Here is a 56,709-nt window from a genome sequence, read left to right on the forward strand (position 1 = left end):
GCTGACGAGGCAGAAGCGCGTCGCCGTGCCGCGAAAAGCATTGGCGAGCAGGCCACCATGCTCTTCCGCCAGATCAAAATAATCCATCGCCCGGGTGATGTAGAGATAGCTGTTCGCATCGAACCGATCGACGAAGCTCAGCCCCTGGTGGCGCAGATAGCTTTCGATCTGGAAATCGGCATCGAAGCCGAAGCTCTTGGCGTCCCGCGCCTGCAGCCGCCGGCCGAATTTTTCGGTGAGCCCGGCTTCAGAGAGATAGGTGATGTGCGCCGCCATCCGCGCCACCGCCAGGCCATCGGCAGGCACCTCGCCGGTTGCGTAATAATCGCCCCCAGCCCAGCGCGGATCGGCCATGATCGCCTGGCGGCCGACTTCGTGGAACGCGATATTCTGCGCGGTATGGCGCGCGGTCGACGCAATGATCACCGCATTGCGCACGCGCGTCGGATACGTCGCGGCCCAGCTCAACGCCTGCATGCCGCCCATCGACCCGCCGATCACTGCCGCCAGCCGCTCGATGCCGAGATGATCGAGCAGCAATGCCTGCGCGCGGGCCATGTCGCGGATGGTGATCACCGGAAAGCGCATCGCATAGGGTGTGCCGGTTGCGGGATCGGTGCTGGCGGGGCCGGACGAGCCCATGCAGCTGCCGATCACATTGGCGCAGACGATGAAATAGCGCGCGGGGTCGACGGGCCGCCCTTCGCCCACCATCCGCGTCCACCAGCCGGGCTTGCCGGTAATCGGATGCGTGCTGGCGACATGCTGATCGCCGGTGAGCGCATGGCAGATGAGGATCGCGTTCGAGGCATCGGCGTTGAGCGCGCCATAAGTCTCATACGCGATTTCGACCGGCGCCAGCGTGCCGCCGCCATCGAGCGCCAACGGCCCGGCCAGCGTCACGCGGCGATCAAGCCCGAAGCGCGCATCGTTGTTCATCGGCACGGGCGCTAGGGCGAGGCCGCTTGCCTTGTCAACGCGGGCGTCGCGCGGCTATGCGCGGAGCCGCCATGACCGACACCGCCCTTTTAGCGCCCGAGCCCAAACCCTGGGTGATGGCAATCGCGCCTTATGTGCCGGGCCGCGCGACGAGCGATGACGGGCGCAAGGTGGTGAAGCTCTCGGCCAACGAGAATCCGCTCGGCACGCCTGAAGGCGCTATCGCCGCACTCGCCGAGGCGCGGAGCAGCCTCGATCGCTATCCCGACCCCGGCGCGACTGCACTGCGCGACGCGATTGCCGCCAAATATGGCCTTGATCCGCTGCGCATCATCTACGGCACCGGTTCGGATGACGTGCTGCATCTCGCCGCCGGCGCGTTTGCCGGGCCGGGCGACGAGGTGATCTACGTCAATTACGGTTTTGCGGTGTACGAGATCGCGACGCGGCGCGTCGGTGCGACGCCGGTCATCGCACCCGACCGCGATTATGCGACCGATGTCGACGCAATCCTGGGGGCGGTTACCGATCGCACGCGCATCATCTTTGTGGCCAACCCCAACAACCCGACCGGCACCTTCACGCCGCGCGCGGAAATCGAGCGGCTGCACGCCGCGCTGCCCAAATCGGTGCTGCTCGTGGTCGACAATGCTTATGCCGAGTATCTCGAAGCCGATGAGGATGACGGCGCGCTCGCGCTGGCGATGACCGCGCCCAATGTGCTGATCACCCGTACCTTCTCCAAGATTTACGGCCTGGCCGCCGAGCGGATCGGCTGGGGCTATGGCGCTGCCCCGCTGATCGAGGCGATGCACCGCATCCGCCTACCGTTCAACATCACCACGGCGGGGCAGAATGCTGCCATCGCTGCGCTCGCCGATGACGGCTTCGTCGCCGCAACGCGCGCCCACAATGCAAATTGGCGGGCGTGGTTCGCCGATCAAATTGCGAGCCTGGGCAATGCCAGGCTGCGCGCCATCCCATCCAAAGCCAATTTCGTGCTGGTGCTGTTCGAGGGCGCGCTGACCGCGGAGACGGCGTACAAGGCCTTGATGGACGCGGGCTATGCGGTGCGCTGGCTGCCCAATCAGGGGCTGCCGCACGGCCTGCGCATCACCATCGGCACCGAAAGCGACATGCGCGCGGTGACCGAGGTGCTGCGCGGCCTCGCCCAGAACGCGAGCTGATGCTGCCCTTCGCGCGCGTCACCATCATCGGCCTGGGGCTGATCGGCGGATCGATCGCGCGCGCGGTAAAGGCGAAAATGCCGACGGTGCGCGTCACCGGCCATGATGCCGACCCCGACGTGCGCGAAACTGCCCGCGCGATCGGCTTTTGCGACGACGTAACCGACACGCCTGGCGCGGCGGTGATCGATGCCGACCTCGTCATCCTTTGCGTGCACGTCGGCGCGATCGGCGCGGCCGCAGCGGCGATTGCAGAGGACCTGCCGGCAGAAGCGATCGTCAGCGATGTCGGCTCGTGCAAGGCCGAGGTGGCACGCGCCATGGCGGACGCGCTGCCCGGCCACATCATCGTGCCGGCGCATCCGGTCGCCGGCACCGAGCGCAGCGGGCCAGAGGCAGGCTTCGCAAGCCTGTTCGACAATCGCTGGTGCATCGTGACGCCGGTCGAGGGCATGCCCGAAGATGCGGCGACCCGCGTTGCCGAATTCTGGCGGCGGCTGGGCGCCAATGTCGAGATGATGGCGCCCGATCACCACGACCGCGTGCTCGCGGTGACCAGCCATTTGCCGCACCTGATCGCCTATACCATCGTCGGCACCGCGTCCGATCTGGAAGAAGTCACCCAATCCGAGGTGATCAAATATTCGGCCGGCGGCTTTCGCGATTTCACCCGGATTGCCGCCTCCGACCCGACGATGTGGCGCGACGTGTTCCTCAGCAATCGCGAGGCCGTGCTCGAGATGCTGCAGCGCTTTTCCGAAGACCTGACCGCGCTGCAGCGCGCGATCCGCTGGGGCAAGGGCGACGAGCTGTTCGATCTGTTCAGCCGTACGCGCGACATCCGCCGCGGCATTATCGAGCAAGGCCAGGACGATCCGGCACCCGATTTCGGCCGCAGTCACAACTGATCGCGATCACCCCAGCCGGTTGATCGCCGCGTGCACCCTGGCCTCGATCTCGGCGCGCGGCAGGCCGGGCGGCAGCGGCGCGCCAAAGTCGAACGTCACGTCGCCGGCGCGCTTCGGCCCCTTTTTCGGCCACACCTTACCGCTGTCGAGCGCGACCGGCACGACCGTCAGGTTGAGCATCCGGTAAAGCCCCGCAAAGCCCGATTTGAGCGGCGGCGCTTCGCCTTGCCGCACGCGCGTGCCCTCCGGGAAAATCACCACCGATCGCCCCTCGGCAATCGCCGACTTGGCCTCGCGCATCATTCGCCGCAGCATCGGTGCCGAGCCGTGGCGATCGACGACAATCACGCCGTAGCGCTGCGCCGCCCAGCCCCAGATCGGGATGCGCGCCAGCTCGCTCTTCATCACCGGCGCGGGATCGCGCAGCGCCAGCACCAGCTCGAGCGTTTCGAACATCGCGTGATGCTTGGCGGCGTAGAGCACCGGCTCGACGGGAATATGGCCGACAAAGCGGCTGCGAATGCCGAGCAGCCAGCGCGCCGACCAGCGGTGGAAATAAGCCCAGCTGCGCACATTGGCGCGCAGCGCGCGCTGGCCGAGCGCGGCGGTCAACGGCGTCGCCAGCACGAAGAACGCCGAGCCTGCGTAGAAGATCAGCTGGAATAGGACCGTCCTTGCCCAGGCGATCACGAGGCAATGCCGATCAACAGCGCGCCGCGCCGCACCAGGAATTTGTGATATTCGGCGATCAGCAGCGGCAGCCGCGCCGCGCCGGTCGGCACGCCATCGCCAAGCACCGTCACCTTGTCGCCGAGCGCATGCGTCAGCTCGAGTTTGGCCCGGCGCAGGTGCCAGTCCGAGGTGACCAGCCGCACGCTGCGATAATGGTGCGCGCGCACCCATTGCGCGGTTTCCTCGGCATTGGAGCGGGTGTCGATCGCTTCGCGCCCGAGATCGATGCAGCAGGCAAACAGATCGCGCGAGACATGATATTGCCGGGCGAGATCGATCGGCCGCACATCATCGGCCACGCCTGTTACGAGCATCCGATCGGCGGCATGTGCCTGCAACAGCGCCAGGCCACGGTCGATCCGCCCCGGTCCGCCCGTGGGCACCACGATCGCGTCGGTATGCTGGCCGTCCGCCGGGCCCGGCAGCGCGAGCATGAACCACGCAAAGCCGACTACCCAGACCAGCGCGACAAGGCCGATGGCGTTGCGGATCACAGATAGCGCCTCAACGCCGCCAACACCGCATAGCGCGCCGCGACGGTGGAAAGCAGCGCGAAGGCGAGCGGCATCGCCACCAGCACGCCCCAATCGCCACTGCCGAGCGTGATCGAGCCGAGCAGATCCGACCCCAGGCTCGCCAGCCGCTTGCCGACAAAGCCGACCACCGCGAGCGCGGCGATCGTGCCGACCGCGCCGCCGACCAGCGTATCGAGCGCGATCCGGCGCTGGAACAGCCGCGCCACCTGCATATCGGTCGAGCCGAGCATATGCAGGATTTCGATCGTATCGCGGTGCGTGTCGAGCCCGGCGCGCGCGGCCAGCACCACCACCGTCGCGGTCGCGGTCGCCATCAGCAGCACCAGCCCCGCGGCAAGCGCGATGATGATCTGCATGAAGCTGCTGATCGGCGCCATCCAGCGCTCGTGCCGGTCGATCCGTACGCCCGGCACCGCCGCCTGCACCGCGCGGGTGACCTCGGCCACGGACGCCTCGTCGCCGCCTTTCAAGTCGACGTCGATCATCGCCGGCACGGGGAGATCGGGGTCGGCGCCGTCCTCGCCCAGCCACGGGCGCAGCATCGCGGCGAGCGCGGCGCGATCGACCTCGCTGGCGCGAGCGACTTGCGGCGCGTGGTGCAGCGCCTCGAGCGCGGCCTGGGTATCGCGGGCACGTGCCGCGTCATTGGCGTCGACGATCTGCACCGTCAGCCGCCCGGTGATCTGGCGATCGAGCACGCTCGCGCCCGCCAGCGTCGCCAGCCCGAGCGCGGCGGCGAGCACCGTCAGGAACAGCATGATCGCCATGATCCACGTCATCGCGCGGGTGCGGCGGCCATCGTCGAGCAGGCGGCGATCGGCAGCAGGCGTGATGAGGTTGAGCTTCATGGTCGCGCCTCAGGCCGTGCCTGCCGGCGGCGGGAAGCGCAGCGAGCCGGTCGGATCGAGCAGCCGCCCCTTGTCGAGCCGCATCATCCGCGCGCTCTGGATGCGGCCGAGCAAGTGGAAATCGTGCGTCGCCACCACCACCGTCGTGCCGAGCCGGTTGAGCGAATCGAACAAGTGCAGCAGCCGCTCGGCCATATCGGGATCAACATTGCCGGTCGGCTCGTCGGCAACCAGAATTTCCGGCCGGCTGATCACCGCGCGAGCGATGGCGACGCGCTGCTGCTCGCCGCCCGACAATGTCTCGGGCTTGGCGTTGACGCGGTCCGAAAGCCCGACCCAGGCCAGCATCTCGCGGACCGGCGCCTCGACATCGCTTTCGGGCACGCCCGATACGCGCAGCGGCAGCGCGATATTATCATAGGCGGAGAGATGCGGCAGCAGCCGGAAATCCTGGAACACCACACCGATGCGCCGTCGAAAACCGGGCAAGCGTTCGCGCGGCAGCGTCACCGCGTCCTCGCCGAACAGCCGGATCGCCCCGCGCGTCGGCCGTTGCGCCAGGTAGAGCAGCTTGAGCAGCGACGTCTTGCCCGCGCCCGACGCGCCGGTGAGAAAGTAAAAGGCGCCACGCGTCAGCGTGAAATTGAGGTCGATCAGCGTCTCCGGGCTGTTGCCATAGCGCAGGCCCACATTCTCGAACTGGACGATATTCGCCATCGGCGGCGCTCTTGCTACCCTTGCTGCGGGCCACCGACGGCGCCCTTGTCGCAGCCATCGCACGGGGCGCGCTTGCGCTCAAGCATGGTTACCGCGTTCCCGTCCCGCGCCGATCCGGGTAGCGCCCCTCTTGTCACGATTCGCGATCGGGTGTTTACAGGGGCGCAGCAACGGTTGGGGGAACCGCTGCATCGCGAAGGTGGCGCTAGAAGACGCGATGATCCTTGAATGCAGTGAGTGCGGCACCCGCTATCTGGTGCCAGACAGCGCAATCGGTGCCGATGGCCGCGTGGTTCGCTGCGCCAATTGCAAGCATAGCTGGTTCCAGGCTGCGCCCGCAGCGCTCGAGCTGAGTGATCGCGCCGAGGGTACGCGCGCCGCCGCACCGCGCCCGCCGCGCGCCGCGCCGGCGGTTGCCGAGAGCGAGAGCGACCGCTTCGACGCTTTCGCGCACCAGCCACCCTTCCGCCCGCGCCGCAACCCCGCTCGCCGTCGCACGATCACCGCTGTCGCCGTCGGTATCGCGATGCTGGTCGGCGTGAGCGCGATGTTGTGGGGCGGCGGCCCGAGTCTGGCCGGGGCGCTCGGCTTGTTCGGCGCGTCCGCCAATGCCGTGCCGCTCAAGATCGAGCAGAATCCGATCGACCGGCATGATCTCGACAATGGCAGCGAGATTTTTGCGGTGTCAGGCCGCGTCGTGAACCCGACCGACCATCGCCAATCGGTGCCCGACATCCGCGCCGAGCTGCGCGATGCCGAAGGGCGCATCGTCTATAGCTGGACGATCACGCCGGAAAGCCGCACGCTCGACCCGCGCCATACCATCGAGTTCCACTCGATGCAGCTTGACGTACCCAATAATTCGAAGCGGCTCGACTTCAGCTTTTCCGCACCACCCGTCGGCTGAGGGCAGGTTCGAAACACCCGAGACAGCGCTTGTGCCCAACCATCGGCTTTGCTAGACGCCGCCGCCTGCCAGACGCCGGGGCACGCATCCGGCGGCTAATCAGAGTGCGGTCGTGGCGGAACTGGTAGACGCGCAACGTTGAGGTCGTTGTGGCCGAAAGGCCGTGGAAGTTCGAGTCTTCTCGACCGCACCATTAGTCAGCAAGACAGGCAGCTTGCAGCGGCGCTTGCCTGGATTACAGGAACAATTCGGCCATCGCGTCGCAGATTGCGGCGACGTCTAGCCGATGGTGCGCGTAGAGGTCGGGCAAGTCGCCGGTCTGGCCGAACGCTTCGACGCCAAGCGGCGAGACGCGCTGGCCGCGCACCGCGCCGAGCCATGATAGGGTGGCCGGGTGACCGTCGATGACCGTCACCAGCCCCGCGGTCGGGCTGAGCGCGCCGAGCAGCCGGGCGATGGCCGACGCCTCGCCGCGCCGGTTGCGCCAGCGCGCGGCGCGCTCGGCGGTCCAGCCGGCGTGGAGCTTGTCGGGCGACGTTACCGCGAGCAAGCCGAGCCCCGGCACGTCATCACGCAGTTCCTCCCAAGCGGCGAGCGCCTCGGGTGCCAGCGCGCCGGTATAGACAATCGCTGCTTCCGCGCCCGGTGCGGGCCGCCGCAGCCAATAGCCGCCATCGATCGTGCCCTGCCGCCAGGCATCGTCCTCGCGCTCGACCTGCGCGATGCTGCGCGTCGTGAGGCGGAGGTAAGTCGAGCCGCCATCAGCCGCCTGCATGCGGGCCAGGCTGTGCTCCATCAGCACGGCCAGCTCGTCGGCGAAGGCCGGCTCGTAATAGCTGAGGCCGGGCTGGCCCATGCCGATCAGCGGCGACGAGATCGATTGGTGCGCGCCGCCTTCCGGCCCCAGCGTCACCCCCGATGGCGTCGCCACGAGCAGGAAGCGCGCATCCATGTAACAGGCATAGTTGAGCGCATCGAGGCCGCGCGCGATGAACGGATCATAGACCGTACCGATCGGCAGCAGCCGCGTGCCGAACAGCGGCGCGGCGAGCCCGGCGGCGGCGAGCATCAGGAACAGGTTATGTTCGGCAATGCCCAGCTCGATATGCTGACCAGCGCCGCCGCCCGCCCATTTCTGCGCCGACGGGATTTTGGCGGCAGCGAAGACATCGGCCATTTCCCGGCGGCGGAACAGTCCGCGCCGGTTGACCCACGCGCCGAGGTTGGTCGAGACGGTGACGTCGGGCGAGGTGGTGACGATGCGATCGGCGAGCGGATGGTCGGATCGCGCCAGCTCGAACAGCATGCGCCCGAACGCCGCTTGCGTCGATTGCTCGGCATCGGCGGGGGCAGTGATGGGTGGCACTGGGACGGGAGCGGCGGGCAAATCGCCACGCGGATTACCCAGCGGAGAGGCACAGACCAACGCCTCGGCTGCCGCGCGGATATTGTCGCCGAGCCCAGCCCAAGGCTCCCACTCGGCCCCCTCGGGCACGCCTTCGGCGGTACGCAGCTCGGCAATCTGCGCGGGGCTCATCAGCCCGGCATGATTGTCCTTGTGGCCGGCGAGCGGCGTACCGAAGCCCTTGATCGTATAGGCGATGAACAAGGTCGGCCGCTCGTCCTGCGCGCCGTCGAACGCCTCGATCAGCGACGCGGCGCAATGGCCGCCGAGATTGGTCATGAGCCTGGCAAGCGCAGCGTCGTCATAGCCGTCGAGCAGCGCCGCAACCCCGCGCTTGTTGGCCAGATCGGCAGTCAGCCGCGCGCGCCACGCCGCGCCGCCTTGGTAAGTGAGGGCGGCATAATCGGCATTGGGGCACGCCTCGATCCAGTCGCGCAGCGCCGCGCCGCCGGGCTTCGCAAAAGCCTCCTGCTGGAGCTTGCCGAATTTGAGCGTGACGACGCGCCAGCCGCAGGTCTCGAAAATATCGTCGAAGCGGCGGAACATGCGGTCCGCCGTCGTCGCGTCCAAAGACTGGCGGTTATAGTCGACGATCCACCAGCAATTGCGGATGTCGTGCTTGTACGCCTCGATCAGGCATTCATAGATATTGCCTTCGTCGAGCTCGGCATCGCCCATCAGCGCGATCATCCGGCCCGCATCGGCCTCGGCCAGCTGGCCATGCGCGATCAGATAATCCTGCACCAGGCTGGCGAACGCGGTGATCGCGACGCCCAAGCCCACTGATCCGGTCGAGAAATCGACCGGAATCTGGTCCTTGGTGCGGCTGGGATAGCTCTGCATGCCACCCATCGCGCGGAAGCGTTCGAGCTGATCGCGGCTCTGGTTGCCCGCCAGATAATGCGCGGCGTGGAGCAACGGCCCCGCATGCGGCTTAACCGCCACGCGGTCATTGGGCCGCAGCGCATGGAAATAAAGCGCGGCCATGATCGTCGACATCGACGCGCATGAGGCCTGGTGCCCACCAACCTTCAGCCCGTCGCGGCTTTCGCGCAGATGGTTGGCATTGTGGATCGTCCAGGCGCTCAGCCAGCGCAGCCGCGCGTCGAGGACGCTGAGCGTCGTTGCCAGATCCGCCGCCCGGGCTTGATCGTCTGCCTGTGTCACCTTTGCTCCGCGCGCCGCCAACTATTCGCGCTCCTATGCCCAAAATGCGCGCTTGCGTCGATGCGGCTGGCCCGGATCAGTCGCCCTTATCCCGATTGATCGATGGCAGCGACACCGGCTTTGGCGCGGCGGGGGATTTGGCGGCATTGAGCAGTGGCGCCGGGTCGAGCGGTTCCAGCGGCACCGCGCTAAACGCGACCGGTGGGCGCATCTCGAAATAGCCGCCTTCGCTGGGATGCTCGCGCCGGCGGAAGAAGCCGGTTGCGGCGAGGTGGGGATCGTCCATGATCGTCGCGATGTCGCGCGCCGGTTGCGCAGGCAGATTGGCCTCGGCGCAGCGCCGCGCGAGATCATCGGTGGTGAACTGCTGCGTCAGCCGCGCCGCCTCTTCATAGAGACGCGCGATATTATGGAAGCGGTCGCGCGGCGTCGCGAACTCGGGCGCCTCCAGAAAGCCGGGGTTGCCGAGCACGCGGAACAGCGGTCCCCAATCGCGATCGGTATAGGCGGCGATGCTGATATAGCCGTCAGCAGTGCGGAATGGCTGGCGATGGGGGTCGATCTGGCGCGGATAGCAGACCGGCGCGTTGGGCGGATCGAAGGTCAGGCCGCCGAGATGCTCGACCAGCATGAAGCTGGTGAACGCCTCGAACATCGGTACTTCGACTTGCTGCCCCTCGCCGGTGCGCAAGCGATGGATTAGCGCGGCCATCACCGCATAAGCGCCGTGCAGGCCCGACACCTTGTCGGCGATGAGCGAGGGGAGATAGCGCGCCTGCGGGTTGCCATCGACACGCGGCAGCAGGCTGGTCGTGCCGCTCGCTGCCTGGATGACATCGTCATAGGCCGGCAGGTCGGCATAGGGCCCATCCTGCCCAAAGCCGACGCAGTGGAGGTAGATGATGTCGGGCCGCACCGCACGGACGCTGTCATAATCGAGGCCGAGCCGCTCCGCCGCCTTGCCGCGCACGTTGAGAACGAAGATATCGGCCTCGGCGAGCAGGTTGCGCATCGTGGCGGCATCGTCGGGCGATTTCAGGTCGAGCATCACCGATTGCTTGCCGCGATTGATCGCGATGAAGCCCGGCCCCATGCCCGGCGTGACTGCCGGTTTGCCGGCGTGGCGGAACACGTCGCCCGCCGGCGGCGCCTCGACCTTGATCACGTCGGCGCCCAGATCAGCCAGGATTTGCGTACAATAAGGGCCGAAGACCACGCTGGTGAGATCGATCACCTTGACGCCTTTGAGCAGCGCCTTACCGTCGCCACCGGCGATCACGCAGCCGACTCCAGCGCGGCGATGAGGTTCGCCTCGCCGTCGCGAGCGATCTGCGCGGTCGCGCCGATGGGGTCGCGATCGAGTAAAGTTTGCAGCATCGCGCCATCCTCCTGTCGGGTTCGCGCCAGCACGCGGGCGCCCTCCGCCGTCCGGCCGATGCAATAGCCCCGCGCCGGCGCGCCTTTGGCGAAACCGACGGTATAGGTCTCGACGCGGATCGTCGCCGGGCCATCGGCGATGGCGGGCATGGGATCGGCGTTGATCGCCGATCCAAGGTCGCTGCTGTCGACCGGTCGCCAATCGATCGGCGGCTGGGCGGCATAGATCCCCACCGCCTGCTTGGACAGGAAGCCGCCATTGGCGAGCACCAGGCCATAATCGCCGGGCGCGGCGCGCAGCCGATCGACCATGCTGGCAATCGCGTGCAGCGAATAGCTGTTGCCGGGGCCGCCGAAGAAGGGCAGCCCGCCGGTTACCGTCAACGCGCGCTGGCGCCAATCGAGGCCGAGCGCTTCCGCCGCGATCAGCACCGCGCAAGGGAAGCAGCTGTAGAGATCGATCGGCCCCAAGGCATCGGCGGTCACGGCGCTTGCATCGAGCGCGCGGTCGAGCGCCAGCGCCATCGCCCGCGATCGCGACAAATCGGGCCGCTCGGTCGGCACTCGATCGGCAACATGCGCATGGCCGTGGAGGTAGATGCGACGCGCGGGGGCGACGCCGAGCCGGTCCGCCTCGCCCGACGAGGTGAGGATCACCGCCGCGCCCTGGTTCACCGCATCCTGCGCGACGTGCCATTTGAGATAGGGATCGGCGACCGGGTAATTTTCGGCCGAGGGCGTCATCAGGAACGCCGCATCGCGGGCTTGTGGAAACTGGCTGAGCGGATTGGCGGCGGCGATCGCCGCAAAGCCTTCCCACAGCGCCGCCATCAGCCGGGCATGATCGTCGCGCGACAGGCCCCGGCGCGCGCGCAGAGCATGTTCGAACGCCGGATAGGTCAGCACCGGCGCACCGAGGCCGTTGGTAACCTCATAGCGAGACAAGAGCCGCGCGCCATAGCCGCGATCCTCGACATCGCGGTCGGCGCTGCGCGACCAATCGAGCGCGAGGCCGCTGCGCTGCGCCACCTTGAACGCCGCCGTTGCTTCGGCGCCTGCGATCAGCACCGCGCGCGCCGCGCCGGCATGGATCAGCGCGGCCGCCTCGTTGACCAGCGCTTGCGGCTGATCGCCGCCGACGACCGAATAGATGGCCTTGACCGCGCCAAGCCCGAGATCGGCCGCGAGCGTGGCGGGCGGATTGGCGCAGCGGCCAAAGGGCTGCGGCACGCCCGGCACCGAGTCCGCCATGGTGCGGATGACGACCACGCGATCGATCAGCCGAGCCAGCGCGGCGCCGGCCCCGCTATCGTCGAGCGCGATGCGCGACGCGGCAGCTCGCAGACCGGCGGGATCGGGCGCCGCGCCATCCTGCGCGCCGCGCCAATGCCGAGTCAGCTGGCCGACGCCGACGAGCACCGGCGTGTCGGGTGCGACGGCGGTCATGGTGAGATGCTCGCCAGCATATCGTCCACCCAGGCGGGCACGAGCTTGCCGGCCGCGCCCATGCGGCTTTCGTCGAACAAGTGGCTGCCGCCTGACGGCTCCAGGTTGATTTCCAGCGTCTGCGCGCCGTGCCATCGCGCCGTCTGCACGAAACCCGCCGCCGGATAGACTGCGCCCGATGTGCCGATCGACACGAAGATATCGGCGCGCGCCAACGCGGCATCGATCCGGTCCATGTCATAGGGCATTTCGCCGAAGAACACGATGTCGGGCCGGAGCGCTGGCGCCCCGCAATCGACGCAGGCGGTGCCCGGCGGCAGATCGTCCCGCCACGCCCGGCGTGCGCCGCACGACGCACACAGCGCCGATAACAACTCGCCATGCATGTGGAGCAGCCGGCGCGCGCCGGCACGCTCGTGCAGATCGTCGACATTCTGCGTCACGATCAGCAGCTCGCCGGGCCATTCGGCATCGAGCCGGGCCAGCGCCCGATGCGCGGCGTTAGGTTCGACGCCGGCAAGCGCGGCGCGGCGCGCATCGTAGAAGCGGTGGACCAACAGCGGATCGCGCGCCAGAGCCTCGGGCGTGCACACATCCTCGACGCGATGACCTTCCCACAAGCCGCCGGGCCCGCGAAACGTCGCGATGCCGCTTTCGGCGGAAATGCCTGCCCCCGTCAGTACGACAATGCTGTCCGCGATCGCCACGCGACCGGCATAGATCAAAGCGCCGCGCGGCAAAAGCGCGCGGTCGGCGACCCGATTCTATCGAACCACGGCGAGCAAAGGCCGGTCGTCGCTTTGCAGCGCCGCGCTTTCCTCTTCGGTCGGATAGACGCCGCTCAATACCTCGTCGAAGTGGCGTCGCACCTGGCGGTGGCAATCGCAGGCGAGGTGCTGCAGCCCCTCGGCATCGCGCAGCATCAGCCGGCCGCGGCGCACCCCGATGATGCCCTGTTCCTTGAGCGAGCGGATGATCCGGCTGAGATAGCTTCGCCCGACGCCGAGCATGCTTGCCATTTGTTCTTGAGTGAGCGGAATCTCATTGTCCCCCGTGCGCTCGATTGCCGCGATCAGCCATTTGGCGGTGCGCTGCTCGAGCGAATGCACCGCGTTGCACGCAACCGACTGGAATACCTGGGCGAGCAGGCAATCGGCATAGCGCGCGAACAGATAGCGCAGCGGCATCGATTGCATCTTCATCTGCTCGAGCTCGGCCGATGCCATGCAATAGAAGGGCCCCGAAAACTGGACGACGCAATGCGAGTAAGCCGGCAGCCGCCCCTGGCTGACGATTCCACCGACCGCACCCTCACGCCCGACCAGCGCCGTCTCCACGCCCCGCCCATCGGTGAGCGAGACCGTAAACGACGCCAGCGACCGCGCTGCGGGAAAATAGACGGTGCGCACGTTATCGCCCGGCTGGTACAGCACGGTGCCGGCTTCGATCCATTGTTCGCGGATATAGGGCGCGAGCATCATCGCATCAGCGCGGCGCAGCGCGCGGAGCAGGTTGTTCTCGCTTGCATCGATCAGCATGTTCGCCTGCATCATCGCCTCGATCGCTTCGTTTCGATCCCGGTGTAACGCGCCAAATCGAGGTTCGTTTCGCGCTTGTGTCCACAAGTGAGCAGACGCCAATGGTTTCATCAGCTTAACGGTTTTGTCCCTGCCCGGTTTTGCGCAGGCGCAAGGAGTCGCATGCCCGACGGGAGGATATTGTGGGACCGCGCATCGCCCCCACAGCATCGAGACGCAGGCCAGCAAGCCGTTATGAGCGAACAACCGACATCGCCCGAGCGCTTGCGCGCCATGCTCGACGCTATCCCTCAGATGGTGTGGTCGACGCTGCCCGACGGCTATCACGACTTCTATAACGCGCGCTGGTACGAATTTACCGGCATGCCGATCGGCACGACCGACGGCGAGGGTTGGAACGACATGTTCCACCCCGACGATCAGGAGCGCGCCTGGACTCTGTGGCGCCACAGCCTCGCGACCGGCGAACCCTATGAAATCGAGTATCGCCTGCGCCACCACAGCGGCGTCTATCGCTGGACGCTCGGTCGGGCGCTGCCGCTGCGCGACGCGGCCGGCACGATCGTCCGCTGGTTCGGCACCTGCACCGACATCGACGAGTTCAAGCGCGCCGAGCAAAGTCGCGAGCTGATCTCGGCCGAATTGTCGCACCGGATGAAGAATATCTTCGCGGTCGTCAGCAGCCTGATTGCCCTGTCGGCGCGCGATCACCCTGAGGCGCGCGACTTTGCCGCGACGATCCAGGCGCGCATCGCCGCCTTGGCGCGGGCCAATGATTATGTTCGCCCCCATGTCGGCCGCCAGCAATTCCGCGGCCTCGGCAATCTCAAAGGGCTGATCGCAGCGCTGATCGAGCCCTATCGCACCGAGAGTGACGGCCGTATTCATGTTCACGGGCATGATCTCGATATCGGCATCCGCACCGCGACATCGCTCGCGCTGGTGTTGCACGAGTTGGCGACCAACGCAGTCAAATACGGCGCCCTGTCAGTGGTCGACGGCCGCGTCGATATCGACGCGCAGGCCATGGACGGTTGGCTGACCCTGGTCTGGCGCGAAAGCGGCGGCCCCGCCATCCCCACGACACCCGAACGACGCGGGTTCGGCACCGAAATGGCGCAGCGCGCCGCCTCCGCGCAGCTGCGCGGCACCATCGAGAATGACTGGCGCGCCGAAGGGCTGGTGATGACCCTGAAAGTGCCGATCGAGGGGCTCGATCGCTAGCTGTCCGGGCAGGGCGGGCTCGGCACGAATATGGCAATCCAACGAAAATCTCCAGCAATATGACCTAAAGGGTACTTGCCGGTACGCCAATTTCCGGACCATATGCCGGCGATGGCAACTCGATTCGGCTCAGGGGCGCAGCTTGCGCTGATCGCGCTGCTCGCAACTACGGGTTGCGTCACTATTCCAAAACTCGGATCGGCGCCTAAAGCCGCGCCATCGCTTGAAGCGACGCAGACGCTGGCGGCAGCGGCAGGCCAATCCGACAATGCCGCGCCCGCCGCCTGGCCCGAAGACGCATGGTGGCATCGTTATGGCGATCCCCAGCTCGATGCGCTGGAGAACGAAGCAATCGCCGGATCGCCGACGTTCGCATCGGCGCTGGCGCGCATCCGCCGTGCCGACGCGGTGGCGGAGCAATCGGGCTCGGCGCTCGTCCCGGAAGCCGCTGCCGATGGCTCGCTTGCCGAGGCCAAACAGAGCTACAACAACGGCATTCCCAAGCTGTTCGTGCCCAAGGGGTTTCACAATAACAGCCGGGTTGCGCTGAGCCTCAATTGGGATGCCGATCTGTGGGGCCGCAATCGCGACTTGCTCGCCGCCGCGACCTCCGAAGCCAAGGCAACCGAGGCCGATGCCGCTCAGGCGCGCCTGGCGCTCACCACGAGCATTGCCTCGACTTACGCCGAGCTGGCGCGGCTGTTCACCGATCGCGACGCCGCCATCGACGCCGCCAAGGTTCGGCGCGGGACGTTCGAGCTGCTGCAGGCGCGCCGGGCGCAGGGGCTTGAGACTGAGGGCACCGTCAACCAGCAACTCGCGACGAGCCGCAGCGCGCAATCCGACGTCGTCGCGATCGACGAGAATATCGCAAGCACGCGCGCCCGGCTGGCGGCGTTGCTCGGCGCCGGGCCGGATCGCGGACTGGCGATCACGCGCCCGACCATGGCGCTTGGTGCTGCCCAGGCGCTTCCCGCCGACGCCGGGCTCGACCTCATCGCGCGCCGGCCCGATGTTGCCGCGCGCCTCTGGCGGCTGGAAGCGGCGGCGCGGCGCGTCCATGCCGCGCGCAAGGATTTCTACCCCAATGTCACGCTGAGCGGGCTTGGCGGGCTGCAATCGCTCGACATCAAGGATTTGACTGTCGGTGGGTCGGAGATTGCCAGCCTTGGCCTCGCGGTGCATTTGCCGATCTTCACCGCCGGGCGCCTGCAAGGCACTTATCGCGCCCAGCGCGCCGATTATGATGCCGCCGTCGCCGATTATGACGGCACGCTGGTCAGCGCCTTCCAGGACCTGGCGACGACGCTCGCCACGCACCGGACGCTGATCGCGCGCACCGCGCAGATCGAGGGCGCGCTGCAAGCCTCTGAGCGAGCCTATGACGTTGCCAAAGCGCGCTATGACCAGCAGCTCGCCAGCTATCTGACCGTGTTGAGCGCCGAGGATCAGGTGATCGCCACCCGGCGCGCCTTGAACGCGCTCAACGCGCGCAGCCTGACCGTCGATATCGATCTGATCCGGGTGCTGGGGGGCGGCTACCACCCCGGCGACATGCCAAAACCAGGGACGACCAGCCCATGACCGACACCACCGCTGCAACCGGCGCCGAAACCGCCGCCGGCGCGCCCTCGGCCGCTGCGGCCCCCGCCACCAACGAGCGCCGGCGCCGGCTGCTGACGATCCTGGGTGTCGTCGTGATCGTGGGCGCGCTGGTCTATCTGCTGTGGTGGCTGTTGGTCGGCTCGCACCGGGCAACCACGGATGACGCTTATGTCGGCGGCGATTCGGCGCAGATCACACCGCTGGTTTCGGCGCCGGTGAAGGCAGTGCTCAAGACCGATACCGATGCGGTAAAAGCCGGCGAGCCCTTGATCGTCCTCGACGATTCGGATGCGCGAATCACCCTCGCCCAGGCCAGTGCCGAGCTCGATCGCTCGGCGCGGCGCGTGCGCAGCTATGGCGCGACCGACGCCTCATTGGGCGCGCAGGTCGATGCTCGTGCCGCCGATGTCGATCGCGCGCGGACGCAAGTCGTGCAGGCGCAATCGGCACTGGCCAAGGCGCAATCCGATCTCGCCCACCGCAACGCGCTGATCGACAAGGGCGCGGTCGCCGGCGAGGAAGTGACGACCGCGCGCAATGCCGAAGTAACGGCGCGCGCTAATCTCGACGCTGCCCGCGCCGGGCTCGACCAGGCCATCGCCAACGAGAATGCTGCGCGTGCCTCGCTCGCTGCCAACAAGACGCTGACCGAAGGCACGGCGGCAGCAAGCAACCCCGAAGTGGCCTCATCCCGTGCCAAGCGCGACCAGGCGGCGCTCGATTTGTCGCGCACTGTCCTACGCGCGCCGTTCGATGGCGTGGTGGCGAAGCGGCAGGTTCAGGTCGGCCAGCGCGTTGCGGCAGGCACGCAGCTGATGACGGTGGTGCCGGTCAAGCACCTTTATGTCGACGCCAATTTCAAGGAAGGCCAGCTGCGCCGCATCCGCATCGGCCAGGCAGCGACGCTGACGTCTGATACTTATGGCGGTGGCGTGGTGTATCACGGCCGTGTGATCGGCATCGGCGCCGGCACCGGATCGGCCTTTGCGCTCATCCCCGCGCAGAACGCGACGGGCAACTGGATCAAGGTCGTGCAGCGCGTGCCAGTGCGCATCGCGCTCGACGCGGGCGAGCTTGCCCAGCATCCGCTCGCCATCGGCGCGTCGATGAACGCCGAGGTCACGCTTGACTGACGCGCCGGCCTCGACGGGGCACGGGCTCGATCCGTGCCAGTCGCTGAAAGGTCCCGCCCTGCTCTTTGCCGGGCTGGCGCTGGCGCTCGCCAATTTCATGGTGGTGCTCGACACCACGATCGCCAACGTCTCGGTACCCAACATTGCTGGCGGGCTCGCCGTCTCGCCTGATCAGGGCACTTGGGTCATCACTTCCTATTCGGTGGCGGAGGCAATCACCGTGCCGCTGACCGGCTGGCTGGCGCGTCGGTTCGGGCCAGTGAAGGTATTCTCACTGGCGATGGTGTCGTTCGCCTTCTGGTCGGCGGCGTGCGGCCTTGCACCGAGTCTTGGCTTCCTCGTCGTTTGCCGCGTCATGCAGGGGCTGTCGGGCGGGCCGATGATTCCGCTGTCGCAAACGCTGTTGCTCCGCGTCTTCCCGCCCGAGCGCCAAGCCGCTGCGATCGGCCTGTGGGCGATGACGACCGTGGTGGCGCCGATCGCCGGGCCAATTTTGGGCGGCACGCTATGCGACAATTGGGGCTGGCCGTGGATTTTCTACATCAACGTCGCGCCGGCGTTGCTGTGCGCAGGCTATGTCTGGCGATCGCTGCAGCTTTGCGAGAGCAAGCCGGTACGCATACCGGTCGATCGCATTGGCCTCGCGCTGCTGATCGTGTGGGTCGGCGCGATGCAAGTGATGCTCGATCAAGGCAAGGACCTCGACTGGTTCGGCTCGCCCTTCATCGTCACGCTCGCGCTGATCGCGCTGATCGGCTTTGCCGCCTTCGTGATCTGGGAACTCACCGACGCGAACCCGATCGTCGATCTGCGCGTGTTCCGCCATCGCGGCTTCACTGCCGGTGCGGTAACGATCGCGATCGGCTATGGCGCGTTCTTCTCATCGATCGTGCTGATCCCGCTGTGGCTGCAAACGAGCCTGGCCTATACCGCGACCGATGCCGGCTATGTGATGGCGTGGAACGGCGTGCTCGCGGTCGCTTTTTCGCCGATCGTCGCGCGATTGGTTACCAAGTTCGATCCGCGCGCGCTGGTGTCGTTCGGGCTTGCGTGGATGGCGGGGATCAGCATCGTCCGCACCGGTTTCACCACCAGCGCCGATTATTGGACGCTCTCGATCCCCAATCTGCTCCAGGGCATCGCAGTGCCGTTCTTCTTCGTGCCGCTGACCGGGCTGGCGCTGTCCGCTGTCGAGCCGAGCGAGACGGCGTCCGCGGCAGGCCTAATGAGCTTCATGCGCACGACCGCTGGTGCGTTCGCCACCTCGATCATCACCACCGCCTGGGACAATGGCGGCACCCGCGCCAAAAGCCAGCTCGTTGGCCGGGTGAACGACGTGCAGGGCTTCATCAATAATCTGGGCCTCGGCACCGCGCAGGGCACTGGCCAGGTCGATCAACTCGTCCGCACCCAGGCGACGATGATCTCGACCGATCACATGTTCCTTTATTCGGCGTTCGTGTTGCTGTTCGGGGCGGGCTTGATCTGGATTTCGCCCAAGCCGAAGGGACGGGTTGCGGCCGCGGCGCATTAAGTCTCTCGGACGCCGCTAGATCAGCGGCCGCGAGAGCCAGACGACGCGGCCAATAATGTCGATCCCCGCCGCTTCGACGCGCGGATAATCTGGATTGTCGCTGGTCACGATCAGCGCCGCGCCATGCCGGGCGACGCGCTTCACCATCAGCGCGCCATCAACCCGCAGCACATAAATTGCGCCGCGCGCGGTGACCCGCTGGTCGCCGCGATCGACGAGCAGCGTGTCGCCGGGCATCACCGTCGGCAGCATCGAGTCGCCCTGGGCGGTGATCGCCGAGAGCCGGGCGGGGTCGAGCCCGAGCCGGCGGATAATCGCCGGATCGATCACCACATCGCCCGCCGCTCGATCGCGATCGAGCAGGCCACCGGGTCCGGCAGACGCAACCGCGTCGATGCGTGGCACCGCAATCGCGGACGGCGCCCCTGACCGCGCTGACGGCGCGCCAAGCAGTGCCTCATCCACCCGGAAATAATCGGCGAGCAGCCGTCGCTCACGCTCGGGCAGCTGGCGCGGCGATCCCCGGCGGACATATTGCTGCAGATAGGCGGCATTCCGCCCGATGAGGCGCGAGAGCGCCGCATAGCTTTCGCCATGCTGCTCGACGAGCGCCGCCAGCGCTGAACGGGAATCGGCCTCCATCACCGATCAATCCATATCCGTAGGAATTATCCTAGACAAGTTAGATTATGCGGAACATTTCATGAACTTCTACAACGACTCGGCGGAGGCAATCATGTCGCTCATGGTGAAAATCGATGCATTTCTGCGGCGCACGCACATGCCGCCAACGCGCTTTGGCCGGCTGGCGGTGCGCGACCCGCGTCTTGTCGGCGACCTGAGGCGCGGCCGCGAACCAGGCCCGCGCACCGTGGCGCGAGTCGAGGCGTTCATCACCGCGCACGACCAGCAGGAGCATGGCCGATGCTGACGCGGGGAGATGCCGGTGCGCTGCTGATCCGCGCAATCGAGGCCGATGCACGGCGACGGGGCATTGCGGCAGTGGTCAGCGCAGCGACCGCCAAGCGCTGGGCAAGCGCGACGTTCAACGGCATGCGCCATGAACTTATTCTCATGCTGAGCGGAACGCCGACGACCGAGAACTGGCTTGCCGGTTTGCCCGAAGCGGAATTCAACCTGCCCGGACATTTGGTGGCCGATCTTGCGATCGATGCGACGCGGCGCGACGGCACCGCGCTGATCGCGACGCTGGCTGCGTTAACGGTGGAAGACGCGTGAGCGCGCTGGCTCAGCTGGCGCGGGTCGCCATGCGGCGTAGCGCGCCGAGCGTATCGTCGAGCGAGCGCGGGGAGGGCTTGGCGACTAACGGCGACTCGGGTGGCGTCGCTTGGGGCTCGCGCGCCGCCACGCTCTTTTCGAGCCGGGCAAGCAAGGCGGTAATCGTCGCGTCGGTGTCGCTGCTGGCGATCGGCGCGGCATGGCGCATCGGCAGCGGCGCTGCTTCGGCCTCGCGGCGGACAAGCGGGGTCAATTCGAACGTCTCGAAGCGCTCGGTCGCACCGAGTGCTGAGGCACCGATGATCGGCGCCGGGCGAGCAAGGGGCGGCTCCGGGGCGACATCGTCGTTAGACGCGAAGGGCACGAAATCAGCTAGGGGCGTATCAAGATCGTCGGGCAAAGCGCGCTCGGCGGGATAAGCGGGGGGTGACGGCACCAGCACGTCGAGCGCTTCCTCCACCGGCATGGCGAACGAGCCCGCATCAGACGCGATAGGCGCCGCCGACGGCGCATGAATTTCCAGGAATGGCGTACCGAGATCCTCGGTCGCGAACAACGGACGGCGAGCAGGCGCATCGGGATGCGCGTCCGAGCGACGGAGCACGGGCACGGTGCGACCATCCTCATCGTGATCGGCAGCGCCAACGCCCAGCGTCCGCGAGCCGAGCAGCAGGAAGAGCAGGAACCAGGCGGCAAGCCCGATACCGCCGGCGGTGACGAACACCATCCCCAGCCGCGCAGTAAGCCCGAGCGGCGGCTCGGCGGCAGGTAGAATCGCGGGCAAGCCACTCGCGATCATCACATCCTCGATAATGTCGGCCGGGATTAACCCCACGGCAAGCGCGGCAGCCAGGCCGATCACGGCGCCCAACACGGGCGCGATCGGCACGTTCAGATGTTGGTGAGGGGTTTGCGCGACCATGATGCCGAACTATCGGCGGTCTCGATTAGTTTTTGGTAAACAGGAACGTAACGCGCGACATTATGCGACCAGTTGCGTTCGGTTTCGACGAAAGCGCGGGCGCGGGCGCGGCGCGCATCCCAGCCTGAGCGATCGGCGAGGAGATCATTGAGCGCCGCCGCCATCGCCGGCGGGTTGCCGGGAGCAAACAGCGTGCCGGTATCGCCATCACGAATCAGCTCGCGATGCCCGCCAACGTCCGACGCCGCGACCAGCCGCCGCTGCGCCATTGCTTCCAGCGGCTTCAACGGGGTGACAAGCTCGGTCAGCCGCATCGCCTTGCGCGGATAAGCGAGCACATCGACCAGGCTGTAATAACGCTCGACCGCCTGATGCGGCACACGCCCGGCGAAATGGATATGGCCGGCAACGCTGGTGAGTGCGGCCTGGGCGCGCAGCAGCTTTTCGGCGGGACCGCCGCCGACGAGCAGCAGATGCGTGTTGGGCCGGGCGCGGATGAGATGCGGCATCGCCGCGATCAGATCGTCGAGCCCCTCATAATCGTAGAAGCTGCCGATGAAGCCGATGACGTCCTTGCCGACGAGGCCGAGCGCCTTGGCCAGCGACTTGTCATAGCCGACCGGCGACCCGAACAGCGCCATGTCGACGCCATTCGGCGAGACGGTGATGCGCGCCGGATCGACGCCGCGCGCGACGAAATCGCCTTTCAGCCCTTCGCAGATCACCGCCAGCGCATCAACGCGGTCGACGGCCCAGCGTTCGAGCGCGCGCGTCGCGCGATAGCGCAGCGACCCTTCGCGATCGGTGCCGTTGCTAACGGCGGCATCCTCCCACAGCGCGCGCACTTCGTAGAGCACCGGCAGGCGCCGGCGCCGTGCTGCCCATAACGCGGCGAGCGCGCAGAGCACGGGCGAGTGCGCGTGCAGCACATCGGGGCGGAACTGCTCGATCACCTCGCCGATGCGGCGCGCGAACACGCGTACCTCATTCAGCTCACTGAGCGGTGACGGCAGCGCGGCGGGCGGATCGGTGCGATAAAAATCGAGACCGTCGACAATCTCGGCCTTCACGCCCGCTTCGCCATGGCGCGGCCCGGTAACCGCTGCGACCGTCCAGCCCCGCGCCACCTGCGCTTTCAGGATCGCGCGGGTGCGAAACGTGTAGCCGCTCTGCAGCGGCAAGCCATGATCGAGGACATGGAGGATGCGCATCGCCGCACTGCTTACGCCGCGACTGTTTAACGCCCCGTCAACTCGCTCTGGTTAATGCGTGACAACGGACAAGTGCAGGCAAAGGGCAGCGTGCGGGCATGATCGACAATTTCGCGCTGGGCCTGACGCACGTCCTGATGCTGATCGCTGCCGTGATCCTGCTGCGCCGGCGCGATCTCGATACCGAAGCGGGCCCCCCGCCCGAGCCCGGCCCGCGCGATGCGTGACCTTGCCTTTATCGCTTTCCTCGCCGCGATTTTCGGCATGGGGCTCAGGCGACCGTTCCTGCTGGTGCTGGCTTATGTCTATATCGACATCGTCAGCCCGCAGCGGCTGACTTATCTGCTGCTCAATTCGGTGCCGATTTCGCTGATCGCGGTGGTGATGGCGGTCGGCGGCTGGCTGGTGTTCGACGACAAGAAAGACAGCCGCGTCGCGCCGCGCCAACTGCTGTTGCTTGCCCTGCTCGTCTATTGCGGCATCAGCACACGCTTTGCCGACTTCCCGGTCGAGGCGGCGGACAAATGGGATTGGGTGTGGAAAGCGCTTGCCTTCGCGATTTTCCTGCCACTCACGCTGCGCACAAGGCTGCGCATCGAGGCGCTGCTGCTCTTCATGATCCTGTCGGCCGCGTCGATCATCATCGTCGGCGGCATCAAGACACTCGCGACCGGCGGCGGCTATGGCGAATTGAACCTGATGGTGACCAACAATAGCGGCCTTTACGAAGGCAGCACGATTTCCGCCGTCGCCGTCGCGATCGTGCCGGTGATCCTGTGGTTCACCAAATATGGCACGATCTTCAAGCCCGATTGGAAGGTCAAAGCGTTCTGCTATGCGCTCGTTTTCGCTTGCCTGCTGATGCCGGTGGGCACGGCGGCGCGCACCGGATTGCTCTGCGTCGCGCTCGTGTTCGTGCTGCTGCTGCGCGACATGAAGCGGCGCTTCGTTTATCTCGGCGTCATCGCCGGCCTCGGCCTGGTCAGCGTGCCGCTGTTGCCGCCAGCGTTCATCGCGCGGATGCAGACGATCCAGAGCTATAAGGGCGACAGTTCGGCTTCGACGCGGGTCGCCGTGTGGCACTGGACGCTCGATTATGTGAAGACGCACCCGTTCGGCGGCGGTTTCGAAGCCTATCGTCAGAACCGCATCCGCTTCGAAACCGAGAAGGTCGAGGGCGACGGCGCCAACCGCAAAGTCTCGCTGACGCCCGAGTACGACCATGCCCGCGCCTTCCACAGCGCCTATTTCGAGATGCTCGGCGAGCAAGGCTATCCCGGCCTGATCCTGTGGCTGATCATCAATGTGTCGGGCCTGTTCCGGATGGAAATTCTCCGCCGCCGCTATCTGAAAGGGCCGGAGGAGACCCAATGGGCCGGCGCATTAGCCGGCGCGCTACAGGCGGCGCACCTCGTCTATCTGCTCGGTGCCGCGTTCGTCGGCATCGCCTTTCAGCCGTTCATCTACATGCTGATCGGCGCGCAGATCGGCCTCGACACGTATCTCGGTCGCAAGCGGCAAGCCGCGAGCTGGCGACCGATCCGCCCGCGCCGCACGATCAACGTTCCGGCTCAGCCGGCGATCGGCTGAACCTTTCGCAAGCTTCACGAGTTTAGCGCCCGCCCCCTTGCCTCCGCTCGCTGACGGCGGGATGTACCCTTTATGACAAAAACCGATCCCGTGCTTGCCAATCTCGCCGTTCCCGATGTCGATTTCGACCCTGCCGAAAGCTGGGCGATCACCAGTCACTGGTTTCAGCACCACTGGATCGGGCTGATCGTCGCGGGAGCGCTGGCGGCGGTGGTAATCACCGTGCTGTTCGCCGTGCGCGGGCTGGCAGTGCGCTATTGCAACCGCGACAGGCCCGGCAAGCACGATTGGTGGCTCATCTTCGGCAAGACGCTCGCCAGGACGATGCCGAGCTTCATCATCATGCTCGCGCTGCAACTGAGCGAGAGCTTTGCGCGACCACCAGCGCCAATCCCCGCGCTGATCCACAGCCTGTTCACCATCTCGTTCGTGATCCAGGGCGCGATCTGGGCGCGCGAGCTGATCCTGGGCGCGATCGAGCGGCGCGCGGCGCCCGGCAATTACACCGGCGAGGCGCTGGAAAGCGCGATCGGCATCATCCGCGTGCTCGTCACTTTCGCGGTGTTTGCGGTCGCGCTGATCGTCGTGCTCGACAATCTGGGCGTCAACGTGACTGGCCTGGTCGCGGGCCTTGGCATCGGCGGCATCGCGATCGGTCTCGCCGCGCAGGGCATTTTCGCCGATCTGTTCGCCGCACTCGCCATCATCCTCGACCGACCGTTCCGGCGCGGCGACACGATCGGCTATGACAAGACGACCGGCACGGTCGAGGCGATCGGCCTCAAATCGACGCGGCTGCGCTCGCCGACTGGCGAAGAGCGGATCATCGCCAACCGCCAGCTGCTCGACAAGGAAATCCAGAACATCACCGCGCGCGAGTACCGGCGCTACAAGTTTACGCTCGCGCTGATCTACCAGACGCCGCCCGAGCTTGCCGCGCGCCTGCCCGACATGCTGCGCGAAGTGGTCCGCGCCGAAGGCGGCAGCTTCGTGCGCGCCGGCTTCGTCAATTTCAGCCCGAGCAGCCTCGATTTCGAGCTGGAATTCGACGGCCCAACCGATTTCGACACCGGCTATAATCTCCGCCACGCGATCGGCCTCGCCATCGCCGCGCGCTTCGCCAAGGAAGGCGTACACTTCGCCTACCCGACCCAGACCGCCTTCACCGCCGCGCCCGACGGCACGCTGGTGATGCCCTATCCGGCACCGGAGAGTGGTGGCGCGGCGAGCCAGTAATAGGCGTCATCCGCCGCGAATGTTCCCTAATGTTCCCACTGACCATGGGGTGGTGGAAACGCGCACCTTCGGGCTCGATCAGCGGCAGCAACGATGAAAAAGAGCGAGCGTTGGCTTAGTACCGAATGCGGCCGTAGGACAGGGACACCAGCCTGACGCGGCGCCGAGAATGCGGCCGAGCGGGCTCATAAAACCCTCCCCCAGCGGGGGAGGTGGCACGCGCAGCGTGACGGAGGGGGAGGAAGCGGCGTCTGTTGTCGGGAACGCCACCCCCTCCGTCGCCTTCGGCGCCACAGTGCGAGGTCGCCCATGCCCCCGGCATGGGCTTGGATTGCCGGGGGGGATCCAACCTCGCGCTCCCTTTGGGGGAGGATTTGGAGTCCTAACCCTCCTCATCCAGACTGAGCAGCGTCGCATTGCCGCCGGCGCTCGTCGTGTCGATCGAGACGTGCCGCTCGACGCTGAAGCGGGATAGGTAATGCGGCCCGCCGGCCTTAGGGCCGGTGCCCGATAGCCCCTCGCCGCCGAAGGGCTGGCTGCCGACGACCGCGCCGATCATCGAGCGGTTGATGTAGAGATTGCCGACTTTCGCCGCGCTCTCGGTCATTTCCCAGGCGCGGGCGATGCGGCTGTGCAGGCCCATCGTCAGGCCATAGCCCTTGGCATTAACGCGAGCGATCGTCTCGGCGAGCTTGCCGGCCGGCCAGGTCGCGACGTGGAGGATGGGGCCGAACCATTCGGCATCGAGCGCATCCGGGCTGTCGAGGCGGATCAGCGTGGGTGGGACGAACAGGCCAGTCGGTGGCGCATCAAGCGTCTTGACGATGCGCTCGGCCATGCGCGCACGATACCCCATCAATTTGTCAAAGGCCGCCTGATCGATCACTGGGCCGACATCGGTGCGCGGATCGGCAGGGTCGCCCAAGCCGAGCAAGTCCATCGCGCCTATCAGCATCTCGATCACGCCGTCGGCGATCTCCTCCTGGAGCAGTAGCAGCCGCAGCGCCGAGCAGCGCTGGCCCGCCGAGCGGAACGACGAGGTGACGACATCCTGCACCACTTGCTCCGGCAGCGCGGTCGAATCGACGATCATCGCGTTGATGCCGCCGGTCTCCGCGATCAGCGGCACAATCGGGCGGTTGTCGTCCTCGAGCAGCGCGCGGGCGATCTTGCGCGCGGTCGCGGTCGAGCCGGTAAAGGCAACGCCGGCGATGCGCGAATCGGCGGTGATTGCAGCGCCCACCTCCGGCCCGCCCGGAGCGAGGATCAGCGCATCGGCGGGGACGCCAGCTTGATGCGCCAGCTCGACCGCGCGCGCGGCGATCAACGGCGTTTGGGGCGCCGGCTTGGCGATGACGGTGTTGCCCGCGACCAAGGCGGCCGCGGTTTGCCCCAGGAAAATCGCGAGCGGGAAATTCCACGGCGAAATCGTCGCCCACACGCCCCGCCCTTCCATGCGCAGCGTATTGCGCTCGCCGGTCGGGCCGGGGAGCTCGATCGGCTGGAGGCCATCGCGCGCCTGTTGGGCGTAATAGCGGCAGAAATCGACGGCCTCGCGCACTTCGGCGAGCGCATCGGGGATCGTCTTGAACGCTTCCTGCACGCAGATCGCCATCAGCTCGTCGCGATTGGCTTCGAGCAGGTCGGCGAGGCGGTCGAGGATGGCGGCGCGGGCCTCGACGGGGGTGGCGGACCATGCTGGGAAGGCGGCGGCGGCGCGGGTGATGGCCTCTTCAACACCTCCGCGCCAGTCGGCCCTTCCCCGGCGAAGGCCGGGGTCCAGCGGCAGGCCGCTTGCATCTGGACCAGCATCAGGTTGACCGTGCCCCGCACGGTCAAGGATCGTCCGGGGAACGATCCGACCTGATGCTCCTTCGCCGGGGAAGCGGGATACGTGAGCTGCAACGTCGGCCAACACCTGACGATCGCTCAGATCAATCCCGGCGCTGTTCTTCCGCTCGCCAAACAAATCCACCGGCAGCGGAATGCTCGGATGCCGCGTGCCCCCCACCGCCGCGATCTTCTCGACCGGGTCGGCCAGCAACTCCGCCTCGCTCAGCCGCTCATCCGCCAGCTGGTGGACGAAGCTCGAATTGGCGCCGTTCTCCAGCAGCCGCCGCACGAGATAGGCGAGCAAATCCCAATGCCCGCCCACCGGCGCATAAATGCGGCAGTGATAGCCATGCTCGCGGACCAGCCGCTCGTAGAGGCCATCGCCCATGCCGTGCAGCCGCTGGAATTCGAAATCGCGGCTGTTGCCCGCCCAATCGATGATCGTCGCGACGGTGAGCGCATTGTGGCTGGCGAAGGCGGGGCGGATATGCTCGGCCTCGAGCATGTCGCGCGCGCAGGCGAGGTAAGAGACGTCGGTCGCCGCCTTGCGGGTGAACAGCGGATAATCGGCCAGCCCCTCGACCTGGGTGCGCTTGATCTCGCTGTCCCAATAAGCGCCTTTGACGAGGCGGACATTCATCAGCCGGCCAAGCTCGTTCGCCCAGCCGATAACCGCGCGGGCGCGCTTGCCATAGGCTTGCACCGCCATGCCATAACCGTCCCAGCCCTTGAGCGCGGGCAGCGCGGCGACGGCACCGATGATGTCGAGACTCATCTCGAGCCGCTCGCTCTCCTCGGCATCGACGGTAAGCGGAATGCCGTGGCGGGCGGCGCGGATGGCGAGCGCTTCGAGCATCTCGGTCAGCGCCGGCACGCACGCATCCCACTGCGCGACTTCATAGCGCGGGTGGAGCGCCGAGAGCTTGACCGAGATCGAATGCCCCGCCGCCGCCTTGGCGCCGACCGCATCGATCGCCGCTTCATAGGCCTGGAAATAGCGCTCGGCATCCGCCGTTGTCCGCGCGGCTTCGCCCAGCATGTCGAAACTGGCGGTGAAGCCGGCATGATCGGGCTTGGCCATCCGCGCCATCGCCTCATCGATGGTGCGGCCCATCACGAAAATCTCGCCCATCATCCGCATCGCCGCGCCGACCGCCTGGCGGACGAACGGCTCGCCGGCGCGGCTGATCAAGCGGCGCAGCGCCGACTGCTTCTCGCCCTCCCCCACCAGCGCGCGGCCGATCACCAGCCCCCAAGTCGCCGAATTGACGAGCACCGAGTTCGACTTGCCGGTGTGGCCGCGCCAATCGGCATCGCCGATCTTGTCGGCGATCAGCAGATCGGCGGTCTCGGGATCGGGCACGCGAAGGAATGCCTCGGCCAGGCTCAGCAGTGCGACGCCCTCGGTCGAGTTCAGCCGATATTCCTGCAGGAACTGGTTGACCCACCCCTTGCCTTGCGCCGCGCGCAGATCGGCGAGCAGGCCGGCGGCATGGCCCAAAATGCGTTCGCGCGACTCGGGGCCGGCGGCGGCGCGCGCGAGCAGCGGTTTTAGAACATCGGGTTCGGCCGCGCGGTACAGCGCCTTCATGGATTCACGGGGGCGGGACGCTACGTCTAGGGTCATTTTCCGGTTCTCGGTTTCGTCGGGCTTGGCGGCTGCGGGGCAAGCGCCTATGGGGTGCGGCGAGCGCTATGCGACGAAATTGACGACAGGGGAATGGCGTGACGACAATCACCATCCAGCAATTGGCGGAAACCGGCATCGGCACCGAACGCGTTTCGGACTGGGTCGAGGTAACCCAGGAAATGATCGACAAGTTCGCGGATGCGACCGGCGATCACCAGTTCATCCATGTGAACCCCGAAATGGCCAAGCTGACGCCGTTCGGCGGGACGATTGCGCATGGTTTCCTCACCCTGTCGCTGATGCCGCTCTTGTCGAGCAAGGTCGCTGATGCGCCGGCGATCGAGGGCATCAAGATGGGGGTCAATTATGGCGGCAACAAAGTCCGCTTCCTCCAGCCGGTGCGCTCGGGCAAGCGCGTGCGCGGTCGTTTCAAGTTGCTCGAGTTGATCGAAAAGCGCCCCGGCCAATGGCAGCAGACCAACGAATTCACCGTCGAGATCGAGGGCGAGGACAAGCCGGCGATGATCGCCGAATGGATCAGCCAGATTTTCGTTTGAACCACAACGGCGTCATGCCAGCGACAGCTGGCATCGCTGGCGACATACCTCCGCTGAGACCCCAGCTTGCGCTGGGGTGACGGCCAAGAAAGGTTCACGATGCCCCGCATCACGCCCTTGCAAAAGCCCTACCCGGAAGAATTCGCGCAGCGGATGAACGCGCTGATGCGCGGCGCCGATCCGCTGGTGCTTTTCACCACGCTCGCCAAGCACGACCGCGCGTGGGCCAAGTTCGGTGGCGGGTCGCTGCTCGACAAGGGCTCGCCGCTCGGCATGCGCCAGCGCGAAATCGCCATCGATCGCACCACCGCGCGCACCGGCTGCGAATATGAATGGGGCATCCATGTCGCCGGCTTCGCACCGCATATCGGGCTGACCGACGCGCAGATCCGCGCGACCGTGCATGGCGACGCCAGCGACCCCGCCTGGACCGATGACAGCGAGCGCGTGCTGATCGCAACCGTCGACGCGCTGCTCGACCACAAGAAACTCACCGATGTTGAATGGGGTGCGCTCACCGCCCATTTCAGTGAGGAACAGGCGCTGGAAATCGTCCAGCTGGTTGCCTTTTATCACGGCGTGGCGCTGATCTGCGGCGCGCTCGATTTGCCCCTTGAAGCCACTGCGGCGCGCTTTCCCGCCGTCTAAGGAGAAAAACCCATGCGTTCCGCCGTCATCGTTTCCACTGCCCGCACGCCGATCGGCCGCGCTTATCGCGGTGGCTTCAACGCGCTGCCCTCGCCGACGCTCGCCAGCCATTCGATCAAGGCCGCGTTGGAGCGCGCCAAGGTCGACCCGGCGGAAGTGCAGGACGTGGTGATCGGCGCGGCGCTACAGCAGGGCGTGCAGGGCGGCAATATCGCCCGCAACGCTTTGCTCCGCGCCGGGCTGCCGGTGTCGGTCGCGGGCATGTCGCTCGATCGCCAGTGCGCCTCAGGCCTGATGGCGATTGCGACGGCGGCCAAGGAAATCATCATCGACAATATGGACGTGGCAATTGGCGGCGGCGTCGAATCGATCTCGATGGTGCAGACGCCCGAGATGCGGATTGGCGCCGATCCCGAGCTGCTCGCCATCCAGCCGCACATCTACATGTCGATGCTGCAGACCGCGCAGGTCGTCACCGAGCGTTACGGCATCCCCCGCGAAGCGCAGGACGAATATGCTCTCCAGTCGCAGCAGCGCACCGCCGCCGCACAGGCCGCCGGCAAGTTCGATGACGAGATCGTGCCCGTCACCGCGACGATGGTCACCAAGAACAAGGAGACCGGCGAAGTCCTGAAGCACGAAGTCACCGTGACCAAGGACGAGGGCAACCGCGCCGACACGACGCTAGCGGGCTTGTCGGGCCTCCAGCCCGTGCTCGGGCCGGGCACCGCGATCACCGCGGGCAATGCGAGCCAGCTGTCGGATGGGTCGTCGGCATCGGTGCTGATGGAGGAGTCGCTTGCGGCCAAGCGGGGCCTGACCCCGCTCGGTCGCTATGTCGGCATGGCCGTCGCGGGTACCGAGCCCGATGAAATGGGCATCGGCCCAGTCTTTGCGATCCCCAAGGTGCTCGAGCGCACCGGGCTCAAGATGGACGATATCGGCCTGTGGGAGCTCAATGAGGCGTTCGCGGTGCAGGTGATTTATTGCCGCGACAAGCTCGGCATTCCCAACGAACTGCTCAACGTGAACGGCGGCTCGATCTCGATCGGCCACCCCTATGGCATGACCGGCGCGCGCTGCACCGGCCATGCGCTGATCGAAGGCAAGCGCCGCGGCGCCAAATATGTCTGCGTCACCATGTGCGTCGGCGGTGGCATGGGCGCGGCGGGTATTTTCGAGGTTCTGTAATTGGTTGATTGACCAAAGAGGATGGCTGTTGCGAGCGCGTCCCGGCGTGCTCGCAATGGCTCTCCCGTTTTAGAGCGGCATCTCGGCGTGTTCGGCGTTTGGCCGTGCCGACTGGCCAAGCAACCCGCCGAACACCTGAGTCACCGCGCTGACCAGGCCGGCATCGGCTTTCCACATTTCCGCGCTATCGAGATCGTAGCGCAGCAGCAGCAAATCGGGATCGTCCTTGCCGCCCGGGAACCAAGCGGCCACCTGATTTGACCAGAGCCGGTCGATCACGTCGCGATCGGTCGACTCGCTCAGCGTGCCGTGGACGCACGCGAAGAAATCATGCCCCTTGGCGACAAATTGCGCCATCGCCGGACCGCCGATCGACAAACGATTGCTCCGGCTGGTGAAGAACCACCAGCGATGCTGTTCATCGTCAAGCAACTGCGCCGTCATCGGCTGGCTGTGATCGGGCGTGTCATCCAACCCGATCATCACGAACGGGCTCGACCGCAATTCGCGCAGAAACTGGTCCAGAATTTTGGCAGGGTCGCTGGTAACGGTCATGTCGTTTCTCCCGAATGAGCGCTAAACGCGAGGCGCAGGGCATTGGTTGCGTTGCTGATCAGGCTCAACGCCGAAGAGGTGCGCGCGCGCGAGGCGATCGGGCAGTGCGTTCACGTCGAGGGACAAACAACGCCATGGCTGACCCGATTGCGATGCTGATCGACGCGACGATGGCGATGCACGCGGAAGGCGTGCCGCTGATGCAACGCATCGTGCCACCGGGCGACGCGGTGCGGTTATGGGATCGCTATCCCGATGGCGGAATCGTGAGCCCGTCGAGCGGGGCGAGCGCTTTTTATCATATCCACGCGCCCGATGCCCGCGATGAGGGCGAGCACGGCCATTTCCACCTGTTCCTCCCGCGCCATGCGTTGCCGGCCGGCGCACCGCTGGCCGAGCGCCCTGCGGGGAGCGGCGACCGGGATGGTGAAGCCGTGCATATCGCGGCGCTGTCGATCGCGATCAGTGGCCTTCCCCGGGCATGGTTCACCGTCAATCGCTGGGTGACCGACGACATCATGTACCCGGCCGAGGCCATCATCGCCGCGCTGCCCCATTTTGACTTGGCGGATGCGCCCGGCGACACCCTGGTCAATCAGTGGCTGACTGCCGCCGTGGCGCTGGGGCGACCGGAACTCGCCGCCTTGCTGCACGCCCGCGACCGCGCCTTGCCGATGAACGCCAGCGAGGATCGATCGATCGAGATCCTGTCCCGCACGCCATTCGATCTTGACGCGATGATCGCGCGCCACGCGGTGTAACCAATAGGATAGCGGCGCCGAATGCCCCTGCGGAACAAGCAGGAGCGAGTGATGACCAAGATGACCAATATTGCGGCGATGCTGACGGTGGCAGGCGGTCTGACGATCGCGGTGACGCCGGGGACGGCGCGCGCCGACTGCAATTTTGCCGGCCCTTCGATCAGCCAGGCGGCCAACCAGGCTGCCCCGGCGCAAGGGGCTGGACCGACCTTCGATCCTCGTGCTGAACTTACCGTTGGGACCGAAGCGTTCAACGCGGGGGATTTCCACAAGGCCAGCAACGCGCTGTCGCGCGTGCTGCCGTTCGCGCCCAAGGATGCGTCAGTGGTCTATCTTGCCGGCGCGTCCCGGATGAACCTTGGCGATTATAAGGGCGCACGCAAGCTGCTGGAACGCGCGGTCGAGCTCAATCCCCATATGCTGATCGCGCAACAGGATCTGGGCGTTACCTACGCGCATCTGCACGACGCACGCGCCGACACCATGCTCGATGGGCTGAAGAGCCAAGCGGTCGGTGTCGACCCACAGTCCGAACGCGGCGTGGTTCTGCAAGCAGCGATCGAAGCTGTGACGTCGGCCATGAGCGAGGCAAGCGCTGGCCGATCCTCACCCGTTGCGGCGCAATCAGTAAGCCGTCTGCGCTGAATTTGCGGCCCCGGCATTGTGCTGGGGCCGCCGCAGCCTCGATTGGTGCGGCAAGAGACGCAGCGGCGCGCGATCAGCGATCGTGCGCGGTGATCCAGGCTTCGACCACGGGCGCAATCTTGGTGCGCCATTTGCTGCCGTTGAAAATGCCGTAATGGCCAGCGCCCTTCGCCATATAATATTGCTTGTGCTCGGCCGGCAGCTTGGTGGCTAGCGACAAGGCCGCTTTGGTCTGGCCGAGCCCTGAAATATCGTCGCGCTCGCCCTCGATCGCCAGCAGCGCGATATCGGTGATCGCGGCAGGATCAACCGGCCGACCGCGATGCGTCAGCTCGCCTTTCGGCAGGCTGTGGTTCTGGAAAACAACGTCGATCGTCTGCAGGTAGAATTCGGCGGTCATGTCGCAGACCGAGCGATATTCCTCGTAGAAATCCTTGGTCGCATCAGCACTTTCGTCATCGCCCTGAACGAGATGCTTGAACATTTCCCAGTGCGAAATCATGTGGTTGCCAAGATTCATCGTCATGAACCCGGCGAGCTGCAGGAAGCCCGGATAAACATGGCGGCCGGCGCCCGGATAATTGCTTGGCACCGTCGCGATCACATTCTGCTCGAACCAGGCGAACGGCCGCTGCGTCGCGAGCGTGTTGACCGCGGTCGGCGCCTTGCGCGTGTCGACCGGGCCGCCCATCAGCGTCAACGTCCGCGGGCGGCAGGGGTGCTTGTCCGCGCTCATCAGGCAGGCCGCGGCGTAACAGGGCACCGAGGGCTGGCACACCGCGAGCATATGCGCGCCGGGGCCAATCGCTTCGAGAAACTCGACCAGATAATCGATATAGTCGTCGAGGTCGAAGGTGCCGTCGCTCGTGGGCACCAGCTTGGCGTCGCGCCAATCGGTGATGTAGACGTCAGCAACAGGCAGCATCCGCTCGACCGTGCCGCGCAGCAGCGTGGCGTAATGGCCCGACATGGGGGCGACGATCAGCAGCTTGGGGCCGCCGTCGACGCCCTTGCGGGCAAAGTGCTTCAACTGGCCGAAGGGTTTGCGGACGAGGATCTCCTCGCTCACCACCACTTCGCGCCCGTCGATCGTCGTCTGGGCCAGGCCGAAGTCGGGCTTGCCGCGCGGCGCTGCTGCATGGGCGAACACTTCGAGCGCAGACGCCATCACCGGGCTCGCGCCGAAATAGGCCATGGGATAAGCCGGGTTCTGCAGCAGCCCCGCGCTGAAATTGGCCATCGCGCTCGCGCCGGCGAGCAGCGAGCGCTGCATCTCATAGGCATCGTACAACATAGGAAATTCTTACCCCGCGGACGGTTACGATCCCGTCAACCCTGTCGCGCCGGCCTCTGGCGTGCCGCATCGCAGCATTAGGTGTAGCAGGGAAGCGAACGGGGGCAAGCGCCAACGCTGTCAGATCGTCTCGTTTCGTCGCGCGCGGCGCGGTTTCGTTTCGCGTTGAGACGCCGCATGCGCCCTGCTAGGGCAGGCTCAGCCATGGCAGACGATCTTCCCGCGACCCCGCAGTCCAGCCCCGCCACGCCGCCCAAGGGCCGCAAATTATCGAGCCTGCGGATGGTGTGGAACTATGCCCGCCGCTATCCGCTGCAACTGGCGATTGCACTGGCTGCGCTGCTGGTGACGTCGGCGACGACGATCTACATTCCGCTCAGCATCGGCACGTTGGTCGATCGCGGCTTCGCGCATGGCGCCGACCTGACGCACGTCAATCAGATCTTCTACCGCTTATTTGGCCTGGTTGCGGTGCTGGGCATCGGCACGGCGACGCGCTTCTATTTCGTCTCGTGGCTCGGCGAGCGCACGGTCGCTGATGTGCGCATTGCGGTGCAGAACAACCTGCTGCGGCTGAGCCCGCGCTGGTTTGAGGAAAATCGCCCGGCCGAAATCGCTTCGCGGTTGACCGCCGATACGGCGCAGATCGAAATCGCGGTCGGCACTACCGTGTCGGTCGCGCTGCGCAACGCGATCACCGGTATCGGCGGCACGATTGCCCTGTTCATCCTTGCGCCGAAGCTCGCGGGGACGATCCTGATCGGCATCCCGGTGACGTTGGCGCCGATCATCCTGCTTGGCCGGCGGCTGCGCGCTTCTTCGCGCACCAGCCAGGATCGCATCGCCGATATCGGGGCGATGGCGGTCGAGGTGTTTCAGGCAATGAAGATCGTGCAAGCCTTCGGCCAGGAAGCGCGCGAGCGCCAACGGTTCGCCGACGCGGTCGCGCAGAGCTTTCGCGCGGCCAAGCGCCGCATTCTGATCCGCGCGATCCTGACCGCGCTGTTCATGGTGCTGATCTTCGGCGCCATAACGTTGCTATTGTGGGGCACGGCAGCCGATGTTGCCACGGGCCGGCTGTCAGCGGGATCGCTCGTGTCGTTCCTTGGTACCTCGGTGCTGGTCTCGGGCGCGTTCGGGTCGCTGAGCGAAGTTTATGGCGATCTGCTGCGCGCCGCCGGTGCCGCCGAGCGGCTGGCCGAGTTGCTGGCCGAGCAGCCTGAAATCCACGCGCCCGCCCACCCGATCGCGCTGCCGCAGCCGGCGCAGGGGGCCGTGGCGTTCGATCATGTCAGCTTCCGCTACCCGACCCGGCCTGAGATGTCGGCGCTCAGCGATTTCTCGCTGTCGGTCGCACCGGGCGAGACGGTCGCGATCGTCGGCCCGTCGGGCGCGGGCAAGACGACGATCTTTCAGCTCATCCAGCGTTTCTATGACCCGACCGAGGGCGTTATCCGCATCGACGGCGTCGCGCTGCCCGATGCCGATCCGGCAGCGATCCGCGCGCGCATCGCGATGGTGCCGCAGGAAACCGTGATCTTCGGCGCGTCGGCGCGAGACAATCTGCGCTATGGCCGCTGGGACGCAAGCGACGATCAGCTCTGGGCGGCGGCGGAAGCGGCGAATGCGGCTGAGTTCCTGCGCCAGCTTCCCCAGGGGCTCGATACGTTTCTGGGCGAGGGCGGCGCGCGGCTGTCGGGTGGGCAGCGTCAGCGTGTCGCGATCGCTCGCGCGCTGCTCCGCGACGCGCCCATCCTGCTGCTCGATGAAGCGACCAGCGCGCTCGACGCCGAAAGCGAACGGCTGGTGCAGGAAGCGCTCGAGCGGTTGATGGACAATCGCACCACGCTGGTGATCGCGCATCGCCTCGCCACGGTGCGCGCCGCCGAGCGGATCATCGTGATGAATGAGGGCCGCATCGTCGAGGAAGGCACGCACGGCACGCTGATCGGCGAAGGCGGGCTCTATGCGCGGCTCGCCAGCCTGCAATTCAGCGAAGCGGCTTAGGCATCGGGGGGAGAAGATCATGGCACGCGAGTTTGACGTCATCGTCTATGGCGCGACCGGCTACACGGGCCGGCTGGTTGCCGAATATCTCGCCCAATCGGGTGCCGAACGCTGGGCGATGGCGGGGCGCTCCGCCGCCAAGCTGGCCGAAGTGCGCGACTTGATCGGTGCGCCCGCGGATACGCCGCTGGTTGTTGCCGATGCGGATGATCCGGCCAGCCTGCGCGCCATGTGCGAGCAGGCCAGCGTGATCCTGACGACCGTCGGCCCCTATCAGCTCTACGGCAGTGATCTGGTCGCCGCCTGCGTCGAGACCGGCACCGGCTATGTCGATCTGTGCGGCGAACCCGCCTGGATGCGCGCGATGATCGACCAGCACCACGCACGAGCGCAGCAGACGGGCGCGCGGATCGTGTTTTCGTGCGGGTTCGATTCGATCCCGTTCGATCTCGGCGTTTACACGCTGCAGGAAGCCGCCAAGGCGCGCTTCGGCAAGCCGGCGCCGCGCGTCAAAGGCCGGGTGCGCAAGATGCAGGGGACATTCTCGGGCGGCACCGCCGCCAGCCTGAAAGCAACGCTCGCTGCCGTCGCCAAGAACCCGGCACTGCTTGCGACGCTGACGAGTTCGTTCGGCCTGACGCCCGGCTTCACCGGCCCGACCCAGCCGACCGGCCTGATCCCCGAATATGACCGTGCGCTGGATGCCTGGGTCGCCCCCTTCATCATGGCGGCGATCAACACCAAGAATGTCCACCGCACCAATTTCCTGCTTGGCCACCCCTATGGCGCCGATTTCGTCTATGACGAGATGATGGTCGCGCCCGGCCTGGGCGAGATGGGCAAGGCCGCCGCCGAGGCGATGGCGAAGATGAATCCCTTTGCCGGCGAAGGCGGACCGAAGCCCGGCGAAGGCCCGTCCAAGGAAGAACGCGAGGCAGGGTTCTATGACATCCTGTTCGTCGGCGAGATGCCGGGCGGCGAGCGCATCGACGTCGTCGTCACCGGCGACAAGGATCCCGGCTATGGCTCGACCAGTAAGATGATCGCGGAAAGCGCGCTCTGCCTGGCGCATGACGTGGCCGACGCCAGGGGCGGGGTGTGGACGCCGGGCGCGATCATGGCGGCGCCGCTCGTCCAGCGGCTCCGCGCCAAGGCCGGTATCACGTTCGACGTCCAGTAATCGGGCGATAGGAACCGGGGCGGCGCACCGCCCCGGCCGTGGCGTGCTGGGCTAGCTCAGCGCGCGGTCAGCAGCACCTCGTGCGCCAGCATCTTGCGGGCAACGTCGTGCGACCAGATGGTATCGCCCGACGGCGTCTCCATCATCTCATTATCCGTCGCCAGCGCGCGGCGATAGGCGGCGGCGGCATCGGCATAGCGGCCGACTTGCATGTAAGCGCTGGCCAGTTCGATCGCGGCGCCGCCGTCAGCGGGGCTCATCCGCGAGACGGTTTCGAGCGCGCGGATGTCGACCGCGGCGCTGGTGTTAACCGGGGCGGCCGCTGCGGCAACGGGCAGCGGCGCGGCGACAAGCAAAGACAAGGCAATCCAGTTGGTCATCATCACTCTCCATCAGGCCGATATGGCCTGTTACAGAATGATGACACATTTGATACATATTTGTGAAGCAGAAATGTAACGAAACTGAAATATCGCTCTAATGCACGATGATCGCTGTCAGCAAGCCGGCCCCGATCAGCACGCAAGCGCCGATCACGGCGATCACGGTGGCGGTCGACTGGCGCTTGCGCATTTGCTGGCGCCAGGCAGCGTAGGCGGGAATATCGATATAGGCGCCGCGGCCGGCGGGCTTGATCACGCCGGCGCGTTGCAACTCCTCCAGCTGACGAGCTTCGAGCGATCGACCCGGCGTGAAGGGCACGGCTTTGTCGACGGCAACCGCGTTGGCGGCCATGAAATGCGAGATGATCTGCTCGCGCGCCCGGGTGGCGGCAGCAGCAGCGGCGATGACGGCGGCTCCCATGGTCGGCTCCTTTTCCTCAACGGCGACGCGTCTGGTGGCGGATATTGCCGGGGCGGCCGCGTCGCTTGATCACCCGGGGCGGCTTTTTCCCCCGCGTCGCGCCGCCGGCGCCATAGCTGCCCTCGGGCAATTCGAACCGCAACGCGCCCGACACCGGATTGGCCTCGACGAGGCGTAGCGGCAACCGCTGGCCGATCGCATAGGTCTCGCCACTCTGGTCGCCGATCAGCGCGCGGCGGGCCTCGTCATAACGGAAATATTCGGTGCCAAGGTCGCGCGCCGGCACCAGTCCGTCGCCGCCAATGCCTTCCACGGTCGCGAAGAAGCCGAAATTCTGGACGCCGGTAATCCGCGTCTCGACCACCTCGCCGACCCGCTCGGACAAATACGCCGCGACATAGCGGTCGATCGTCTCGCGCTCGGCTTCCATCGCGCGGCGTTCGAGGCCCGAGATGCTCTCGCCGATCCGCGCCATGCCGGCCGCCTCGTCCTCGGTCAGCCCGCCGGCGCCCAGGCCAAAAGCGGCGACCAGCGAGCGATGGACGATCAAATCGGCATAGCGGCGAATAGGCGAAGTGAAATGCGCGTAGCTGCCCAGCGACAGGCCAAAATGGCCGTGGTTCTCCGGCCCATAATAAGCTTGCGTCTGGCTGCGCAGCACCTGCTCCATGATCTGCGGCACGATATCGGCGCCGTCATCCGCCGCCTCGGCCAGCGCCCGTGCCCGCTCGATCACCCGGTTGAACGTTGCCGGGCGGATGACTTGCCCCAGCGCGAACTCGATGCCGAAGGTGGCGAGATACTCCTTCAGCGCCACGAGCTTCTCGCGCGACGGCGGCTCGTGGTCGCGATACATGACCGGCGCCTTCTTGCCCTCGAGCGCGAGCGCGGCGGCGACATTGGCGGCGATCATGTAATCCTCGATCAGGCGATGCGCATCGAGCCGAGCACGCGGTGCGACCGACATGATGCGGCCTTTCTCGTCGAGCACCACGCGGCGCTCAGGCAAGTCGAGGTCGAGCGGCGCGCGCTTGGTCCGCGCCGCATCGAGCAGCCGCCAGCACGCCCAGAGGTTGCGGAGCGCTGGTAAAATCCGATCGTCGTCCCCGCGCAAGCTGGAATCGTCGTCGGCATCGATCGCCGCCTGCGCGTCTTCGTAAGCGATGTTCGCCGCGATGCGCACCAGCGCGCGGGCAAAGCGGAAGCCGGTGATCGCGCCCGCCTTGTCGATCGTCAGATGGCAGGCGAGCGCCGCGCGATCCGCGCCTTCTTTCAGCGAGCAGACATCAGCCGACAGGATTTCGGGCAGCATCGGCACGACGCGATCGGGGAAATAGACGCTGTTGCCGCGCCGCCGCGCTTCGCGGTCGAGCTCCGAGCCGGGGCGGACGTAGAAACTCACATCGGCAATGGCGACGATCGCGCGATAGCCGCCGACATTAGCGGGGTCATCATCGGGCGCTGCCCAGACCGCATCGTCATGGTCGCGCGCGTCCGCCGGGTCGATCGCGACGATGGGCAAATGGCGCAAATCCTCGCGCTTCTGGCCGGTGAGCGATTGCTTCGCGACGCGCTCGGCCTCGGCCAGCGCCTCCTCGCTGAACGCGACCGGGATGCCATGCTTGTGCACCGCGATCAGCGAGAAAGCGCGCGGCGCGAAGGGGTCGCCCAACACTTGCGTTACCCGGGCGGCGATGCGCGGCGGGCGCCCGGTCTTCTCGGCGAGCACGAGATCGCCAGGCTCGGCGCCCCCAGCGTCCGCCACCGGAAAATCGCGCCGCTCCTTCTTCTCGACGCCCTGCAGCACCAGCCGATCGCCCTCGCGGCGCAGCACGCCGAGCATCAGCGCCTCGCCACGCGCGAGCGACTTCATCGGGTGCGCGATCCAGCCCGCGCCGGCTTCCTCGGTACGCGCCAGGATGCGGTCGCCGAGCGCCAGTGCGCCGCGCTTGCGTTCCTTCACCCGGATCAGCGGCGGCGGCGTTTCGGCATGCCAGCTTTCGGGCACGGCGCGGACCGTGCCGTCATCCGCCACGTCGGTCACGCGCAGCACGGTCACCTTGGGCACGCCGCCCATCTTGTGAAAGGCGCGACCGGGGGCGGAGTCGATCAGCCCCTCGTCGGCCATGTCCCTAAGCAGCGCCTTGAGCGCGATCTTCTCCTGCGCCGACAAGCCGAAGGCGCGAGCGATTTCGCGCTTGCCCGCCGGCGTGGGCGTGGCAGTGATGAAATCGAGGATCTGCTGACGGCTCGGCAGGCCCGCCGGGCGCTTGGGTTTGGGCATGACGGCGACGATAAGCGCAATCGCGCCACCCGTCACGCGATGATAGTGGATCGGCCCGGCAACAGCCGCTAACCGACAGCGGTGACATATGATCTGCTCATCATCGGCGGCGGCATCAACGGCGCGGCGATTGCGCGCGAGGCGGCGCTCAACGGCTTGTCGATGCTGCTGGTCGATAAGGGCGATCTCGCCGGTGCCACCTCATCAGCCTCGACCGGGCTGATCCATGGCGGCTTACGTTACCTCGAATATTATGAGTTCAAGCTGGTGGCCGAGGCGCTACGCGAGCGCGAACGACTGGTCCATGCCGCGCCGCATTTGATCCGGCCGATGCTGTTCGTGCTGCCGTACGAGCACACCCAGCGGCCGTGGTGGATGCTGCGGCTGGGGCTGTATCTCTATGACTTCCTTGGCGGCCGCATGTCGCTGCCAAGATCGCGCGGGCTGCGCGCCGGGGATGCCGCGTTCACCGCGCCGCTGAAGGGTGGCGGGCGCGGCTTTGTTTATTCCGACGCGCAGGTCGACGATGCGCGGCTGACCCTGCTCAACGCAATCGATGCGGCGGCGAATGGCGCGGTTATCCAGACCCGGACCGAGCTCCTCTCGGCGCGACGGACCGACGACGGCTGGACCGCGACGCTCGGCACCGGCGAGCAAGTCAGCGCGCGTGCGCTCGTCAATGCCGCCGGGCCGTGGGTTCACGAGATGCTGGCGAAGCTCGGCGTCAACGCCGCGGCCAATGTGCGGCTGATCAAGGGCAGCCATATCGTGGTGCCCAAGCTCTATGACGGCGACCACGCCTATATCCTGCAGCAGCCCGATGGCCGCATCGTTTTCGCCATCCCATGGCAGCGTGATTTCACCGAGATCGGCACCACCGACATCCCCGTCGACGCGCCTGAAGACGCGGTGATCGATGCCGACGAAATCGCCTATTTATGCGAGGCAGTGAACCGGCATTTCAACCGCCAGATCGCGCCCAGCGATGTGGTTTCGACCTGGTCGGGGGTCCGCCCGCTCTACGATGACGGTGCTAGCGAAGCCAAAGCGGTGACGCGCGATTATGTGCTGGAGCTCGACACCAACGGCCCGGCACTGCTCTCCGTCTTCGGCGGCAAGATCACCACCGCGCGCCACCTCGCCGAAGAGGCGCTCGCGCGTCTTGCCAAGCCGCTTGGCATCACGCCGCGCCGGGTGACCCGCGACCGACCCTTTCCCGGCGGCGCCATCGGCGATTTCGCGACTTTTCCGGCGGACGCGCAGCGTCGCTGGCCGTTCCTCAGCGCCGACCAATCGCTGCGGATGGCGCGCGCTTATGGATCGATGCTGGACGAGATGCTCGGCAGCGTTACCAGCGCGGATGCGATGGGCCGGGCATTCGGCGGCGGCCTCACCGAAATCGAGGCGCGCTGGATGCACGACCGCGAATGGGCGCGCATGCCCGATGATGCGCTGTGGCGGCGCAGCAAGACCGGGCTCCACATGACCGATGCCGAGCGAACCGCCTTCGCCGATTGGTGGCGCGCGAGCTTCCCCGCTTGAGCTCGCGAAGGATTGCGCGCCGACCTGCGTTGACCGACAACAAAAGCGTCGCCCCGTCGGGCGGCGGATGAGGGTAACCAAGGTGCTGGCGGATCGCAGCACGAAGGCGGATCGGCATGACGACGCCGCGCTGATGGCGCGTGTGGCGGCGCGTGACCCTGCCGCTTTTCGAGCGATCGCTGGCGACCATGCCGCGCCGATGCGGCGCATCGCCTATCGCATGCTCGGCGACGCGACCGAAGCGGAGGACGTGGCGCAGGAAGCGTTTCTGCGGCTGTGGCAACACGCCGCGCGGTGGCGCGACACGGGATCGGGCATCGGCGCCTGGTTGTGTCGCGTGACGACCAATTTGTGCCTGGACCGGCTACGTCGACGCCGGACGGTGAGTGACGAAGGCGTACCCGAACGCGCTGATGAGGCGCCCAATGCCGATGCGCTGATCGAGGAGGATCAGGCCCGCGCGGCAGTGGTGCGCTGCATCGACGCCTTAAGCGATCGGCAGCGCGCGGCAATCGTGCTGACCTATTATGAGGAATTGAGCAACATGGCTGCCGCGCACGCGCTGGACATGAACATCAAGGCGTTCGAATCGCTGCTGTTCCGTGCCCGGGCGACGTTGCGCGAGCGGTTGGTTGCGGCGGGTGCGGTCGGCGATCCGGAGGGGACGCCATGACGCTGGCCGACGCCTTCCCCATCGATGCGGCGATGGCAGCCGCGCTCGATCGCTTCGACGTGCCGGAAGCCTCTGCGGGCTTTGCCGAGCGCATCGCCGCGATGCCGCGTGTGGGCGTAGCATTCTTGCCGCCAATGCCGCGCCGCCGGTTGTTCGGCGACGGACGGCGCGGCGCGTGGATGCGGCGCGCGACCCTGGGCGTTGTGGCGCTGGGCATTGCTAGCGCCACGGCCGCAACGACGGGCTATTTCCCGGCAATCCATATCGCGCTTCCGGCGCAGCTGATGGCGATGTTTGCGCCAGCAAAGGCTAAGGCGCATGCGCCGCATCATCTTCGCACCGCCACGCCCGGATCGGTCGAGCTCGTCACGGCTCAGCCGCCAGCGCCGATGGGCGTAACGCCCTCGCGGCTGATCCCACCGCCGCCGCCGCCGCAGACGGGTTTTGTCAAACACTTCGTTCAGCGCGAGCACCAGGTCGATGTGCTGCAGCAGCGGATGGCGGAGCGCGGCCAATATGTGCCGCGCCAGGCAATCGACGAACAGCTCGACATGCGCGAGATCGCGTTTGGCGCGGCGGTGCGCGGCGACACCCAGACGAAGCTGCCGCCGGCCATCGCCATCATGCGCGATCGCGCGATCGCTTATCTCGACGCCCGGCCCGAGCTGCGCGATCAGCTCCGCGCGCGCGCCGCCGGCGACGATGCGCTCGACGAGCAGCGCCGCCTCGCCCGGCTTCAGGCAACGCAAGCCGCGCCGGCGCCGCCACCGATCAGCGGCGACGTGGCCGGCGGCGATAGCAGTGCCGCGACCGTTGCTGCGGTGCCGCCGCAGCCGAGCTGGGCCGAGCGCCGGCTGCGTGCCCTGCGCCAGCAGCAACGGCTTCGCCAATTATGGGCAGCGCAGCACGACCCCGGCCCGGGCATTGTTCCCACGCTGCAAACCCCGAGCGAAGGGAATAGCGCGCTGCCGCGTTGAGCCTGATGCAATTGGTTCGAGCGTCGTTGACTTCCCCCCGGTCCCGCAAGGCGACGCTCGGTCAATGGGGGAGCGCGGATCCAGTCCCTGGCGCCGCGCTCCCTTCTTCCCTTGGCAAATGGGCGCCGCTGCCAATCCGCAATAGCCGCTTGCATCGCGCCGCCGAGCAGGCATGAAGGCGCGGATGGTTCGCTTATCCTTCCGCCGCATCGCCGCCCTTCTGCTCGCGCTTTGCGTGCCGGCGCTGGCGAGCGGCGCCGACCCGGCGACGGAGCCGGCCGTAACGCCCGCTGCCGTCGCCACCATCGTTGCGCGGCTGCCGCACGCGACTAATGCGTTCACCGAAGGCCTGCTGATCGATCGCGGCAAGCTCTACGAAAGCACGGGCTATGAGCGGCAATCGTTCATCACGCGCTACGACCTCAAGACCGGCAAGGAAGAGCGGCGCGTGCAGCTGGCGCCCGACGTGTTCGGCGAAGGCATCGTCGTGTGGCGCGACGAGATTCTCAACGTCATCTGGCATGGCGGCCGCGGCCAGCGGCGATCGTTGCGCGATTTCAAGCTGACCGGCAGCTTCCGCTACGATGGCGAAGGCTGGGCGATGACGCAGGATGGCCACAACATCATCCTGTCGGACGGCACACCGGTGCTGCGCTTCCTCGACCCCAAGACGATGAAAGTCGTGCGGCGGCTGCCCGTCACCCTGCGCGGCCAGCCGGTGCAGCGGATCAACGAGCTTGAATATGTGAACGGCTCGATCCTCGCCAATATCTGGCTGACGCCGGTGGCTGTCCGCATCGACCCCAAGACCGGCGTTGTCACCCAGCTCATCGACTTGTCGCAACTCGTCGCCGATGCGTATCCCCGCGACGCCGATTCGGTCCCCAACGGCATCGCTTATGATGCCGAGCACGACCGCCTTTACATGACCGGCAAGAACTGGCCCTGGCTCTATGAGGTCAAGCTGGAGCCGGCCTCGGCCACCGCGCCCTAGCGGTCAGCGATACTCAGGACTGTCGAACCAGGGCGCGAAATCATCCCAGGCGGCGTCGACGCTGTCGGTGAACTGCGCGGGCCGCTTTTCCAAGAACGACGTCACGCCTTCGCGCGCATCGCCGCTCGCGCCGCGCAGCCAGATCGCGCGGCTGTCGATGCGGTGCGCGTCCATCGGATGGCCGGCACCCAGCATCGTCCACAGTATCCGCCGAGTGAGCGATACCGAGGCCGGTGCGCTTTCGGCTGTCAGTTCAAGCGCGAAGGCTCGGGCCGACGGCAGCAGCTCGTCCGGCGCGTGGATGCTGCGCACCAGCCCCGCCGCCAGCGCCTCGTCCGCGCCGAACACCCGGCCCGAATAGCACCATTCGAGCGCCTTGCCGATGCCGACCAGCCGCGGCAGGAACCAGCTCGATGCCGCTTCGGGCACGATGCCGCGCCGCGCGAACACGAAGCCGAACCGCGCCGCGCTTGACGCCAGACGAAAGTCCATCGGCAGCGTCATCGTCGCGCCAATGCCGACCGCAGCGCCGTTGATTGCACCGATGATCGGCTTCCTCGCCTCGAACAGCCTGAGCGTCAGCCGGCCGCCGCCGTCGCGCACCGCCGGGTGCGACAGGTCGACGCTGCCGTCAGCGCGTACCGGCGACTCGCCCTCGCCCCAGCGGCTCCCGGTCTTGGCATAATCGAACGCCGCACCGCCCGCGCCTAGATCCGCCCCCGCGCAGAACGCCTTGCCTTCGCCGGTGATGATCACCGCGCGCACCGTGTCATCTGCATCCGCCAAGTCGATCGCCGCGATCATCTCGGCCATCATCACCGGCGTGAACGCGTTCATCCGGTCGGGTCGGTTGAGCGTCAGCGTCGCGATGCCATCCTCGGCGACGGCATAAGTGATGGTCGTGAACGGCTCGGCCAAGGCGTTTCTCCCGCAAGCGATGTAACGGCTTCTTAGCAGGCGCTTGGCTATGCCGCACCCATGCCGCGCACTGCCCCTTCGCCGACGGTCAGCGTCATCACGCCGGTGTTCAACGGCGCACACCTGATCGCCGAGACGCTGGCGAGCCTGCACGCCCAGCATTTCGACGATTTCGAAGCGATCATCGTCGATGATTGCTCGACCGACGGCACCCCCGAAATCGTCGAGGCGATGGTCGAGGCAAGCGGCGATACGCGGTTCCGCCTGATCCGTGCCACCGAGAATGGCGGACCGGTGCGCGCGCGGAACCAGGCAGTGGCGGCGGCGCGCGGGCGCTATATCGCCGCGCTCGATGCCGATGATCTTTGCTTGCCCGAACGGCTCGCGCGCCAGGTCGCTTACCTCGATACGCATCCTGATATCGTGCTGGTCGGCAGCGCGGCGGAAGTGCTCGACCAGGGCAGCGTGCGCGCCTCGCGCTTGCCGAGCGTGACCACGCCCGCGCTGATCGAATGGCTGCTCCAGATCGGCAATCCGCTCGTCTGGTCGTCGGTGATGCTGCGCGCCGATGCCGCCCGCACCCTCCACCCCTTCACCCGGCCCGAACGCGTCTACGCCGAGGATTTCGACCTTTATCACCGGCTGATGCCGCTCGGCCGCATCGCGCGGATCGACGAGCCGCTGCTGCTCTATCGCCAGCATGGCGGCGGCATTTCCAAGCGCTTTGCCGAACGGATGCACGATGCCGCGCGCGGCGTGCTTGCTGACGCGCATCGCGACTTGTTCGGTGGCGAGGCCGAGGCGCGCTGCGCGCTGATCGTCTGCCACCTGATGAACCGCCGCCCGGTGCCCGATCGCGCCACGCTGAGCGCGCTCGGCGCCACCATCGTGGCGCTGCAGCAGCGCTTCTTTGCGGACCGCGTGCCGGATCGCGAGGACCGCAAGCTGATCCGCTGGCACACCGCGCGGCTGTGGGGCGACATCGGCCGCGCGAGCATCCGCGCTGGCGCGATCGGCATTGCCGATGCGGTTGCCGTCCGCCCCGATCATTTGGGGATGGGCTATAACGGCCTCAACGATCTGGCGCTGGCTCAGGCGATCGGCGGCGTTCGCGCGAGCATCCGCCGCTAAGGCCCGCCGGCTCGGTTTCAATCGCCGCCCCCACCCCCTATCTTCGCTGCTCATCCATCGGCGAGGAAGGAGCGATATGGCGCGCGTGGTCCGCATTACCGAAAATGGCGAACCCGAAGTGATGCACTGGGTCGATATCGACTTGCCGGCGCCGGGGCCCGGGCAAGTCCGCTACCGGACCACCGCCGTCGGACTGAACTTCATCGACGTCTATCATCGCCGCGGTATTTATCCCGGGCCCTTGCCAGGCGCGCTCGGCATGGAAGCGACCGGCGTGGTCGAGGCGGTGGGCGATGGCGTGGATCACCTGAAAATCGGCGACCGCGTCGCAACCTTCGGCCCCGAGCGCGGCGCCTATGCGACCGAGCGCAATCTTGCCGCGTCCGCGCTGTTCAAGCTGCCCGACGATATCAGCGATGAGGTCGCCGCCGCCGCGCTGCTGAAAGGCTGCACGGTGGAGTTCCTCGCCGAGCGCGTGTGGCACGTCGACGCCGGCGACTGGGTGCTGGTCCATGCGGCAGCGGGCGGCGTCGGGCTGATCCTGGTGCAATGGCTGGCGGCCAAGGGCGCCCGCGTCATCGGCACCGTCGGCAGCGAAGACAAAGCGAAGCTGGCGCGCGAGGCCGGCGCGGCAGAGGTGATCTTGTCCGATCGCGAAGATATCGCGCGCCGCGTGCGCGAGATAACCGGCGGCGATGGCGTGCGCGTCAGCTATGACGGCGTCGGCAAAGCAACCTGGGAAGCCTCGCTCGACGCGACCGGCGTGCGCGGCATCATCGTCAGCTACGGCAATGCCTCGGGCCCGGTCGAGAATGTGTCGCTGGGTGTGCTGGCGGCAAAGGGCTCGCTCTACAACACGCGGCCGACGCTGTTTAATTATTACGCCACACCGGCGGATCGCGAGACCGGCGCCGCCGCACTGTGGGAGATGATCCGCGCGGGCAAGGTCAGCATATCGATTGGCCAGCGCTATCGCCTCGATGATGTGGTGAGCGCGCATCGCGACCTGGAGGCGCGCAGGACAACAGGCTCGACGATCTTGCTGCCCAACGCTTAGGGTCGCACCCTTCCGACTCGCCCAGCACAAGGATCCTCCCCCATGTCCGCCACGGTCACGCTGAAATCGGAATATCCGCTTTACCTCGCCAATGAAGCGAAGCAGCCCAATGCCGATCTGGCGGTGACCGACAAGTTCACCGGCGAGGTCGCCTTTCGCGTCGCGCAGGCCGATGCGGCAACGATCGATGCCGGCATTGCGGCGGCGGTGGAAGCGGCCGAGCCGATGGCCCGGCTACCAGCTTTTCAGCGCCAGGCCGTGCTGCAGCATTGCGTCGATCGCTTCCGCGAGCGCTTCGACGAGCTGGCTTTTGCGCTGTGCGTCGAGGCGGGGAAACCGATCAAGGATTCGGAAGGCGAAGTCACCCGACTGATCGACACCTTCCGCATCGCCGCCGAGGAGTCGGTGCGGATGACGGGCGAAGTCCAGCCGCTCGACATTTCCCCCCGCGCCAAGGGCTATCAGGGTATCTGGAAGCGCGTGCCGATCGGCCCGTGCAGCCTGATCTCGCCGTTCAACTTCCCGCTCAACCTCGCCGCACACAAGATCGCGCCGGCGATCGCGGTCGGCTGCCCGTTCGTGATGAAGCCGGCCAGCCGCACGCCGCTCGGCGCGGTCATCATGGGCGAAGTGCTCGCCGAGACCGATCTGCCCAAGGGCGCTTTCTCCATCCTGCCAGCGCACCGCGAGGGCGCCGATCTGTTCACCACCGATGATCGGTTCAAGCTCCTGTCGTTCACCGGCTCGCCGGCGGTTGGCTGGGACCTGAAGGCACGCGCGGGCAAGAAGAAGGTCATCCTCGAGCTGGGCGGCAATGCGGCGGTAATCGTCGACAAGGATGCCGATCTCGACGATGCGCTGGAGCGGGTGATCTTCGGCGCTTTCTACCAATCGGGCCAGTCGTGCATCGGCGTCCAGCGGATCATCATCCACGCCGATATTTATGACCAGTTCCGCGACATGCTCGTCGAGCGGACCAAGACGCTGAAGGCAGGCGACCCCAAGGACCGCGAAACCTTTATCGGCCCGATGATCGACAAGAAGGAATCGAGCCGCCTCGACGACTGGATCCGTGAGGCGATGGTCGCGGGCGGACGGCTGCTGTGTGGCGGCAAGCGCGACGGCGCGATGCTGGAAGCGACCTTGCTCGATAACGTCCCGCGCTCGACCAAGCTCTATCGCGAGGAAGCGTTCGGCCCGGTCGCTATCCTCTCCAGCTTCGAGCGGTTCGAGGATGCACTGACCGAAGTCAATGATAGCAAATTCGGCCTGCAGGCGGGCATCTTCACCCGCGACTTGTTCCAGATGTTCGACGCGTGGGACCGGCTGGAAGTCGGCGGCATCGTCATCAACGACGTGCCCAGCTACCGCGTCGACAACATGCCTTATGGCGGCGTGAAGGACTCAGGCCTCGGCCGCGAAGGCGTCCGCTTCGCGATGGAGGACATGACCGAAATCAGGAACTTGGTGATAAGGCGGACCTAGGCGCTACAATTAACGAACCGTCACCCCAGCTTTCGCTGGGGTGACGTCAAGTCAGAGCGCTGCGCTCAGCTGCTTGATTTCATGGTTGAGCACGCGGTCATTGTCCGAATAATCCATCGGGCAATCGATCAGGTGGACGCCGGGCGTATCGAGCGTGTGGCGGAGCAGGTCGGCCAGATGCGCCGCGCTTTCCACGCGATGGCCCTGCGCGCCATAGGCTTCCGCGTACTTCACGAAATCGGGATTGCCATAGGTCAGCCCGAAATCGGCAAAACCCATATTCGCCTGTTTCCAGCGAATCATGCCATAGCTGCCGTCGTTCAGGATCAGCACGGTGATGTTGAGCCCCAGCCGGACGGCGGTTTCCATCTCCTGGCTGTTCATCATGAAGCCGCCGTCGCCGCAGATCGCCATCACCTTGCGGCCGGGATAGACCATGGCCGACGCCATCGCGCTCGGCAGCCCCGCGCCCATCGTCGCCAGCGCATTGTCGAGCAGTACGGTGTTCTGCTGGCGCGCGGCGTAATTGCGCGCGAACCAGATTTTGTAGACGCCATTGTCGAGCGCGATGATGCCGTCGCCTGGCATCGCCGCGCGCACCGCCTTGACGAGATATGGCGGTACGATCGGGAAGCGTTCGTCGCCATCGAGCGCGGCAGTGTGGCGCAGCTCGGCAACGCGGGCATGATACATCGCATCGAACCGCCATGACGGGTTGGAAACGATGTCTTCCTTCATTTGCCAGATCGCGTTGGCGATATCGCCGATCACTTCGATCTGCGGGAAATAGACCGGATCGACCTCGGCCGAGCGCGTCGAGACGTGGATCACGTCCGCGCCGCCCTGCTTCATGAAGAAAGGCGGCTTTTCGATCACGTCATGCCCGACATTGACGATGACGTCGGCCGCTTCGATTGCGCGGTGGACGAAATCGCCCGCAGACAGCGCCGCGCAGCCCATGAACTTGGGGTGCTGCTCGTCGATCACGCCCTTGCCAAGCTGGGTGGTAACGAAGGGGATGGCGGTCTTCTCGACGAATTGCAGCAGCATCCGCCCGCACATCTTGCGATTGGCGCCCGCGCCAATGACCAGGATGGGCGCGCGCGCCGTCTCCAATCGCTTCACTGCCGCGCGCACCGCCTTTTCCTCGGCGGAAGGGCGGCGCGCGAGGCTCGGGGTAAAGGGCACACTGTCGGTCTGCTCGTCGGCGACATCTTCGGGAAATTCGATATGGGTGCCGCCGGGCTTTTCCTCCTCGGCCAGCCGGAACGCTTCGCGCACCCGGCTCGGGATATTGTCAGCGCTGGCCAGCTGGTGGGTGAATTTGGTGATCGGCCGCATCATGTCGACCACGTCGAGAATCTGGAAACGCCCCTGCTTCGATTTCTTGATCGGCTTCTGCCCGGTGATCATCAGGATCGGCATGCCGCCCAGCGTCGCATAGGCCGCTGCCGTCACCAGATTGGTCGCGCCCGGGCCCAACGTCGACAAGCACACCCCCGTTTTGCCGGTATGCCGCCCATAAGTCGCCGCCATGAAGCCGGCGCCTTGCTCGTGCCGGGTCAAGATCAGCCTGATCTTGGTCGATCGCGACAAGCTGTCGAGGAAATCGAGATTTTCCTCGCCCGGCACGCCGAAAACATATTCGACGCCCTCTTCCTCCAGACAGCGAACGAACAGGTCGGATGCTTTCACCTGGTGCCTCCCCCGAATCCCAAATGTCCCACAGCATAACGCGCGTGTTCGCTGTCGTCTTGCCGCATGCGACCTGCCGGCTCACAATGCCCGAAAAATAAGGTCGCGGCGACTCGGCAATTCGCGCCCCATGGGGCCAGGGAGGGAGTGCTGCAGATGGCAATCGGAGATCATGTCGACCTCAACCGGTTCATGGAGGGGGTCAAGAAGCGCAACCCGGGTCAGACCGAGTTCGTCCAGGCGGTGCAGGAAGTCGCCGAGGACATTTTCGACTTCATCGCCGACAAGGAGGAGTACCACCACTATCAAATCCTCCGCCGCATCGCCGAGCCCGACCGCATCGTCTCGTTCCGAGTCTGCTGGGAAGACGACAACAAGAATATCCGCGTCCAGCGCGGCTGGCGGGTGCAGAACAATAATTCGATCGGCCCGTACAAAGGCGGCATCCGCTTCCACCCGAGCGTCACCGAGAGCGTGCTCAAGTTTTTGGCGTTCGAGCAGACGTTCAAGAACGCGCTGACCGGGTTGCCGATGGGTGGCGGCAAAGGCGGCGCGAATTTCAATCCCAAGGGCAAAAGCGACCATGAAGTGATGCGCTTCTGCCAGAGCTTCATGACCGAACTGTACCGCCATGTCGGCGCCGATGTCGACGTGCCGGCGGGCGATATCGGCGTCGGCGGGCGCGAGATCGGCTATATGTTCGGCCAGTATAAGCGCATCACCAACCAGTTCACCGGCGTGCTCACCGGCAAGGGCCTGGAATATGGCGGCTCGCTGATCCGCACCGAGGCGACCGGCTATGGCGCGGTGTATTTTTTGCAGTCTATGCTGCGCAGCAAAGGGCATGAGCTGGAGGGCAAAAGCGCCGTCATTTCGGGCTCGGGCAATGTCGCGACGCATGCCGCCGGGAAGGTCGTGCAGCTCGGCGGCAAAGTGCTGACGCTGAGCGACAGCGAGGGGTTCATCCACGATCCCGCCGGCATCAGCCAGGAGAAGATCGACTGGGTGAAAGCGCACAAGACGCGCCGGCGCGGCCGCATTTCGGACTATGCCAAGGAATTTGCCGGTGCGACGTTCCACGCCGGGCTGACGCCATGGGGCGTGCCCTGCGACGTGGCGCTGCCCTGCGCAACGCAGAACGAACTGCTCGGACTCGACGCGCGCGCCCTTGTCAAGAACGGCTGCATGGCGGTCGCGGAGGGCGCCAACATGCCGACCAATTTGGAGGGCGTGCATATCTTCAAGGAAGCGCGCATTCTCTACGCGCCGGGCAAGGCGGCGAATGCCGGCGGCGTTGCGGTGTCGGGCCTCGAGATGAGCCAGAACAGCGAACGCCGCGCCTGGAAGGAAGAAGAACTGCAGCAATTGCTGCGCGACATCATGACCGGCATCCACGACCGCTGCCTAGCCTATGGTCGCATCGACGACGACTATGTCGACTATGTGAAGGGCGCCAATATCGCCGGATTCAAGAAAGTTGCCGACGCGATGCTGGCCTTCGGGGTGGTTTGAGGACCTAGCCCCCCGGTACCTGGAGCAGCTTGCCTTCGGCATGGAGCCGCGCTGCCGCGCCGGGGTTCGCCGCAGTCGCGTCCCGCAGTGCCTTCGCCGCCTTGTCGCCGTCGCCCAATGTCATGCGGCTGCGCATCAGCATGACCCAGCCATCGACATTGTGAGGGTCGGCGGCGAGTTTTCCTTCCAGCCGGGTAATCATCCCCTGCACCATCGCATTCTGCTCCGCAGGCGCCATGCCAGCGGCGGCGTGGAGATCGGCGGCACTGGGGCCGGGAATAGCATCGCCACCGTTGAGCGGCACGGGTGCAGCCAAGCCGGCAGGGCGAATCGCCGACAATTGCTGCGCAACATCGATATGGTTGATCTTGCCGACCTGCTCGATCGTGCGGCGCAGATCGGCTTCCCACGGCGCGCCCGGCGGCGTGTCCTTGAGCAACGCCAGCCAATCGTCGATCGCGCCGCGATGCTCGCCTTTCAGATCGCGCGCCACCGCTAGAAAATAGCGTGCACGCGGGTCTTTTGGATCAATGGCAACCGCGCGGCGGAAGGCGTTGAGCGCCGGTGCGGGCATCGGATCGTGCGCACTCGCATTGACTTGCGCCTCGCCATAGGCGGACCACGCCTCCGCTCTGCCGGGGGCGAGCTTTACCGCGCGGCCGAAGCTCGCCGCCGCCGCTGCATAATCTTGCGCATCCGATTGCCGTTGGCCGAGCGCCATCCAGGCTGCCGCATCGTTGGGATTGCGACGGGCGGCATCGACGACCGGATCGGCCGGCACCACTGAAGCGCCCATCGGCGCCGCGTCCCGCTGCCGATGCTGCGTCGCATAGACGATCGCGCCCAGCGCCAGCACAGCGGACCCGGCAAAAGCCGCCCGGCTAACCCAGGACAAGCCGCTCGATTGTGCCATAATCCCCTTCCCGCAAGCAGATTCAGGCTGGCAGTACGCAGTCGAGATGATAGTCTCAACCCCGGGTCGAGCGAGCAATCATGGCGAGCGACGCGCATGACAAGCGCGCGCCAGCTATAGCGCAAGGGGTTGGGGGCATGCGCGGGTGAGCGACCGCGTCAAGATCGCGATCGTCGGATCGGGTCCGGCGGGGCTGAGCGCAGCAGCGCGCGCGGCGGCGCTGAAGATCAGCCACGTCCTGATCGAAAAGACCGATCACCTCTCCGACACCATCTATAAATACCAGAAGGGCAAGCATGTGATGGCGACGCCGAGCCAGCTCGTGCTTCGCTCAGACATGAGCTTCGATGCCGGCAAACGCGAAAAGGTGCTCGGTACCTGGGACGAGCAGGCCGCGCGCGGCGGCGTCAAAGTGCGCTATAATAGCGAGATCAAGGCGATCAGCGGCCAGAAGGGCGCGTTCACGCTGACCACGACGCGTGGCGACACGATCGAGGCCGAGGCCGTTATCCTTGCGATCGGCACCCAGGGCAATCCCAACCGAATGCGTGCCGAAGGCGCCGACTTGCCGCACATCCAATATCAGCTCGATGACCCTTCCGATTATGTTGATGAGCATATCACCGTCGTCGGCTCGGGTGATGCGGGAATCGAGAATGCGCTGGGCCTCGCCGCCGATCCGGCACAGGGCAACACGGTTACCATCCTCAATCGCGGCGCCGACTTCGCGCGCGCCAAATCGGCCAACGTCAAGCTGCTTGAAGAAGCGGGCGCGGCGGGGCGGATTTCGGTGCGCACCGAGACGACGCCCAAAAAGATCGAGCCGGGCTGGCTGACGCTCGACACCCGCGATGGCGAGACGCGCATTCGCTGTGATCGGATCATCGCGCGGATGGGGTCGGCGCCGCCACGTCAATTTGTCGAGGCGTGCGGCATCGAGTTCACCTCGGACGATCGCGAGGCCTATCCCAAACTGTCGCCGGTGTTCGAGTCGACCGTGCCGGGCATTTTCGTGATTGGCGCGCTAGCGGGCTACCCGCTCATCAAACATTGCATGAACCAGGGCTATGACGTTGTCGAATATCTGAACGGCAATACCAGCCTGAAGCCGGCCGATGAGCCCATTCTCGAGGCCAAGTTCAAAGGCTTGCCCGAGCGTCGCAGCGTTGACGCCTGGCTCGAAATGCTGCGCAGCAATGTGACGATTCTCAACGACTTGTCGCCGCTGCAAATGCGCGAATTCATGCTCGACAACGAAGTGCGTGCCTATAAGCCCGGCGAACTCGTCTTCGAGCGCGCCGACCCCGGATCGTCGCTTTTCGCAATCGCCAAGGGGTCGGTATGGGTCGAGGTCGATCCCAATGATCCGAAGATCCGCGTGCCGATTAGCCAGGGTTCGATCGTTGGCGAGGTCGGGCTCATCTCGGGCCGGCGGCGCGGCGCAACGGTGCGCGCGGCCGAGAACGCGATTTTGGTCGAGGTGTCGCGCACCGCCGCGCTCAAGCTGATGGCCTCCGTCCCCGCCGCCAAGCGCGCGATCACGCGCATTTCGGTCGAGCGGCAATTACTGCAATTGTTCAAATCGGGCCTCGCCGCCAATGATCTCGACGAGGTGCTCGACACCGCCGAGATCAAGACGGTCTCCGCCGGCGAGCCGATCTTGGTCGAGGGCGATGAGGGGCAGGACATCTACGTCATCCGCCGCGGCTCGATGATCGTCGAGAAGAAGGTCGGCGGCAAGCCGGTGTTCCTCTCCTACCTCCCTGCCGGCTCCTATGTCGGCGAGATGGCGCTGATCGCGGGCGGACGCCGCACGGCGACGGTGAAGGCCGCGATCAAGTCCGAAGTCATTCGCCTCGATGGCGCCGCGTTCAAGCGACTGATGGAGCGCAAACCCGCGCTGCTTGCCCGTGCGCGGTCCGACATGGCGGCGCGGCAGGACATCAACGCCTTTATCGAAAGCCGCAAGGACAGCTTTTCCAGCGTTGTCGATCTCTACTCGGAAACCGCCAAGTTCCTCGTCGACAACGGCATTGGCGAAGCGACCGACGTGCTGCTGATCGACGAGCATCTCTGCATCGGCTGCGACAATTGCGAGCGCGCCTGCGCCGACAGTCATGAAGGCCTGTCGCGGCTCGATCGCGAAGCCGGCAAGACCTATGCGCACCTCCATGTACCGACGAGCTGCCGCCATTGCGAGCACCCCCATTGCATGGCCGACTGCCCACCGCTTGCTATCCATCGTGGCCCCGATGGCGAGGTGTTCATCGACGATACTTGCATCGGCTGCGGTAATTGCCAGCGCAATTGCCCCTATGGCGTGATCCGCATGGACAGCGTGCCGCCCAAAAAGCCGCCTTTGCTTGCCTGGATGTTCGCTGGGATGGGGCCAGGCCCGGGCGAGCCGAGCAAAAAGTGGCGCAAGCATAATGCCAAGCCCGGCGTCGAGGCGCCCAAGAAGGCGATCAAGTGCGATATGTGCGCCGGGATCAAGGGTGGCCCCGCCTGCGTCCGTGCCTGCCCGACGGGCGCCGCGATCCGCGTTTCGCCCGAACAGTTCCTGAGCGTCGCCCGACTCGAAAAGGCGGGTGAATGATGGCGAGCCGAGCGCGACCTCGCCGCCGTGCGACGCGCCGCGCCCAGCCCGCAGGTGGCGCGGCATTGCACGAAGGCTTTCTGCGCTACGCCAATTATCGCTGGCTGCGCATCGCCCTGACGCTCAGCATCATGGCGCTGCTGTTCTACGCCTTCGCCGATGTCGGCCCGGTCGCGAGCGGGGGCACGTGGCTTGGCTACACGCTCGGCACGATCGGTGCGGCGATGATCCTATGGCTGACGCTGCTCGGCTTGCGCAAACGCGCGATGACGCCAGGACGCTGGTCGTTAAAGGCGTGGACCAGCGCGCATGTCTATCTGGGGCTGAGCCTGATCGTCATCGCGACGCTGCACACCGGCTTCCGCTTCGGCTGGAACGTCCATACCCTCGCGTATATCCTGATGATGACGGTAATCCTGTCGGGCC

General features: G+C 66.3%; 51 protein-coding genes and 1 tRNA gene (2 of these 52 only partly in view). 30 read left to right on the forward strand and 22 right to left on the reverse strand.

The window, feature by feature from the left end:
- A protein-coding gene (gene metX / locus ACLB0R_RS13625; RefSeq protein ID WP_416643163.1) for a homoserine O-acetyltransferase MetX crosses the window boundary here: on the reverse strand, positions 1-939 show its 5' portion. Its footprint begins 180 nt before the window's first position; 939 of the gene's 1,119 nt are visible here — the first part of the coding sequence; it begins with the start codon at positions 937-939; its stop codon lies off the left edge, out of view.
- Positions 940-1,010: 71 nt separating this feature from the next.
- Between metX and hisC the strand changes: the two genes are divergently transcribed.
- The gene (gene hisC, locus ACLB0R_RS13630; RefSeq protein WP_416643162.1) at positions 1,011-2,126 is read left to right on the forward strand and encodes a histidinol-phosphate transaminase; all 1,116 of its coding nucleotides are present in this window, start codon (positions 1,011-1,013) and stop codon (positions 2,124-2,126) included.
- A complete protein-coding gene (locus ACLB0R_RS13635; RefSeq protein WP_416643161.1) occupies positions 2,126-3,034 on the forward strand; it encodes a prephenate/arogenate dehydrogenase family protein in 909 nt (302 codons plus the stop codon). Before hisC ends, ACLB0R_RS13635 begins: the two co-directional genes overlap by 1 nt.
- Before the next feature lie 6 nt (positions 3,035-3,040).
- Here the strand turns inward: ACLB0R_RS13635 and ACLB0R_RS13640 are convergent, their stop codons facing one another.
- From ACLB0R_RS13640 to ftsE, 4 genes are read right to left on the reverse strand one after another with little or no spacing between them, the layout of a single operon-like run.
- Complete coding sequence (locus ACLB0R_RS13640; RefSeq protein ID WP_416643935.1) at positions 3,041-3,721, reverse strand: lysophospholipid acyltransferase family protein; 681 nt, start codon at positions 3,719-3,721, stop codon at positions 3,041-3,043.
- The gene (locus tag ACLB0R_RS13645) at positions 3,721-4,260 is read right to left on the reverse strand and encodes a YdcF family protein (RefSeq protein ID WP_416643160.1); all 540 of its coding nucleotides are present in this window, start codon (positions 4,258-4,260) and stop codon (positions 3,721-3,723) included. Before ACLB0R_RS13645 ends, ACLB0R_RS13640 begins: the two co-directional genes overlap by 1 nt.
- Positions 4,257-5,150, reverse strand: a complete 894-nt coding sequence (locus ACLB0R_RS13650; RefSeq protein WP_416643159.1) for a cell division protein FtsX — start codon at positions 5,148-5,150, stop codon at positions 4,257-4,259. Before ACLB0R_RS13650 ends, ACLB0R_RS13645 begins: the two co-directional genes overlap by 4 nt.
- 9 nt (positions 5,151-5,159) lie before the next feature.
- Positions 5,160-5,867 (reverse strand): cell division ATP-binding protein FtsE, encoded by a 708-nt coding sequence (gene ftsE / locus ACLB0R_RS13655; protein WP_416643158.1) that lies wholly within the window; start codon positions 5,865-5,867, stop codon positions 5,160-5,162.
- Positions 5,868-6,084: 217 nt separating this feature from the next.
- Between ftsE and ACLB0R_RS13660 the strand changes: the two genes are divergently transcribed.
- Both ACLB0R_RS13660 and ACLB0R_RS13665 read left to right on the forward strand, forming a co-directional pair.
- Entirely contained in the window at positions 6,085-6,774 is a 690-nt protein-coding gene (locus ACLB0R_RS13660; RefSeq protein WP_416643157.1) for an MJ0042-type zinc finger domain-containing protein, read from the forward strand.
- Between the two features lie 106 nt (positions 6,775-6,880).
- Positions 6,881-6,967: transfer RNA gene (locus tag ACLB0R_RS13665), tRNA-Leu, on the forward strand.
- 42 nt (positions 6,968-7,009) lie between these two features.
- Here ACLB0R_RS13665 and ACLB0R_RS13670 read toward each other — a convergent pair.
- The 5 genes from ACLB0R_RS13670 to ACLB0R_RS13690 all read right to left on the reverse strand — a co-directional run bounded on the left by ACLB0R_RS13670 (position 7,010) and on the right by ACLB0R_RS13690 (position 13,707).
- Positions 7,010-9,346, reverse strand: a complete 2,337-nt coding sequence (locus ACLB0R_RS13670) for a transketolase (RefSeq protein ID WP_416643156.1) — start codon at positions 9,344-9,346, stop codon at positions 7,010-7,012.
- A gap of 76 nt (positions 9,347-9,422) precedes the next feature.
- The gene (locus tag ACLB0R_RS13675; protein WP_416643155.1) at positions 9,423-10,625 is read right to left on the reverse strand and encodes a CaiB/BaiF CoA transferase family protein; all 1,203 of its coding nucleotides are present in this window, start codon (positions 10,623-10,625) and stop codon (positions 9,423-9,425) included.
- Positions 10,622-12,169, reverse strand: coding sequence for a hypothetical protein (locus tag ACLB0R_RS13680; RefSeq protein WP_416643154.1), 1,548 nt, complete (start codon positions 12,167-12,169; stop codon positions 10,622-10,624). The genes ACLB0R_RS13675 and ACLB0R_RS13680 overlap by 4 nt, the downstream gene beginning before the upstream one ends.
- Positions 12,166-12,876 (reverse strand): NAD-dependent deacylase, encoded by a 711-nt coding sequence (locus ACLB0R_RS13685; protein WP_416643153.1) that lies wholly within the window; start codon positions 12,874-12,876, stop codon positions 12,166-12,168. Before ACLB0R_RS13685 ends, ACLB0R_RS13680 begins: the two co-directional genes overlap by 4 nt.
- Before the next feature lie 57 nt (positions 12,877-12,933).
- The gene (locus ACLB0R_RS13690) at positions 12,934-13,707 is read right to left on the reverse strand and encodes a Crp/Fnr family transcriptional regulator (RefSeq protein ID WP_416643152.1); all 774 of its coding nucleotides are present in this window, start codon (positions 13,705-13,707) and stop codon (positions 12,934-12,936) included.
- A gap of 234 nt (positions 13,708-13,941) precedes the next feature.
- Between ACLB0R_RS13690 and ACLB0R_RS13695 the strand changes: the two genes are divergently transcribed.
- The 4 genes from ACLB0R_RS13695 to ACLB0R_RS13710 all read left to right on the forward strand — a co-directional run bounded on the left by ACLB0R_RS13695 (position 13,942) and on the right by ACLB0R_RS13710 (position 19,203).
- The gene (locus ACLB0R_RS13695) at positions 13,942-14,931 is read left to right on the forward strand and encodes a sensor histidine kinase (protein WP_416643151.1); all 990 of its coding nucleotides are present in this window, start codon (positions 13,942-13,944) and stop codon (positions 14,929-14,931) included.
- A gap of 111 nt (positions 14,932-15,042) precedes the next feature.
- The gene (locus tag ACLB0R_RS13700) at positions 15,043-16,515 is read left to right on the forward strand and encodes an efflux transporter outer membrane subunit (RefSeq protein ID WP_416643150.1); all 1,473 of its coding nucleotides are present in this window, start codon (positions 15,043-15,045) and stop codon (positions 16,513-16,515) included.
- The gene (locus tag ACLB0R_RS13705; protein ID WP_416643149.1) at positions 16,512-17,669 is read left to right on the forward strand and encodes an HlyD family efflux transporter periplasmic adaptor subunit; all 1,158 of its coding nucleotides are present in this window, start codon (positions 16,512-16,514) and stop codon (positions 17,667-17,669) included. Before ACLB0R_RS13700 ends, ACLB0R_RS13705 begins: the two co-directional genes overlap by 4 nt.
- Entirely contained in the window at positions 17,662-19,203 is a 1,542-nt protein-coding gene (locus ACLB0R_RS13710) for a DHA2 family efflux MFS transporter permease subunit (RefSeq protein WP_416643148.1), read from the forward strand. Before ACLB0R_RS13705 ends, ACLB0R_RS13710 begins: the two co-directional genes overlap by 8 nt.
- 15 nt (positions 19,204-19,218) lie before the next feature.
- On the opposite strand, the gene ACLB0R_RS13715 is transcribed toward ACLB0R_RS13710, so the two are convergent.
- The gene (locus tag ACLB0R_RS13715) at positions 19,219-19,845 is read right to left on the reverse strand and encodes a S24 family peptidase (RefSeq protein WP_416643147.1); all 627 of its coding nucleotides are present in this window, start codon (positions 19,843-19,845) and stop codon (positions 19,219-19,221) included.
- Between the two features lie 61 nt (positions 19,846-19,906).
- On the opposite strand from ACLB0R_RS13715, the gene ACLB0R_RS13720 reads away from it, so the two are divergent.
- Both ACLB0R_RS13720 and ACLB0R_RS13725 read left to right on the forward strand, forming a co-directional pair.
- On the forward strand, positions 19,907-20,134 hold the full coding sequence (locus tag ACLB0R_RS13720) for a hypothetical protein (protein WP_416643146.1): 228 nt from the start codon (positions 19,907-19,909) through the stop codon (positions 20,132-20,134).
- Positions 20,128-20,442 (forward strand): hypothetical protein, encoded by a 315-nt coding sequence (locus ACLB0R_RS13725; protein ID WP_416643145.1) that lies wholly within the window; start codon positions 20,128-20,130, stop codon positions 20,440-20,442. Before ACLB0R_RS13720 ends, ACLB0R_RS13725 begins: the two co-directional genes overlap by 7 nt.
- A 10-nt stretch (positions 20,443-20,452) precedes the next feature.
- Here the strand turns inward: ACLB0R_RS13725 and ACLB0R_RS13730 are convergent, their stop codons facing one another.
- On the reverse strand, positions 20,453-21,364 hold the full coding sequence (locus tag ACLB0R_RS13730; protein WP_434953859.1) for a hypothetical protein: 912 nt from the start codon (positions 21,362-21,364) through the stop codon (positions 20,453-20,455).
- Positions 21,334-22,575 carry a TIGR04063 family PEP-CTERM/XrtA system glycosyltransferase gene (locus ACLB0R_RS13735; RefSeq protein WP_416643143.1) on the reverse strand — a complete coding sequence of 414 codons (1,242 nt, stop codon included), beginning with the start codon at positions 22,573-22,575 and terminating at the stop codon, positions 21,334-21,336. Before ACLB0R_RS13735 ends, ACLB0R_RS13730 begins: the two co-directional genes overlap by 31 nt.
- Before the next feature lie 98 nt (positions 22,576-22,673).
- Here ACLB0R_RS13735 and ACLB0R_RS13740 point away from each other — a divergent pair, with 98 nt between their 5' ends.
- The 3 genes from ACLB0R_RS13740 (at position 22,674) to ACLB0R_RS13750 (ending at position 25,401) form a co-directional block, all read left to right on the forward strand.
- Positions 22,674-22,802 (forward strand): hypothetical protein, encoded by a 129-nt coding sequence (locus ACLB0R_RS13740; protein WP_416643142.1) that lies wholly within the window; start codon positions 22,674-22,676, stop codon positions 22,800-22,802.
- Positions 22,795-24,165: a putative O-glycosylation ligase, exosortase A system-associated gene (locus tag ACLB0R_RS13745; protein ID WP_416643141.1), complete on the forward strand. Its 1,371-nt coding sequence runs from the start codon at positions 22,795-22,797 to the stop codon at positions 24,163-24,165. The genes ACLB0R_RS13740 and ACLB0R_RS13745 overlap by 8 nt, the downstream gene beginning before the upstream one ends.
- A 72-nt stretch (positions 24,166-24,237) precedes the next feature.
- A complete protein-coding gene (locus ACLB0R_RS13750) occupies positions 24,238-25,401 on the forward strand; it encodes a mechanosensitive ion channel family protein (protein WP_416643140.1) in 1,164 nt (387 codons plus the stop codon).
- A 382-nt stretch (positions 25,402-25,783) separates the two neighbouring features.
- On the opposite strand, the gene putA is transcribed toward ACLB0R_RS13750, so the two are convergent.
- Positions 25,784-28,825 (reverse strand): bifunctional proline dehydrogenase/L-glutamate gamma-semialdehyde dehydrogenase PutA, encoded by a 3,042-nt coding sequence (gene putA, locus ACLB0R_RS13755; RefSeq protein ID WP_434953860.1) that lies wholly within the window; start codon positions 28,823-28,825, stop codon positions 25,784-25,786.
- 134 nt (positions 28,826-28,959) lie between these two features.
- Between putA and ACLB0R_RS13760 the strand changes: the two genes are divergently transcribed.
- The 3 genes from ACLB0R_RS13760 (at position 28,960) to ACLB0R_RS13770 (ending at position 31,260) form a co-directional block, all read left to right on the forward strand.
- Positions 28,960-29,421 carry a MaoC family dehydratase gene (locus ACLB0R_RS13760; RefSeq protein ID WP_416643138.1) on the forward strand — a complete coding sequence of 154 codons (462 nt, stop codon included), beginning with the start codon at positions 28,960-28,962 and terminating at the stop codon, positions 29,419-29,421.
- Positions 29,422-29,520: 99 nt separating this feature from the next.
- A complete protein-coding gene (locus ACLB0R_RS13765; RefSeq protein WP_416643137.1) occupies positions 29,521-30,069 on the forward strand; it encodes a carboxymuconolactone decarboxylase family protein in 549 nt (182 codons plus the stop codon).
- Between the two features lie 12 nt (positions 30,070-30,081).
- Entirely contained in the window at positions 30,082-31,260 is a 1,179-nt protein-coding gene (locus tag ACLB0R_RS13770) for an acetyl-CoA C-acyltransferase (RefSeq protein WP_416643136.1), read from the forward strand.
- A 69-nt stretch (positions 31,261-31,329) separates the two neighbouring features.
- Here the strand turns inward: ACLB0R_RS13770 and ACLB0R_RS13775 are convergent, their stop codons facing one another.
- Positions 31,330-31,815, reverse strand: coding sequence for a pyridoxamine 5'-phosphate oxidase family protein (locus tag ACLB0R_RS13775; protein WP_416643135.1), 486 nt, complete (start codon positions 31,813-31,815; stop codon positions 31,330-31,332).
- Positions 31,816-31,949: 134 nt separating this feature from the next.
- Here ACLB0R_RS13775 and ACLB0R_RS13780 point away from each other — a divergent pair, with 134 nt between their 5' ends.
- Positions 31,950-32,576: a DUF6969 family protein gene (locus ACLB0R_RS13780; RefSeq protein WP_416643134.1), complete on the forward strand. Its 627-nt coding sequence runs from the start codon at positions 31,950-31,952 to the stop codon at positions 32,574-32,576.
- A gap of 51 nt (positions 32,577-32,627) precedes the next feature.
- Positions 32,628-33,221 carry a tetratricopeptide repeat protein gene (locus ACLB0R_RS13785; RefSeq protein ID WP_416643133.1) on the forward strand — a complete coding sequence of 198 codons (594 nt, stop codon included), beginning with the start codon at positions 32,628-32,630 and terminating at the stop codon, positions 33,219-33,221.
- Positions 33,222-33,294: 73 nt separating this feature from the next.
- On the opposite strand, the gene ACLB0R_RS13790 is transcribed toward ACLB0R_RS13785, so the two are convergent.
- Positions 33,295-34,515, reverse strand: a complete 1,221-nt coding sequence (locus tag ACLB0R_RS13790; RefSeq protein WP_416643132.1) for a polyhydroxyalkanoate depolymerase — start codon at positions 34,513-34,515, stop codon at positions 33,295-33,297.
- A 204-nt stretch (positions 34,516-34,719) separates the two neighbouring features.
- On the opposite strand from ACLB0R_RS13790, the gene ACLB0R_RS13795 reads away from it, so the two are divergent.
- Both ACLB0R_RS13795 and ACLB0R_RS13800 read left to right on the forward strand, forming a co-directional pair.
- Complete coding sequence (locus ACLB0R_RS13795; RefSeq protein ID WP_416643131.1) at positions 34,720-36,522, forward strand: ABC transporter transmembrane domain-containing protein; 1,803 nt, start codon at positions 34,720-34,722, stop codon at positions 36,520-36,522.
- A 19-nt stretch (positions 36,523-36,541) separates the two neighbouring features.
- Positions 36,542-37,702 carry a saccharopine dehydrogenase family protein gene (locus ACLB0R_RS13800; protein WP_416643130.1) on the forward strand — a complete coding sequence of 387 codons (1,161 nt, stop codon included), beginning with the start codon at positions 36,542-36,544 and terminating at the stop codon, positions 37,700-37,702.
- 56 nt (positions 37,703-37,758) lie between these two features.
- Here the strand turns inward: ACLB0R_RS13800 and ACLB0R_RS13805 are convergent, their stop codons facing one another.
- The 3 genes from ACLB0R_RS13805 to ACLB0R_RS13815 all read right to left on the reverse strand — a co-directional run bounded on the left by ACLB0R_RS13805 (position 37,759) and on the right by ACLB0R_RS13815 (position 40,790).
- On the reverse strand, positions 37,759-38,082 hold the full coding sequence (locus tag ACLB0R_RS13805; protein ID WP_416643129.1) for a hypothetical protein: 324 nt from the start codon (positions 38,080-38,082) through the stop codon (positions 37,759-37,761).
- A 97-nt stretch (positions 38,083-38,179) separates the two neighbouring features.
- Complete coding sequence (locus ACLB0R_RS13810) at positions 38,180-38,506, reverse strand: hypothetical protein (RefSeq protein WP_416643128.1); 327 nt, start codon at positions 38,504-38,506, stop codon at positions 38,180-38,182.
- A 16-nt stretch (positions 38,507-38,522) separates the two neighbouring features.
- On the reverse strand, positions 38,523-40,790 hold the full coding sequence (locus tag ACLB0R_RS13815) for a ribonuclease R family protein (protein ID WP_416643127.1): 2,268 nt from the start codon (positions 40,788-40,790) through the stop codon (positions 38,523-38,525).
- Between the two features lie 81 nt (positions 40,791-40,871).
- On the opposite strand from ACLB0R_RS13815, the gene glpD reads away from it, so the two are divergent.
- The 4 genes from glpD to ACLB0R_RS13835 all read left to right on the forward strand — a co-directional run bounded on the left by glpD (position 40,872) and on the right by ACLB0R_RS13835 (position 44,976).
- Positions 40,872-42,332: a glycerol-3-phosphate dehydrogenase gene (gene glpD, locus ACLB0R_RS13820; RefSeq protein ID WP_416643126.1), complete on the forward strand. Its 1,461-nt coding sequence runs from the start codon at positions 40,872-40,874 to the stop codon at positions 42,330-42,332.
- Positions 42,333-42,399: 67 nt separating this feature from the next.
- The gene (locus ACLB0R_RS13825) at positions 42,400-43,005 is read left to right on the forward strand and encodes a sigma-70 family RNA polymerase sigma factor (RefSeq protein ID WP_416643125.1); all 606 of its coding nucleotides are present in this window, start codon (positions 42,400-42,402) and stop codon (positions 43,003-43,005) included.
- Entirely contained in the window at positions 43,002-43,982 is a 981-nt protein-coding gene (locus ACLB0R_RS13830) for a hypothetical protein (protein WP_416643124.1), read from the forward strand. Before ACLB0R_RS13825 ends, ACLB0R_RS13830 begins: the two co-directional genes overlap by 4 nt.
- Positions 43,983-44,166: 184 nt before the next feature.
- Positions 44,167-44,976: a glutaminyl-peptide cyclotransferase gene (locus ACLB0R_RS13835; protein ID WP_416643123.1), complete on the forward strand. Its 810-nt coding sequence runs from the start codon at positions 44,167-44,169 to the stop codon at positions 44,974-44,976.
- Between the two features lie 3 nt (positions 44,977-44,979).
- Here the strand turns inward: ACLB0R_RS13835 and ACLB0R_RS13840 are convergent, their stop codons facing one another.
- Positions 44,980-45,894 (reverse strand): crotonase/enoyl-CoA hydratase family protein, encoded by a 915-nt coding sequence (locus ACLB0R_RS13840; RefSeq protein WP_416643122.1) that lies wholly within the window; start codon positions 45,892-45,894, stop codon positions 44,980-44,982.
- A 60-nt stretch (positions 45,895-45,954) separates the two neighbouring features.
- Between ACLB0R_RS13840 and ACLB0R_RS13845 the strand changes: the two genes are divergently transcribed.
- From ACLB0R_RS13845 to ACLB0R_RS13855, 3 genes are all read left to right on the forward strand, one after another.
- Positions 45,955-47,025, forward strand: coding sequence for a glycosyltransferase family 2 protein (locus ACLB0R_RS13845; RefSeq protein ID WP_416643121.1), 1,071 nt, complete (start codon positions 45,955-45,957; stop codon positions 47,023-47,025).
- Between the two features lie 76 nt (positions 47,026-47,101).
- The gene (locus tag ACLB0R_RS13850; protein WP_416643120.1) at positions 47,102-48,082 is read left to right on the forward strand and encodes a quinone oxidoreductase family protein; all 981 of its coding nucleotides are present in this window, start codon (positions 47,102-47,104) and stop codon (positions 48,080-48,082) included.
- A 42-nt stretch (positions 48,083-48,124) separates the two neighbouring features.
- A complete protein-coding gene (locus ACLB0R_RS13855; protein ID WP_416643119.1) occupies positions 48,125-49,567 on the forward strand; it encodes an aldehyde dehydrogenase family protein in 1,443 nt (480 codons plus the stop codon).
- 51 nt (positions 49,568-49,618) lie between these two features.
- On the opposite strand, the gene ACLB0R_RS13860 is transcribed toward ACLB0R_RS13855, so the two are convergent.
- On the reverse strand, positions 49,619-51,262 hold the full coding sequence (locus ACLB0R_RS13860) for an acetolactate synthase large subunit (RefSeq protein ID WP_416643118.1): 1,644 nt from the start codon (positions 51,260-51,262) through the stop codon (positions 49,619-49,621).
- Positions 51,263-51,418: 156 nt separating this feature from the next.
- Between ACLB0R_RS13860 and gdhA the strand changes: the two genes are divergently transcribed.
- Complete coding sequence (gene gdhA, locus ACLB0R_RS13865; protein ID WP_416643117.1) at positions 51,419-52,774, forward strand: NADP-specific glutamate dehydrogenase; 1,356 nt, start codon at positions 51,419-51,421, stop codon at positions 52,772-52,774.
- Between the two features lie 4 nt (positions 52,775-52,778).
- On the opposite strand, the gene ACLB0R_RS13870 is transcribed toward gdhA, so the two are convergent.
- Positions 52,779-53,687, reverse strand: a complete 909-nt coding sequence (locus ACLB0R_RS13870; protein WP_416643116.1) for a tetratricopeptide repeat protein — start codon at positions 53,685-53,687, stop codon at positions 52,779-52,781.
- Between the two features lie 145 nt (positions 53,688-53,832).
- Between ACLB0R_RS13870 and ACLB0R_RS13875 the strand changes: the two genes are divergently transcribed.
- Both ACLB0R_RS13875 and ACLB0R_RS13880 read left to right on the forward strand, forming a co-directional pair.
- Positions 53,833-56,283 (forward strand): NAD(P)-binding domain-containing protein, encoded by a 2,451-nt coding sequence (locus tag ACLB0R_RS13875; protein ID WP_416643115.1) that lies wholly within the window; start codon positions 53,833-53,835, stop codon positions 56,281-56,283.
- Positions 56,283-56,709, forward strand: the 5' portion of a protein-coding gene (locus tag ACLB0R_RS13880; RefSeq protein WP_416643934.1) for a hypothetical protein. It continues 470 nt past the right edge of the window; the window shows 427 of its 897 coding nt (coding positions 1-427); the start codon lies at positions 56,283-56,285; the stop codon falls past the right edge of the window. The genes ACLB0R_RS13875 and ACLB0R_RS13880 overlap by 1 nt, the downstream gene beginning before the upstream one ends.

This window comes from Sphingomonas sp. GlSt437, assembly GCF_048015635.2.
Taxonomy (GTDB): Bacteria; Pseudomonadota; Alphaproteobacteria; order Sphingomonadales; family Sphingomonadaceae; genus Sphingomonas.

Bases quoted from the DNA above. Each gene is read 5' to 3' on its own strand.
- hisC (WP_416643162.1), top strand. From the start codon at position 1,011: ATGACCGACACCGCCCTTTTAGCGCCCGAGCCCAAACCCTGGGTGATG.
- ACLB0R_RS13635 (WP_416643161.1), top strand. From the start codon at position 2,126: ATGCTGCCCTTCGCGCGCGTCACCATCATCGGCCTGGGGCTGATCGGC.
- ACLB0R_RS13650 (WP_416643159.1), bottom strand. From the start codon at position 5,150: ATGAAGCTCAACCTCATCACGCCTGCTGCCGATCGCCGCCTGCTCGAC.
- ftsE (WP_416643158.1), bottom strand. From the start codon at position 5,867: ATGGCGAATATCGTCCAGTTCGAGAATGTGGGCCTGCGCTATGGCAAC.
- ACLB0R_RS13660 (WP_416643157.1), top strand. From the start codon at position 6,085: ATGATCCTTGAATGCAGTGAGTGCGGCACCCGCTATCTGGTGCCAGAC.
- ACLB0R_RS13680 (WP_416643154.1), bottom strand. From the start codon at position 12,169: ATGACCGCCGTCGCACCCGACACGCCGGTGCTCGTCGGCGTCGGCCAG.
- ACLB0R_RS13690 (WP_416643152.1), bottom strand. From the start codon at position 13,707: ATGCTGATCGATGCAAGCGAGAACAACCTGCTCCGCGCGCTGCGCCGC.
- ACLB0R_RS13695 (WP_416643151.1), top strand. From the start codon at position 13,942: ATGAGCGAACAACCGACATCGCCCGAGCGCTTGCGCGCCATGCTCGAC.
- ACLB0R_RS13700 (WP_416643150.1), top strand. From the start codon at position 15,043: ATGGCAACTCGATTCGGCTCAGGGGCGCAGCTTGCGCTGATCGCGCTG.
- ACLB0R_RS13705 (WP_416643149.1), top strand. From the start codon at position 16,512: ATGACCGACACCACCGCTGCAACCGGCGCCGAAACCGCCGCCGGCGCG.
- ACLB0R_RS13715 (WP_416643147.1), bottom strand. From the start codon at position 19,845: ATGGAGGCCGATTCCCGTTCAGCGCTGGCGGCGCTCGTCGAGCAGCAT.
- ACLB0R_RS13720 (WP_416643146.1), top strand. From the start codon at position 19,907: ATGAACTTCTACAACGACTCGGCGGAGGCAATCATGTCGCTCATGGTG.
- ACLB0R_RS13725 (WP_416643145.1), top strand. From the start codon at position 20,128: ATGCTGACGCGGGGAGATGCCGGTGCGCTGCTGATCCGCGCAATCGAG.
- ACLB0R_RS13730 (WP_434953859.1), bottom strand. From the start codon at position 21,364: ATGGTCGCGCAAACCCCTCACCAACATCTGAACGTGCCGATCGCGCCC.
- ACLB0R_RS13735 (WP_416643143.1), bottom strand. From the start codon at position 22,575: ATGCGCATCCTCCATGTCCTCGATCATGGCTTGCCGCTGCAGAGCGGC.
- ACLB0R_RS13740 (WP_416643142.1), top strand. From the start codon at position 22,674: ATGATCGACAATTTCGCGCTGGGCCTGACGCACGTCCTGATGCTGATC.
- ACLB0R_RS13745 (WP_416643141.1), top strand. From the start codon at position 22,795: ATGCGTGACCTTGCCTTTATCGCTTTCCTCGCCGCGATTTTCGGCATG.
- ACLB0R_RS13750 (WP_416643140.1), top strand. From the start codon at position 24,238: ATGACAAAAACCGATCCCGTGCTTGCCAATCTCGCCGTTCCCGATGTC.
- putA (WP_434953860.1), bottom strand. From the start codon at position 28,825: ATGAAGGCGCTGTACCGCGCGGCCGAACCCGATGTTCTAAAACCGCTG.
- ACLB0R_RS13765 (WP_416643137.1), top strand. From the start codon at position 29,521: ATGCCCCGCATCACGCCCTTGCAAAAGCCCTACCCGGAAGAATTCGCG.
- ACLB0R_RS13770 (WP_416643136.1), top strand. From the start codon at position 30,082: ATGCGTTCCGCCGTCATCGTTTCCACTGCCCGCACGCCGATCGGCCGC.
- ACLB0R_RS13775 (WP_416643135.1), bottom strand. From the start codon at position 31,815: ATGACCGTTACCAGCGACCCTGCCAAAATTCTGGACCAGTTTCTGCGC.
- ACLB0R_RS13780 (WP_416643134.1), top strand. From the start codon at position 31,950: ATGGCTGACCCGATTGCGATGCTGATCGACGCGACGATGGCGATGCAC.
- ACLB0R_RS13785 (WP_416643133.1), top strand. From the start codon at position 32,628: ATGACCAAGATGACCAATATTGCGGCGATGCTGACGGTGGCAGGCGGT.
- ACLB0R_RS13790 (WP_416643132.1), bottom strand. From the start codon at position 34,515: ATGTTGTACGATGCCTATGAGATGCAGCGCTCGCTGCTCGCCGGCGCG.
- ACLB0R_RS13795 (WP_416643131.1), top strand. From the start codon at position 34,720: ATGGCAGACGATCTTCCCGCGACCCCGCAGTCCAGCCCCGCCACGCCG.
- ACLB0R_RS13800 (WP_416643130.1), top strand. From the start codon at position 36,542: ATGGCACGCGAGTTTGACGTCATCGTCTATGGCGCGACCGGCTACACG.
- ACLB0R_RS13805 (WP_416643129.1), bottom strand. From the start codon at position 38,082: ATGACCAACTGGATTGCCTTGTCTTTGCTTGTCGCCGCGCCGCTGCCC.
- ACLB0R_RS13810 (WP_416643128.1), bottom strand. From the start codon at position 38,506: ATGGGAGCCGCCGTCATCGCCGCTGCTGCTGCCGCCACCCGGGCGCGC.
- ACLB0R_RS13815 (WP_416643127.1), bottom strand. From the start codon at position 40,790: ATGCCCAAACCCAAGCGCCCGGCGGGCCTGCCGAGCCGTCAGCAGATC.
- ACLB0R_RS13825 (WP_416643125.1), top strand. From the start codon at position 42,400: ATGAGGGTAACCAAGGTGCTGGCGGATCGCAGCACGAAGGCGGATCGG.
- ACLB0R_RS13830 (WP_416643124.1), top strand. From the start codon at position 43,002: ATGACGCTGGCCGACGCCTTCCCCATCGATGCGGCGATGGCAGCCGCG.
- ACLB0R_RS13835 (WP_416643123.1), top strand. From the start codon at position 44,167: ATGGTTCGCTTATCCTTCCGCCGCATCGCCGCCCTTCTGCTCGCGCTT.
- ACLB0R_RS13845 (WP_416643121.1), top strand. From the start codon at position 45,955: ATGCCGCGCACTGCCCCTTCGCCGACGGTCAGCGTCATCACGCCGGTG.
- ACLB0R_RS13850 (WP_416643120.1), top strand. From the start codon at position 47,102: ATGGCGCGCGTGGTCCGCATTACCGAAAATGGCGAACCCGAAGTGATG.
- ACLB0R_RS13855 (WP_416643119.1), top strand. From the start codon at position 48,125: ATGTCCGCCACGGTCACGCTGAAATCGGAATATCCGCTTTACCTCGCC.
- gdhA (WP_416643117.1), top strand. From the start codon at position 51,419: ATGGCAATCGGAGATCATGTCGACCTCAACCGGTTCATGGAGGGGGTC.
- ACLB0R_RS13870 (WP_416643116.1), bottom strand. From the start codon at position 53,687: ATGGCACAATCGAGCGGCTTGTCCTGGGTTAGCCGGGCGGCTTTTGCC.